The organism is Belliella baltica DSM 15883, from assembly GCF_000265405.1.
In the GTDB taxonomy this organism is placed as follows: Bacteria; Bacteroidota; Bacteroidia; order Cytophagales; family Cyclobacteriaceae; genus Belliella; species Belliella baltica.
In genome coordinates this window covers 3,797,482-3,855,152 of the sequence record NC_018010.1, presented here as the reverse complement: position 1 = coordinate 3,855,152, position 57,671 = coordinate 3,797,482, and the positions used below count along the sequence as shown (strand labels likewise).

Sequence of the window (57,671 nt, the reverse complement as noted above, 5' to 3'; positions counted from 1 at the left end):
CCATATTTTTTTGGTCAGAAAAGCCACATGATTCCGAATGGATTTTATCGGTTTTTTGAATAGGTAAAGATTCACCCGTAAGTGAAGCTTCGGCTGTTCGAGCGTTTTTTTGATCTATTATTCTTGCATCTGCAGGAATGCTATCACCTTCCTCTAAAACAAGAATATCTCCTTGAACTAAGTCTGTAGAATTTATCTTTACAAGTTGGTTATTTCTTATCACCTTACATTGTGGTATGAGTAGAGCTTTTAGTGCAGCAAGAGCCCCTTCAGCTTTATATTCTTGAACAAAACCAATTAATGCATTGATAAGAATGATCCCCAAAATCACATATACATCAACATAGTGCTTCGTGAAAAATGATATTCCTGCCGCAAAGAACAGAATATATACCATCAAGTTATTGAACTGCTTGATAATCAGTTTTAAAATTGACTTTCTATCTGGATCTGGGAGGCTGTTTTTTCCAAAATGGGATAGCCTTCTCTTGACCTCGTCTTCATTTAGACCATTTTTACTTGAGTTCAATTGCCTTAGCAGAACGTCAGATTCAATCAAATATGGATCTTTGATAGGTGTGATCATTTCGATAAAGCTGACTTTACTAAAATAAATTCTGTAATATTATCTTGGTCTAAGATTCCTAAGAAATGTCCATTTTCGATTACAAAAGCCACTTTTCTTGGATCTTCTGGTAGTTTTTCAAGTCTAGCGACACCTCCGATGGGGAATAAAGTGATGTCTTGGGTATTTATTCCATATTTTTGAGCAGCTAAGGCATGACCAAATTCATGCAAAATCACACAAAAGAATAGCCCAATCACAAAGATTAGTGTCCAAAGAATCTCCTCAACAGGTGCATTAGCTCTAAGATTTGAAATCACAATCCAGAGTAACAATAATGAAAAGGTCCAATGAATAAAAACTTTTACATGCTTGTAAGTACCGAGATACAGTGAGAGTTTCATAAGCCAATTATCAAGATCCTAATGTCTATTTAAGGTAATAATTTGGGATTTCATGATGCAAAGAACGGGTAATCTTATTCCAAATTTCATGATGAAAATCAGTTAATAATATGATTTCATTTATAGATAAAATATTATATTTTATTTTGAATCATAGGGCTATTTTTATTCTGTTTGTAGAAATATCAGATTATGAATGATTTATTCAGAATATTATTTCGAAAAGCTTATGAATTTGTACTGTTCAAATCTTCTAATTTTCTTATATTCGCAGACTTATAATTAAGTATTTAGAGAACTTTATTACTTTGACTTTAGTCATAATCACGAGAAATTATATAAACCCAATTCATACATGTCAGTTGTAACAGAAATTTATAAACCTAAAAATCACATCCGACTCGTAACAGCAGCGTCACTTTTTGATGGACATGATGCGGCGATCAATATCATGAGAAGGATTATTCAATCCACTGGTTGTGAGGTTATTCATTTAGGGCATAATAGATCAGTTTTAGAAATTGTAGACTGTGCGATTCAAGAAGATGTACAAGCCATAGCAATCACATCTTATCAAGGTGGTCATGTGGAGTTTTTCAAATACATGTATGATTTGCTAAAAGAAAAAGGAGCTGGTCATATCAAGATTTTTGGAGGCGGTGGAGGAACGATTCTGCCAAAAGAGATCAAAGAACTTCACGAATACGGAATCACTAGGATCTATGCACCTGACGATGGAAGATCGATGGGTTTACAAGGAATGATCAATGACCTTGTGCAAAAGGCAGATTTTCCAGTTGGTAAAGATCATCAAGGATCCGACGCTCTGGATAAACATAACAAGCAGGAGCTTGCCAAGTTAATTTCCGCTGCTGAAAATTTCCCAGAAGAAAGTAAAGCTATTTTGGAAAAAGTAAGAAAGCTCTCTTCGCAAAGCAAAACACCCGTTTTAGGTATTACAGGGACTGGTGGAGCAGGAAAATCTTCTCTTGTTGATGAGTTAGTGAGGAGATTTTTGATTGATTTTAAAGATAAAAATATCGCAATTATCTCTGTGGATCCCTCCAAGAGAAAAACAGGAGGAGCATTACTTGGAGATAGAATTAGGATGAATGCGATTCATCATCCAAATGTATATATGCGGTCTTTGGCAACAAGACAATCTAATCTTGCGCTTTCAAAGTATGTTCAAGACGCGGTAGATATCGTTAAAGCAGCAAATTTTGATTTGATTATTTTAGAAACCTCTGGAATTGGTCAATCAGATACAGAAATTATTGAGCATTCTGATATGTCGCTTTATGTGATGACTCCTGAGTATGGTGCTGCCACACAATTGGAGAAGATAGATATGTTGGATTTCGCAGATGTTATTGCATTAAATAAGTTTGATAAAAGAGGAGCGCAAGACGCACTTCGAGATGTCAAGAAGCAATATAAGCGCAATCACAATTTATGGGATATTGCGGATGAAGATATTCCAGTGTTTGGTACAATCGCTTCGCAATTCAATGATCCGGGAATGAACTCTCTATACAAAGGTATTATTCAGAAATTGGTAGAGAAAACTGGTGTAGATTTGCAAACCTCCTTTGAAGTGACAGGTGAAATGTCTGAAAAGATATACATCATTCCTCCAGCTAGAACCCGATATCTATCTGAAATTTCGGAAAATAATAGAAACTACAGCAAATGGGCTGAAGAGCAAAAAGAAGTTGCTCAGAAACTTTTTAGCATAACAAAATCTATTGAAGCAATCACAGCAACAAGCATCGAAGACAAAGATCGTTTGGTGAAAGAGCTTCAGGAAGTATATGCCCAAGTCGAGTTGGAATTGGATCCAAAAAATAAAAAATGGCTGGAAGAATGGCCTGAAAAAGCCCAAAAATATAGGGACGATTTCTATATCTTCAAGGTGAGAGACAAAGAAATTAAAGTTAAAACCCATACCATTTCACTTTCAGGAAGTAGTATTCCTAAGGTTTCTTTGCCTAGGTATGAAGCTTGGGGGGATTTGTTAAAATGGGGATTGACTGAAAATGTACCAGGGGAATTTCCTTATACCTCAGGAGTTTTTCCATTTAAAAGAGAAGGGGAAGACCCTACAAGGATGTTTGCTGGAGAAGGCGGCCCAGAGAGGACAAACAAACGATTCCACTATGTATCCAAAGGTTTGCCAGCTAAAAGACTTTCAACAGCTTTTGATTCTGTGACACTTTATGGAGAAGACCCTGATTACAGACCTGATATTTATGGAAAAATTGGTAATTCTGGAGTGAATATCTGTTGTCTAGATGATGCAAAGAAGCTTTATTCTGGATTCAATTTAGCAGATCCGCTGACTTCTGTATCAATGACAATCAATGGCCCTGCGGCCACTATGACTGCATTTTTTATGAATGCAGCGATCGATCAGCAGTGCGAAATCTATATCAAAGCGAATGGCTTAGAAGAAGAAGTTAACCGAAAAATAAATTCCATATACAAAGATAAAGGGGTTCAAAGACCCCAATATCATGGGCAAATTCCTGAAGGAAACGATGGGCTTGGTTTGATGCTATTAGGTGTGACTGGTGACGAAGTCTTGCCAGCTGATGTTTATGCCAAAATCAAAACTGAAACCGTAGCAAAAGTCAGGGGAACTGTTCAGGCAGATATTCTTAAAGAAGATCAAGCTCAAAATACTTGTATTTTCTCAACGGAATTTTCCTTGAGGTTGATGGGAGATGTGCAACAGTATTTCATAGATCAGAATATTAGAAATTTTTATTCGGTTTCTATTTCAGGCTATCACATTGCCGAGGCAGGTGCCAATCCGATTACACAATTGGCATTGACACTTTCCAATGGATTTACTTATGTGGAATATTACGTGTCGAGAGGTATGGATATCAATAAGTTTGCACCGAATCTCTCTTTCTTCTTTTCGAATGGCATTGATCCAGAATATTCTGTAATCGGAAGAGTAGCGCGAAGAATTTGGGCAAAAGCCATGAAATTGAAGTATGCAGCGAATGAGCGTTCGCAAATGTTGAAATATCATATCCAAACATCTGGGCGATCACTTCATGCTCAGGAAATTGACTTCAATGATATCAGAACAACCTTGCAGGCACTATATGCTATTTATGACAACTGTAATTCATTACATACCAACGCTTATGATGAAGCTATTACTACGCCAACAGAAGCATCAGTAAGAAGAGCTATGGCAATTCAGTTGATCATAAATAAGGAATTGGGACTAGCGAAAAATGAAAATCCACTTCAAGGTTCTTTTATTATTGAAGAGCTTACAGATTTGGTTGAGGAAGCTGTTTATGTAGAGTTTGATAGAATTACAGAACGTGGAGGGGTCTTGGGTGCTATGGAAACAATGTATCAAAGAGGAAAAATCCAAGAAGAAAGTTTACACTATGAAATGCTCAAGCATACGGGAGAATACCCTATCATTGGTGTAAATACATTTTTGTCTTCTGAGGGATCTCCAACAGTGACTCCAGGAGAAGTAATCCGAGCAAACGTTGAGGAAAAAGAAGCGCAAATTTCAACACTTCAAAATCTTCATAAGAAAAATGAAAATAAATCAGAAGCTTGGTTGAGTGCACTTCAGGAAGCTGCAATTAGAAATGAAAATATTTTCGAAAAACTAATGGATGCTGCCAAATATTGTTCTTTAGGTCAAATTACGCACGCACTTTATGAAGTTGGAGGACAATATCGAAGAAATATGTAAGAAGAGGAGAGGCTAGATTTAAGATATAAGAAGTAAGATTCAAGATATAAGATTTCCATTTGCAGAGAGTATTCTATTTATAATACTGAGTTCTTCATTTTAAATTTAAAAAATGGCGAATGCAAAACTCAGAATTATTGATAAGGGGATAATCTATTTACAGGCCAAACCTTCCAACTAATTTAAAAATTTCAATTCAAAAACCATGAGCAAAAGAAACGTAACTGTCCGAATGAAAGCGGACTATGAGTATGAAGCAGTAAATCAGCAGGGTAATGTGGTACAAATAGACATGTATGATGCTCCAAATAAAAAGGCTCAATCGCCTATGGACCTTTTGCTTTCTGCCTTGGCGGGTTGTGGATCAGTGGATGCAGTAGGCATGATGAAAAAAAAGAGGAAGACAATCGTTGATTTTTATGTAGAAGCCGAAGGTGATAGATATGATGGTATTCCAGCATACTACAAATCTATTCATTTGAAATTTGTCCTTGTTTCTCCTGATGCAACAGAGGAAGAATTCAAAAAAGTAGTTGCTTTGTCAGTGGAAAAATACTGTTCTGTAGCATCTTCTTTAAAATCAGAAATAACTTTTAGCGCTGAAGTTTTAAGACCATAATGAGAGTTGTCAAAGAGTTTGTCAAAGAAGATATAAGAATTTCAATCTTTTCCTGGAATAATAAATATCTGATTAAGTTTGAACTTGGTCCGATGGAGCAGACATTTAAAGTCCCTGAAATGGATATTTTAGAAGAATCCGATTTGGCGGGGTTTTACGAGGGTGAATTTTGGGCAGCTGTTCAGAATAGATTCAAAGAAATGGGACAAACTCTTCAAAAACAACTTGAAAATCTTTAGCTTTAGGGAAACTACTAAAGATATATGAAGCGTTTTTGTTTTCTGCCTTTTTTTATTTTGATTTTCACATTTTCATGTACTTCAAAAGTTGATAAGTTTTCCGAAGGAATTACAATGGAAATTGAGACTTTTATTTCATTGATAGAGTACGACTTTGAAATATTAGAAAATGAAATCGAGAAAATTGAAGTAAATATCATTGAACTTTTTGAGAATAAAGAGGAGATTTTAGCAAAAGCTGACAAGTCAAAGTATAAAATTGAAGGAGCTTTTGCGAATACTGCACCAAATGCAGACCCTAAGTTGAGTACATTATATTTTCCGACTACAGGAAAGGATAAAAAAGCAGTAGAGGAGCTGATTTTTTTAACCAATCCTTTAGATGATATTTTTAGAGAGGTGATCAAAGACAACGAGGTTATTACTCAAGTTTATTTCAATAGTGCAGTACAGCTGAATAGATTATATCCTCCTTACGATGCAAGGACGATGCTGAGTTCGGATCTTGATGTGACCTCTTATAATTTTTATTATAAGGCAGACGAGAAAAATAATCCAAAAAAAGAACTTGTCTGGATAGAGGAAATTTATATTGATCCTGTTGGCAAAGGATGGGTGCTTTCATTACTTAATCCGATTTACTTTGAAGATCAATTAAAAATGGTTTTGGCTTTTGATATCTCAATCAATTCCATTCTAGAAAATTATCTTTCAAAAACTAGTAGGCAATTGGTGATTATTGACCAAACAGGAACCGTTGTAGCTGGTCATCCAAGGGCTATTGAAGCACTATCATTGCCTCCACTTAAAAATCACACCTACTTACAAACCATCACGCTCGATAGCTTTAGACCAGAAGAGTATAATCTTTTCAAAAGCAAAAGTAAAGAAGTCAGAAAAATGATTTCTAATCTACTTCTTGCTGGAGCTGATACTTATTTGTTGAAAGAAGGTTTAGATAATTTTGAAGTAAATGCATATCCAATGAAAAGGTTGAATTGGTTGGTATTAGACGTAGCTATCAAATGATTGAATTTGATTCAAAATTTTCGAAAAGTTACTCCACAGCCTATCGATGGTTTGTCGTAACTGGTGTTGTCGTAGTAATGTTAATTTTCTTTTTAGCATTTAATTTTTTTAATGCTTTGACAGATAATCAACTAGACGCGAGGCAACAATTTTTAAATAAGCAAGTAGAACTCGTCGCAAAAGAAATTCAAAATAGGTTCGAGACGACCTATGAGGATTTGATATTTTTTGTCAATAACCTCGAACCTTGGACTTACGAAAGAGGAAATAATGAAGAGATAGCTTTTGAAATGAGGGCAAGGAGGATTTTTAATAATCATAGAAATATCTTAGATACATTAATAGTAGCTTTCCCAAATAAGACTGTATCCTTTCATTTTGATGAAAGGAACAATTTTATCAAATCGATTTTGAATCCAAATGAATCTATAGCTACGGAAAGTCAAAACAAAATAAAATTCGAAAATCCTTCGAAGGCCGTTGAGATTCATGGGATTTTTAATTTAGACAGATTTTTGGGAGATGAATTAGGGAATTATTATTTAGGACTTTCCAGTGAAAAACTCTTGTATAAAAATGGGGAGATTTTTGGTCTTTATGAATACCTTCCTAGAAGTGGATATAGGATTTTGTCCACCACAATGGAGGAACTCGATAAAGATATAAAAAATGGTCTTAGAGGAGGTTATCAGGGTTTTTTAGTCAATGAAATTGAGAGCAAACAATTCGAGGCTATTATTTTCCAATATCCTTTTAATTTATATCCTCTTGAGGATACTTTATCGGTAGTTTTTATTCAGGACAAACGCATTGCAACAGCGGGAATATATAGCACATACTTTTACCTTTTGATTGGTTTGATGTTTTTGTTGCTTGTTGTGATTTTGATTTTGTACCGGTTTATAAAAAATGCTAGAATTTCAAATGAGATTTTAAAAGAAAATTCAGAGAAGATTGAAGGCTTATTTAGACAGCAGAGTTTATTGCTTCAAGAATCCAAAGGATTTATATATTTTCAGGATGCTGATAGAAAGATGATTAGTGTCAGCGATGAAGTCAAAGATGTTTTAGGTTATGAATCAGAAGATTTTAAGGCTAATTTTCATAAGTTTATTTCTAAGGAAGATTTAAAAAAGCTCAATAATGTCATCACTGAATCCATAGATAATAAGAATGACAACTTTTCATTGGAGTTTGATTTCTTGCATAAAAATGGAGAATGGTTGAGGGTTAGAGTGTTTGAAAAATTGTTTTTTGATGATTTAGGCCAATTTACAGGAAACGTCGGGATATGTACGGATAGTAATGAGCGATATTTATCAGAGCAAGAACTGCTAAGGAGTAACAATAGACTTATTTCAGTTTTGAAAAGTTTGCCTGATATCATTTTTATTTATAGCAATGAAGGTGTCTTTTTGGATTATTTCGTACAGGATGATTCGATGTTGATTAGTCCTGCAAAAGAGTCTATGGGGAAATCAATAAATGAAGTTTTACCAGAGCCATTGAGTGAGGAAATCATGAATGGTTTTGAAAAGGCACGCACTTCGGGCAAGCTTGTGACTATTGAATTTGAAGCTTTGTCCAAATCGGGTAAAAAATTCTTTGAGACAAGACTTTTTAAGTTAGACGAAGAGCGAATGATATCAATCGCACGAGATATTACTGGCCAAAAACTTTGGGAAAAAGGACTTCAAGAAGCAATGGAGTCTGCTGAACTTTCCAATAAAGCTAAATCAGAATTTTTGGCAAATATGAGTCACGAAATAAGAACACCCATGAATGGTCTATTGGGGATTATTGGTTTGATGGAAAAGACTCAGTTAAGTAAAGATCAGAAAGAATTTTTGCAAGTCATTAAAGATTCCGGGCAATCCTTATCTGTAATAATAAACGACATTTTAGATTATTCTAAGATTGAAGCTGGGATGATGAAGCTTGAAGGATCAGTGTTTCATTTTAAGAATGAAATTGAAAAAATTCTCAAGATTTTTTCCGCACTGATTCAGGAAAAAAACATCAAACTGAAATATCAATTTGGACCTTTGATCCCAGAATATCTTGAGCTAGACAAAGAAAAACTAGGCCAAATCCTGTTTAATTTAATAGGCAACGCAATCAAGTTCACTCCAAATGATGGAGAAATCTCTCTACAAATGAGTGGAGAGTTGTTCTTAGAAAGTAATATAATCTTAAATTTCTCAATTTCAGATTCTGGCATTGGGATTCCTGAAGATAAAATCAGTTCATTGATTGAGCCATTTGTACAAGTTGATGGAAGTGCGACACGAGAGTATAGAGGTACTGGATTGGGTTTGGCAATTTCTAACAAGCTCATAGAGTTAATGGGAGGGGAGTTGCGAATTGAAAGTAAAGAAAATAAAGGCTCAACTTTTTCTTTTAATGTTTTTGGGAAAATCTGGAAAGAGGAAGAGCAGATATTAGATGTGACAAGTTCAAAAGAGGAGGAGGATTTTAACTGGGAGCAGATGGCCGATTCTTTTCCTATGGAAATTTTATTAGTTGAGGATAACGAGACTAATCTGAAATTTATGAAAATGCTGATGAAAGAGTTAGGCTATGAGGTTGTAATTGCATTTAATGGTTTAGAAGCTGTGAATTTTGTAAAAGAGAGAGATTTTGATTTGATATTTATGGATATTCAAATGCCAAAAATGAATGGTCTTGAAGCAACTAAAATCATCAAGGATTTGGAAAGGAAAAAGAATATTCCTATAGTAGGATTGTCTGCTAACGCATTTCAGGGAGATATCAATGAAGCACTTGCGGTTGGTATGGATGCATATCTTGCCAAACCTGTTCAGGTTAAAGATATTGCATTGATTATAAAAAAACATTTTGATATAAAAGTTAAAAAGGAGATCAATTGACCTCCTTTTTAACTTTTATAATTCTGTATCTAAATTAAACTCTTCGAGATAATCAGCTACTCTTTTGACAAACATTCCTCCAAGTGAGCCATCCACGACACGATGGTCATAAGAATGAGAAAGGAACATTTTGTGCCTAATTGCAATTACGTCTCCCGTTGGTGTTTCTACGACAGCGGGTTTTTTCGTAATTGCCCCAACTGCAAGTATTGCAACTTGTGGTTGCATGATAATTGGTGTTCCCATCACATTTCCAAAAGAACCTACATTCGAAATTGTATAAGTTCCACCACCAAGTTCATCAGGTGAAAGCTTGTTATTTCTTGCTCTCAAAGCCAAATCATTAACTTTTTTGGAAAGTCCAGTTAAGTTAAATTGATCAGCATTTTTAATATTTGGGACAATCAAATTGCCACTTGGTAAGGCTACAGCAATGCCAATATTGATGTCTTTTTTCTTGATAATTTTGTCTCCGTCCACAGAAATATTAATCATTGGAAAATCTCTGATCGCTCTTGCAACAGCTTGAACAAAAAACGGAGTAAATGTTAATGCTTCACCTTCCTTTTTCTTATAGGCATCTTTTACCTTATTTCTCCAAAGCACAATATTAGTCACATCTGCTTCAACAAATGAAGTCACATGAGGTGAAATTCTTTTAGAATCTAACATTCTTTGCGCAATCATCTTACGCATTCTGTCCATTTCTATGATTTCATCACTTGCAGAGATACTCACCTCTGCTTTCGGCATTGGTGCGCTTGCAGAAGGTTTTGCGTTGGAAATGGAATCCGTTGGTTTAGGCTGATTTCTATTTTTAATATATCCTAGAATATCATTTTTAGTAACTCTCCCATCCTTACCTGTTCCTGATATAGAAGAAAGCTCTGATTTTGAAATATTCTCTTCTTTGGCAATACTCTGAACCAGAGGCGAGTAGAATCTATCATCACCTGACACAGGTTCATTTTTTGAATTTTCTGATACAAGAGTGGCAGTTTGAGCTGGAGCGGCAGCAATCAATGCTTCTTTTGGAGAAGATTCTTCTTTTGCTGGACTTTTACTTTGTTCGTTGGAGACCTCACCTTCAGTTTCGATGATTGCAATTGGTGCGCCTACAGCCACTACATCTCCTTCTTTTACCAAAATTTGTTTTAAAATCCCACCTTGGGTAGCAGGAACTTCCGTGTCAACTTTATCTGTAGCAACTTCTAGAACAGATTCATCTTGCTCTATTGTATCACCTTCTTTTTTAAGCCAAGTTAGGATGGTTCCCTCTATAATGCTTTCACCCATTTTGGGCATTATCATTTCTACAGTTGCCATGTTTTATTATTTAATTGGGTTTATTTCTGACTTTTAAAATTAAATTTTATTTTATGTATTACAAAATCATTTATTAAAATTTTTATTCTGTTTTTCCAATAATGCATAATCTGAGCATATTGAGTGCTGCTACTGCTGTCAGTTGAATATTTAGAAGACGGTCTTGAGTTAGCTGGAGTTTTTTTGTAATTGTTTTTCCCTCCATGGCACAGGCTATCCAAACTGTTCCTACTGGTTTTTCTGCCCAACCTCCATCAGGACCTGCTATTCCACTACTTGCTATCCCAAAATCAGCATCAAATTTCTTTCTGATTTGCTCAGACATTTGAATGACTGTTTGTTCACTTACAGCTCCAAAGATTTTTAAAGTTTCTAGATCCACATGCAAAATCTTATTTTTGAATTCATTATGATAAGGTATTAATGCCCCTTGGAAATATTTGCTACTTCCTGGTATGCTCGTAATTAGATGGGATATAAATCCTCCAGAACAACTTTCCGCTAAAGCTACTTTTTTGTCAGCTTGCTTAAGGAGCCTACCTATCGCTTCCTCAAGTGTTTCTTTATTGTAACCAAAGATGTATTTATCAATCTTAGGTTTTACCTTATCAATTTGAGTCTCAACAGCTGCTTGGAGTTCATCATAATCATCTCCAAAGGCAGTAAGCCTCAGCTTTACTTGTCCCAAAGATGGTAAATAAGCCAATTTGATGTTTTCTGGTAAGTTATTTTCCCAATCACTGATCAAATCTGCTAGCCAACTTTCGCCAATTCCTACCGTTTTGATTACCTTATGATAGATGATGGGGAGTGGAAATGTCTCTTTGATTTTGGGAATGACAAAGTCTGTCATCAGCTTCTTCATTTCATGTGGTACGCCTGGCATTGACATCCATACAGTGTCATTTTCTTCAAACCACATTCCAGGAGCGGTGCCTACTTCATTAGGGACGTAGGTGCATTTTGTTGGAAGATGTGCTTGAAGTCTATTCAAATCCGTCAATTCTCTGCCTCTTTTTTCGAAAAAAGTCCGCACAGCTTCTAAAGCTTCTGGTACGAGTTGAATGTCACAATTAAAATATTCGGCTAAAAGCGGTTTGGTCAAATCGTCATTTGTAGGGCCAAGTCCACCTGTCATCAATACGATATCTGCGCGCTTTTCTGCATCCGCAAAAGCAGCCATCATAGACGTTTTATTATCCCCAATTGTTGTTCTTCTTATTACTCTTACTCCTATTTTATCTAACTCTTGGCTAATCCAATGACTATTTGTATCGGCTATTTGTCCATAAAGCAATTCATCTCCGATAGCCAAAATCTCTGCTTTTATTTCTTTATACTTGGTCATTTATTTAGATCATTTTTTAAAGTAAATGCTTACTTGAAATCTCTTATTTATGAATTGCTATTTATCTTACTTTCGCTTTTCGGATCAATTTCGAGAAAAGGCTAGGGAAGAACCGTTTTAAATAGACAGCATAGGTCTCTTTACCCCCAACTAGGATTTCTTCTTTATGTTTCTCAATTCCCTTTCTGATTGCTTTTGCGCAGGATTCGGGTGACATTCCCTTGTTTTGGGCATCATCCATTTCATTCAATGGAGTGCCATCCCCCGTCAAAGCATTGATAGAGACATTTGTTTTGATGAACCCTGGACAAATCATTGTAACTCTAATGTTTTTTTTGAAATTCTCGGCTCGGAGGGAATCAAAAAAACCGTGAAGGGCATGTTTTGCGCCAGCGTAAGAGGATCTATATGGAGAACCAAATTTCCCAACTAAACTGCTGATTACAGCAAATTGCCCTTTTTGTCGAGAAATAAAATGGGGCAGCAAGGTTTTACTCAAAGCAATAGTACCAAAGTAATTGATTTCCATGATTTTACGATCAACCTCTAAACTCGTATCTGCTGCTAGGGATCTTTGGCTGATTCCGCCATTGTTAATTAACAAATCAATATGACCAAATGCTGAGATGGCTTGCTCAACTAGAACATTGAAATTTTCATTTTGCTCCAGATCTAAAGGCAAAACAAAAATATCATTCGGGTTTTTAGCTCTTCCTTTTACACTTTCTAAGGCCTCTTTTTTTCTAGAAGAGATGATCACTTTATAATCTTTATTTGCGTATTCATAAACCAAAGCCTCTCCGATTCCAGAGGATGCGCCTGTAATCCATACTACTTGATTCTTCATGATTTAACTCTTTTATAAGTTACAAATTCAAAGTTAAATTCATTTTTATCATCTTTGGAAAATTGCTCACTTTGTTCTTTTCTCCACTCCAAAAGACTGAATTCAGGAAAAAAAGCATCTCCTTCTGGATTTGCATCTACTTCTGTGATCAACATTTCATCACACAAGGGAATGGATTCACTGTAAATTTGTGCACCACCTATGATATAAATCTGATCTAGGTTTTTGCTTATGCAAAGTCTTATTGCTTCATCTAAAGAGTGAACGACATGATGACCTTCGGGTACCTCAAAATTTTTGTTTCTTGTGATGACTATTGAAGTTCTGTTAGGTAAAGGTTTCCCCATAGATTCATAGGTTTTTCTACCCATAATGATGTGATGACCTGTTGTTATTTTTTTGAAAAGTTTCAAGTCAGAATGAAGTCTCCATATCAACTGATTGTCTTTCCCGATAACATTATTATGTGCCTTGGCAACTATTAATGATATTTTCAATGCTTTCTTTGTAAGTTTAGCATACAAGATACCAAGGATTTTCAAGCCAAAAAATCAATTTCGACAAACTCTAAAAAGAAATTAATTTTGAATATTTTCAAGAAGATATAAGGAATGAGAAAATTTTGCGAAGAGGAGTCTTATTGCTTTGATTTTAAGATGTTTGGATATTCCTGAATGTCAAATGTGATTTTGGAAGTATCGTTGATTTCAGTGATTGTGATTTCTGATTTTGATTGATCTAATTTGCTCTCAAAATACATTTCCATCATGTGACCATTAGGAATATTTTCCATCGATTTTGATTGATAGTTTGAGAAGTTGATTAGTGGATTACTCTGACCCCAAAAAGCTGCACTTCCTTCGATTGGTTTGTCTGTAATCCAATATGTAGCAATCCCATCCTCAGAATCAGCGACATATTCCTCACACCCGTAACCATGAATGATTTTTTTATTTCCTGTTTTTTTAAGTTCAAAATTTTCATTTTCTAAGTCTTTTTCCCAATCTTCAAAATCCCCATTTTCAGTCATTTTTGTGAAATCGTATGCATATGCCATGCTGCTTTTTTCACCATTAGCATCCAAAAGAAAAATTGAAGCATTTCTTTCCAAATCATAAATTAGGATTGTTTTGCCTGAACTGTTTTTATCACGGTTCTCAAATTCCATAGCTACAGTTTTTCCGTCCTGATCAAAAAAAGTTTTCATTTGAAATGGATCTTGAGTTTTGCCATTTTCATCGGTACTCTTGATAAGCATATTGGAATATCCCTGAAATCTATATTCTGATGCAGTCTCTACATCCATAGAAATGCCTTCAAGGATTTTATTCATATCAAAGCCCCCTCCCGATGGCATTTCAGGACCGTATATGTCTTGAAAAGCTTTCTCTAGTTGCCTTTGAGCGATTTTCTCTGCTTCTTTTTCTACTCTTTTTTCTAGTGCGTTTCCAAGCCCTTTGGAGGCTGCTTGCTTAAGCCTATTTCCAAGTTGTGCCTTTGATTCAAACGATAAAGCAATGATAAAAATAAAGAGCAAAAGTCTTATTAAATTCTTCATAATAAATAGGTTTTTATTTATAAAAATAAAGGTAAGATTTAGCTTGTGTAAAGTCAAAAAAAATGATGTGATATTCTACTATTTTATTTGCGGAAATCATTGTAGGATAATCCCTTACGAATGGTTTTACTCTTTGAAAAGGGCAACCAATCTCCTCAAAACCCATAATTCACACCTCAATTATTGAGCATTCCAATGCAATTTAAAATTTACAAGAATTCTTGTCATATTTAAAATCTTTCTTGTTTTTCAATAACATTTGTTTGTCCGCAATTATACAGCTATGTGCTTCTATTACCTATAATATTGCGGATAATAATTGTCTGCGGTTCACTATACAGATTTGCGCTGCGGCGCAGCTTTCCAAATATAAGATTTCGATTATTTTTAAATGGTATCTGGAGAGAGTTGGCTTTTTTTATCTTATTTTTAGTCAAACTTATTGCCTCTTAGGAAGTCATCTATCGCCATTCTTTTTTTGCCTTCAATTTGCAGTTCTAAAATGTCTATTGCATCCTCCCCGCATTTGAATGTTAGTTGTGACTTTCCGTCTGTTTTGAATGCTCCAGGATTGAGATTAGGGAGGCTTTCTTTGTTTATTTTAGTTTTGAAAATTTTACAATTTTTTTCATTTAAAATAGTCCAAGCAGCTGGATAGGGAGATAAACCTCTTACCAAATTGTGAATATCAAATGCGGATTTTTCCCAGTCTATTTGACAGGTCTCTTTATAAATTTTGGGAGCGTGATGTTTGGCTAGGCTTTCATCTTGAGGAAGCGGTGTGATGTCTCCTTCTGCTACTGCTTCGATGGTTTTGAGAACCAATAAGGATCCTTTTTTCATTAATTTTTCGTACAAAGTTCCAATATTATCATCCTCAAGAATAGCTTCCTTTTCTTGAAAAATAATGCTTCCAGTATCAATTTCATGTTTTAGAAAAAATGTCGTCACACCAGTTTCTTTTTCACCGTTGATAATTGCCCAATTGATAGGGGCGGCTCCTCGGTAATTGGGTAGAAGAGATGCATGAAGATTAAAAGTCCCTCGTGGCGGCATATTCCAAACAGCTTCAGGTAACATCCTAAATGCAACCACAACCTGAATATCTGCTTTAAAACCTGCTAGTTCTTTTAAAAATTCAGGAGATTTGAGATTAGTAGGTTGTAAAACCGGGATATTGAGTTTCACAGCGGATTCTTTGACAGGAGAAGGGATCATTTTTTGACCTCTTCCTTTGGGTTTGTCTGGTGCAGTTATCACTGCTACAACATTCCAACCATTTTTATTTAATAACTCCAAAGAGGGGACTGCAAACTCAGGAGTTCCCATATATATGATTCTTAGGTCTTTTTTCATGTTCATATTTTAATTGTTTCAAAGTTCTAAAGTATTAGCTTATCTAAAAATCCAAACTGCGTTTATCTTGAAAGTTAATTTTATTGGGCCTTTTATTTAAAATTTCATACAAATGATTTTTTAAAATTTTATTTTTATTGTGAAATAAAAACATGTGTTTTCTTGCTTTTAATCCTTTAAAGTCAAAATATATATTTCTTATTTTATTTCTTTTTTCAACATCATTTTTCAAAAAAAATCAAAAATAAATTCCACTAATATAAATTTTAAGCTGAATTTTTAAAATTTGATTAATTTTGTTTCATGTTTCAAAAATTGAGAATAAGCTTTGCCCGACAAATACAGTTTTTAACTGTGTTCATGGCTTTATTTTTCTCAAGCTTAGCAGTCATAGATAGCTTTGATAAAGTTGATAAGTCAGTTTTTCAAGGTGAGTTTATAGAAGCTTTAGACTTTGATTATTTTGATTTTCCTGAGACATTTTTAAGAAATCAATCTTTAACCAAAGTAATTAAAATTAAACGAATCGAGATCACAAAAGTATTTGATTACTTAGTTCCTTTCGTTGAACCAAAGGCGGAGTTTATCCTTATAACTTTTCTAAATTTTACAGGTGATTTACCATATTTTCAATTGGTTTTGGAGAAAATAATATCCTCCAATGCTCCCTGAAGTCACTTTGTTTTTAAATTTTATTTGCTCTTAAGTTCTTCATCGTAAGAAGTTTAATTATTCATTTATCTCTCAATCTTATGAATTCCAAAGGTTTGTTTAAATCTAATGGGAAGATCATGCATTTGAACTTCTCAAAAAGTATTTTCAGTTTCTCTTTCTTAGCTGCTGTCATTTTAACTTCTTGTCAGTCAGGAAATGGAAAGAATCAATCTAATGTGATCCTAGCAGATATTCCTGTGCTAGATCTTCAACCAAAATCTATCGAAGTCCCAAAGACCTATGTTGCAGATCTTCAAGCTGTTCAATTTGTAGAAGTAAGGGCTAAAGTAGAGGGTTTTGTAGATAAAATTTACGTGGACGAAGGTCAAACTGTCAAAAAAGGGCAGCCACTTTTTCAATTGACCTCGAATGAATTCAATGAGATGGTTAATTCTGCAAATGCTAAATTGATGCAAGCTAGAGCAGAGGCTAAATCTACTGCACTTGAAGTTGAAAGACTCAAAATTTTGGTAGATAAAAAGATCATTTCTCCATCTGAGTTAGAATTGGCAAGAGCAAAAAACTCTGTGTCTCAATCTGCAATTCTTGAAACAGAGGCATTGCTAAAAAATGCTCAAACCGGATTGTCTTACACTACGATCAGAGCACCTTTTGATGGGATAGTTGATCGAATCCCTTATAAAACAGGAAGTTTAGTCACAGCAGGTGACCTTTTAACTAATATCACAGATATTTCTGAGGTATTTGCTTACTACAAAGTCACAGAAAACGAATATCTCAAATATATGCGAGATAGACTGGAGTCAAAAAAAATGTCAGCTTTAGAAGAAGATGAAGTCGTTTCTTTAATCCTTTCTGATGGACAGACCTATCAATATTCAGGTAAATTAGAAACTATGGAGGCAGATTTTGAAAAAGGTACGGGATCGATTGCCTTTAGAGTAAGATTTCCTAATCCAGATAAGCTGATTAAACATGGCGCTAGTGGTAAAATCCAAATGGATAATACTTTGGAGAATATATTTCTTATCCCCCAAAAATCAACTTTTGAGATTCAAGATTATAGCTATGTCTATATTTTGGATAAAGACAATAAAGTAAGAGTAAGAAGTTTTGTTCCACTTCAAAGATATGGTGTGTATTATATTTCAGATAGTTTTGAACCTGGAGATAAGATAATTTTTGAAGGTATTCAGCAGTTGAAAGATGGCATGGAAATCATTCCTATGCGTGTTTCTGAAAAGGAAGCTTATGATACTTTGGTAAATGCTTTTTAATAGGTTAATAAAAAGACAAAATCATGTTTGAATTATTCATTAGAAGGCCAATACTTTCTACAGTAATATCTGTATTTATTACCCTTTTAGGACTATTGGCATTGACATCTTTACCGATAACACAGTTCCCTGAAATCGTACCACCCTCAGTGACTGTCACTGCTAAATACACAGGTGCAAATGCAGAGGTGTTGTCCAAAGCTGTAGCTACTCCTTTAGAGCGTGCCATCAACGGTGTACCCGGGATGAGTTATATGACTTCTGTCAATACAAATGATGGCATAACCTTGATCAATATTGTATTTGAAGTAGGAACTGATCCAGATCAAGCAGCGGTCAATGTACAGAATAGGGTTGCCACGGTATTGGATGAGCTCCCTGAAGAGGTGATTAGAGCTGGAGTACAGACAGAAAAGGAAGTAAATAGTATGTTGCTTTACCTTAATTTGATGACTTCAGATACGACGCAGGATGAGAAGTTTGTTTATAATTTTGCTGATATTAATATACTTCCTGAACTAAAAAGAATTGATGGGGTTGGTTTTGCTCAAATAATGGGCTCAAGAGATTATGCCATGCGAGTTTGGCTTAATCCTGATCGTCTTGTTGCATATAATTTGACTCCTCAAGATGTAACAGAAGCTATCCGAAATCAAAATGTGGAAGCAGCTCCAGGAAAGTCAGGTATATCTTCGGATAGAGATCCTCAAGCCCTTCAATATGTCTTGAGATATACCGGGAAATTTAATCAAGAAATTGATTTTGAGAATATTACTTTGAAAGCATTGCCAGATGGTTCTTTGCTTAAGTTAAGAGATGTGGCCGAGGTGCAGTTTGATTCTCAAGATTATAATATGGTTTCGATGACTGATGGAAGACCTTCGGCATCTATTATGATCAAACAGCGTCCTGGGTCTAATGCTAGAGAAGTGATAGACAATATCAAAGCTAAGATGGAAGAGCTTCAGGTTTCTTCATTCCCACCAGGAATGGAGTTTAACTATTCCTATGATGTTTCAAGGTTTTTAGATGCTTCAATTTTTGAAGTGATTAAGACTTTGGTAGAAGCTTTTATTTTAGTTTCGATCGTGGTTTTTATATTCCTTCAAGATTTTAGATCAACTTTGATTCCGGCCATAGCTGTACCAGTATCTTTGATTGGTACGTTTGCATTTATGCAATTATTTGGGTTTTCAATTAATTTATTAACTCTTTTTGCTTTGGTTCTAGCAATTGGAATTGTCGTGGACAATGCCATCGTTGTAGTTGAAGCTGTTCATGTAAAGATGCATGAGTTAAAGTTAAATGCGCTGGAAGCTACATTAGAAGCAATGAAAGAAATTGGCGGAGCTATTGTTGCGATTACTTTAGTGATGTCAGCAGTATTTATTCCAGTGAGTTTTCTGTCAGGTCCTGTTGGGATATTTTACAGACAGTTTTCTCTAACTTTAGCCATTGCTATAGTTATTTCAGGGATCAATGCTTTGACACTTTCTCCTGCCTTATGTGCTTTGTTGTTAAGGCCTTCAGATGTAGAGCATGATCCAAAAAGTGGAATTTTGCAAAGGTTCTTTTTTAATTTTAATAAAAGGTACGATCAGCTTGCTGGTAAGTATGCAAGTGTAATCAAAAATATTGCGGGAAGAAGAACCATCACTTTTGGTGGATTAGTTCTGTTTTTTGGCCTTACCTATGGCGGATTATCAATAGTTCCTGGCGGATTTATTCCCAATGAAGATCAAGGGATGATTTATGTAAATGTGACAACTCCACCTGGTGCGACAGTTGAAAGAACTAGTGTAATTATGGATCAAGTGCAGGCCAGTCTCTTACCAATGGAAGAAGTTGAGACAATTTCTACACTGGCAGGATATTCGTTATTGACGGAGACTGCAGGAGCTTCTTATGGAATGGGAATGATCAACTTGGTCGATTGGAGTGACAGAGATAAAAATGTCAATCAGTTGATAGAGGATTATCAGGATAGAGTTTCTCATATCAAAGGAGCGGATGTTCAATTTTTCTCCCCACCACCTGTTCCCGGCTTTGGTAATGCTTCAGGATTTGAATTGAGACTTCAAGATAAGACAGGAGGGAATCTTGAAGTTATGGCACAAGTTAGCCAAGAGTTTGTAGAGACTTTGAATAAGCGACCAGAACTTAAGGAGGTTTTCACCAATTTTGAGCCGAATTTCCCTCAATATATCATTAATGTAGATCATGATAAGGCTGCAAAGCTTGGTATTTCTGTCAATGATGCAATGGAAACACTTCAGAGTTATGTGGGGAGTTTTTATTCTTCCAATTTCATTAGGTTTGGACAGATGTACAAAGTGATGATACAAGCTGCACCTGAATACAGGACATCTCCTGAGTCAATTCTGAGTATGTACACAAAGAATGATCGTGGGCAGATGGTTCCCTATTCCAACTTTATTACACTTGAAAGAGTCTATGGTCCAGAGCAATTGTCTAGATACAATATGTTTACATCAGCTTTGATTAGTGGTGATGCAGCTGATGGTTTTTCTTCAGGGGATGCAATCAAAGCTGTAGAAGAGGTTGCTATGCAAACTCTGCCAAGAGGTTTTGATACAGACTGGTCAGGAATTACAAGAGAGCAAATTGCTTCGGGTAATCAAGCTATTTATATCTTTTTGATTTGTCTGCTATTCGTATATCTGCTGCTTTCAGCTCAATATGAAAGTTATTTCCTTCCACTTCCTGTGATTTTATCTCTTCCGGCAGGGATTTTTGGATCCTTTTTATTCCTCAAAATGACTGGTTTAGAAAATGATATTTATGCACAAGTATCTTTGGTGATGTTAATTGGACTTTTGGGTAAAAACGCCATCTTAATTATAGAGATAGCTATTCAAAACAGAGCTAAAGGACTTTCAATACTACAAAGTGCAATCAATGGAGGAGTAGAAAGACTTAGACCAATTCTGATGACTTCTTTTGCATTTATCTGTGGTCTCATTCCACTGACCCTTGCATCAGGCGCTGGAGCAATAGGAAATAGAACGATCGGTACTGCAGCCGCAGGAGGGATGTTGATAGGGACATTGATTGGGGTATTTCTGATCCCAGGACTTTATGTAGTTTTTGAAACATTAAATTCAAAATTCAAGAAAAATGAAGTGCAAGTCGAAACTCAAAAACAAGTACAATGAAAAATAATTATAAAAATATAATCATTGCTTTAAGTACTGGGATTCTTCTGTTTTCATGTAAGGCACTCAAAAAAACTGAACAGGATCAGAACATAGCTTTACCGAGTACATTTGATCAATTGGAAGCTCTCGAATCAGATACTTTATTCAACATAAGCTTATTGAATTGGGAGAATTTTTTTGAAGATGAAAACCTGATTTCGCTTATCAATATTGCTTTGGATAACAATCAGGATAATTTAAAAACTTTGGAGCGAATCAAAATTGCGAGAGCAAATTATCGAATAGCTAAGGTTGGTTTTCTTCCAGAGGTAAATGGAATAGCAGGTGCTTCATCCAGAAAGTTTGGTGAATATACCATGGACGGAGTAGGGAATGCAGACTCCAACCTTTCGCCTACAGTGCCTGAGGATAAATTGATTCCAGACCCATATCGAGATTTTGTAATTGGTGCTCAATTCAATTGGGAATTGGATGTATGGGGAAAATTTAAGAATAAGAAAAAAGCTGCTGTGGCGAGGTTGATGGCTTCTCAGGACATGGCAAATCATGTTAAAACTTGGTTGATCACTGAGGTGGCCTCTGCATATTTTACATTACTTGGGCTTGATGAAGAGCTTAAAATCTTAGAAGAATATATCAGATTGCAGGAATTAGCTTTTAACTTAACTAAGGAATTGAAAGAAGCAGGAAAGGAAAATCAACTTGCATTAGATCAGTTTGAAGCGTTGATGCTTTATTCCAAAGGTCAATTGATAGAAAGACAAAGAGAGCTCCGTTCAGCAGAGTTATATTTATCAAGCTTGTTGGGAGTATATGATTTTGACCACCTTAGAGATGGTTTAGCTGATATAGATATGGGGTCAAAATTGATTCAGATTGGAATGCCTTCGCAGCTATTGGTGAATAGACCTGATATCAGAAGTTCGGAATTGGAATTAATAGCTGCAAAAGCTGACCTAAATGCAGCTAGAGCAGCATTTTTCCCCTCATTTAACTTATTTGGTATGGCTGGATTTAATGCTTTTGACTTTGGGAAATTATTTTTTAATCCTGCTTCGACAGCTTATCAGTTGGGGTCTGGATTGATGGCACCAATTTTCAACAGAAATGCAATTCGGATGTCATTTGAAGCAGCAAATTCTGAGCAAAAGATTGCTCTTTTAGCTTATGAGCAAACAGTATTCAAAAGTTATCTAGAGATCTTAGATTTAGTCAACTCAATAGATCAATATGCTAAGCAAACAGAATTGAAGGTTGAAGAAGTAACTGCTCAAAAAAGATCAGTTGATAATTCAAACGTGATGTTTTCTGTAGGATATGCTAATTATTTGGAAGTTACCAATGCCCAAAGAAGAGCTTTAGAGGCGGAAATTGAATTAGTAGAATTAAAAGTGAAACAATTGCAAACCAAAGCGAAGCTTTATAGAGCTCTTGGTGGAGGGTGGAACCAATGAAAATGAATCTAAAAAAAAGTCCCTATCAATAATAAAGACTTTTTTATTTGTTGGATAAGATCCCACATAAAACTTAAACACCTAATAGATTTACTCTAAAAAGCACCTCAAATATGGAGAAAAAAAATTCACCAAAAAATACCTATATGTAGGTATTTTTTGGTGAATTTAATTAAAATATTTATATAAATAATTTATTTTTTTTATATAAATACTCTCAATTATTTAGTTGTTTATAAACACTCGAGTCTCTAAATGCTCTTCTAATTTAAGTTTGTCAACACCAGAAGCAATCCAATCTGGTGCCTCTGTTCCTTTGAGATGATGGTCAAAGAATTCCATCATTCTCACACTATAATCTTTTCTATTTTCAAGTTTGGAAAGTCCATGATTCTCTCCTTTGTATTGAACCATTATGACAGGTTTTTTCAATCTTCTTAAGGCATTATAATATTCAATACCTTGAGTAAAATCTACTGCGCCATCTTTATCATTGTGCAACATCAGTAATGGAGTTTTTACATTTTTCACATGGTAAACTGGGGAGTTTCTTTGATATGATTCCCAATTTTCCCAAGGAGCTCCTTTGAATCGACCCTGAGAAGCTTCGAAAATAGACATATTTCCACCACCCGAATTCCAATAAATCAAATCATACATCGAGATCATATTGGTAAGCGGAGCACCTGCAGCAGCTGCCTTGAACATGTCGGTTTGAGTGATTAAGAAAGAAGTTTGATAACCACCCCAAGAGTGACCATGAAGTCCCATTCTGGATTCATCAATTACACCCGATTTAATCGCTTCTTTCACTCCCGGAAGCACGCACCATACCGCTGACATTCCCGGATCGTCCATTGTGTAAACAATATCTGGAATAAAGACTGCATAGCCATTACTTGTATAAATATTAGGATTCCATCCAGTTCCGCTAAATCCTGGTGCATTATAATTATGCAATGTCTGTGAAAGTTTCTCGTAGTAGTAAATGATCGTTGGATATTTTTTACCTTCTTGATAAGTAGCAGGTAAGAATAAGGCCCCCTGTAAAGAATCACCTTTATCTGATATGTAATCAATCAATTTTGCCCCAGAGGACCAAAGGTAATTCTCAGCATCAGGGGTGTTTTCTGATATTTGGGTCTGTTTGCTGATCTGAGAATCTGTCAAGAAAAATTCTGTAGGCTTATTGAATTTTTCTCTTGTGAAGTAAAAGACATCGGCAGACTTAGCTTTTGAAAACCTATTGATATTTGCATCTTCCCAAATTAAAGTTTTAACTCCCGCTTGTAGTCCTGATTTGCTTGGATCAATTTTTACAATGCCGCTTTTCTTTGATTTTTCTCCATAGGTTCTGAAATATTGTGCTTTTCTCCAGTCATAACCTTTCTCTTCGTCATCTAAGACAAATCGTGTTTGGTAGCGAATTTTTTCAGCTTTTCCATTTTTAGTTAAATTGATCGCTTTTTCTTTAGGATTGAGAGGAACTTGCCAAATATCCCAACCATCTCGAAGTAAAACATAATTGCTATCATGACTCCATCCAAGGCTTCCATGAAGTGGCTTGGTTACATTATGATCATCTTCAATGTCTACAAAAGTCGTTGGAAGAGATTCAGTTATATTGGTTTTGGTACCTTTTACTAAATCAAAAATGTAATAATGCCCATCTAGACCATACATCATTTTAGTTCCATCAGGAGAAGACCTAGGAAATGATGAATAAGAGGGAAGGTAGAATTTTTCGAAGAGCATTTTTTTCTCTCCAGTCGATAGGTCGACAATATAAATATCTCTATAATTCTGCCCATCTAAATTTATGTCTAATTCATAAGCAGACAAATCGGCCCCTAAAGCGTATTTTTCCTTAGGCATCAAAGATAATTCTTTCATACTGCTATCTTGCAAAGCAGTGTGTTTTGAAGATTTGAGATCAAACATTGCCCAAAAACTATAGTTCTTATCCTGATTCTCCAACACTTGCTGCCTAGATTGTAGCCTTGCGTCTTGCCAATGCCAGATAGTCATGTCAGGTTTTGTTAAGTCATCAGAAGAAGATGTGGGTTTCGTTTTAGAACTATCCGCTTTTGCGATTGCCTTTTGAAGATCTGAAATAGATTTGATTGAAGAATCTGCCATTATTTTAGCAAGCTTTTCTGCTTCTGCTTTTTTTACAGAATCTTCATTTACTTTTTTATTACTTTTTTCATCTTCTTTTTTTGCAAGTATCAGAGGATGAATTCCATAGAATAATTTACTCAAATCTTCAGACCACTGAGGCCTTCTGTTAGGGCTGATTGTATAGTCTTTTGAGAAATTGATGGAGTCTTTCAAAGGATCATATAAGGTAACCTGAGGGTTTGTTAGGCTTTTCACACCGATTATTTTTCCTTGATCTTGTTTAAATTTCTTGTCTTTAACCAATTTTAAAAGAGCAAATGCATCACCTTTTTCAGTCCAATTGATAGACTTATATGAAGCTGCATCGCTATCTAAAACTTGAGTAGTTCCATTGCTGACATTCATGAGATAGATCCCGTTTCCAGATTGATTGGCTGCGTCTACTGTGTAGGCAAGGTGAGTTCCTGTCTTGTTGAATGAAAATTCAAGTACATTACCCATGTTTTGTTTCACGCCTGTGGCAAGTTTTACTAAGAGTAGATCTGAGCCTTTTGCATCTCCGTTTGTCCCTTCTTTGGTTAGGTTCAAAGCGAGATGACTTGATGTTTCTCCATTGAATGAAAAGTTTGATACTTTGTCAAACTCTGTTTTCTTTTCATCAGTGAGGTTCAATAAAATAACTTTTTCAGAAAGTGGCTTTTTAGCTTTTTCATTCGCTTTTTTCTCTTTTTCTGTAGGGTATTCTTTGAAAGCAATCCATTTGCTATCATCTGAAAATGCCATATTTACAAAACTTGAAGAGCCTACTTTGTAAGTTTTTTTATACTCAGGATCATCTGTTTTCTTTATGATCAACTCTCCATCACCTTCCACTTGAAGCATGGCATAAGCCATCCACTTGCCATCGGGTGAGATTTTCACACTATTAGTAGAAATTGACTTCCATGAAGGAATGTCTTTCCAATCCATAGGTTTTGGAGCCTTCTCCTCTTGAGCATAGCTGTTGAATATCAACAGGAATGCTGCAAAGACATAAATCATTCTTTTTTTCATCATTTTTTGTTTTTGGTTTTAAGGATGAGTGACGTATCGTTCGAAAAATTCAATAATTCTCCCAATTCTGTCTATTCTTCTATGCACTGCTCCTGATCGTGACATTTCGTGTCCTTCCTCAGGATATCGTACATATTCTACTGGTCTTCCTAAGATTTTTAAGCTTTTGTAAAGAAGTTCGGACTGCCTAACTCCAGTTCGTAAATCAACATCTCCATGTTTGATTAGTAATGGAGTTTTGATATTCTGAACATAAGTTTGAGGACTGTTATAGTCCATGATTTCTTTCACTCCATCTTCCCATGGATAGCCAAAATGATTGGGAACTAATCTCCAAGCATTTCCTTCTCCCATGAAAAAGGTCAATTCGTAAACGCCTCTTTGAGAAAAAGCAGCTTTGAATCTATGATCATGACTTACTATCCAAGCTGTCAAATATCCAGCATAGGATCCTCCTGTTAGAAAATATTGATCTTTATTTATCCAATTATATTTTGAAGAAGCATCATCTAGCGAACCAAGTACATCTGCCGAAGGGCCATCTCCCCAATCTCTATAATTTCCTTTTTGAAAGGCTTTTCCATATCCACCGCTTCCTCTTGGGTTAGCATACACCACGCCATATCCCATGGCTGTCATCACTTGAAATTCATGCCACATTGATCCTTCTCCTGGTCCCCACATGGCAGAAGGGCCACCATGCATTTGCAAGACAGTTGGGTATTTCACTCCTTCTTTTTTATTCACTGGCTCCATTACCCAATAATCTACTTCAAATCCATCAGAGGTTTGGATTTGATGGGCGATAGGTTTAGAGATTTGTTTTCCTACTAACCAACTTTCATTGAATTTACTGACTTGCTGTGGGTTTTTATTTGCTAGATCCGAAACATAAAACTCTGAGGGGTTTTCGATTTTGATCAAGCTATATACCATCTTCTGACCCAAAATGTGAAGATTGCCAACTCCAACTGGACCTGTTATGATTGGGTCAATTTTTCCGTTATTAATATTTACTTTCCAAAGTGAGGTTCCTCCTTGATTACCTCCTGTAAAGTAGATAAACTGGCTATCTGCTGTCCACTGACCACTTGAAATACTTCTATCAAGAGATTCTGTCAACCATTTGAAGCCTGTTCCGTCTGCTTTCATCAAGCCAATCATGCTTTGATTGTAACTTGGTTCTTCTACATTTTGACCATTAACGAGAATCCATTTTCTATCAGGAGAAAAACTCGGATTTCCTATTCTATGATTGTCTAACCCAAAAAATTTACCTGATGCTTTAGTCTTTAAATCAATCTTCCATATTTCTGTATGTGAAGTTAGATCTGGGTGTTCATCATTTTTCAATGATGAAGCTAAAATATAGCTGGCATCAGGAGCCCATGTAGCTCCAAAATAACTTTGAAAACCTTGTGTCAACATCTCTGATTGTTGACTTTCAAAATCATAAACACCTAAATGTGAAAAGTATAAATCAGGGCTGAGATCTCTTTCTCCCAGAAAATTCAATCTGTCAATTACTCTTGGATCATTTTTAGCGGCATTTTTTGCTAACCAAGCACGAAGCTCCTCTAGGTTTCCATCAGGGTTTGGCTTTGTTTCTTCCATGCCAATTCCAGCATTTATAGCTTTATAGTTTGGTTCGTCGCCATATTCGCGACCGGGTCTTTGGTGCTCCCATTCTGGTCTTCCATCTATAGCCCAGATGGGTAAAGTCGAGGTAAATAGAATTTTCTTTCCATCAGGTGACCATTGAGGATTACTTGCACCATTCTTTTCATTGGTAAGCACCTGACTCTCGCCTCCATTGAGCGGAAGAATCCAAATTTGCGCTTTGCCATCTTTTGGTCTGACGTAGGCTATTTTAGAACCGTCTGGAGACACTGCAAATGATGATACATTATATTCACTTGAAGTGAGCATCCTGCTTTCAAATGGGCTAGAAAGTTCACTGATCCATATTTGGCTTTTGTAAGCATATTGCTCTTTCTCCGTATTTTCTATGTAGTTTTTGACAAAGACAACTTGCTTTCCATCAGGAAGGATTTGGTGGGAAGAAGTAGTGACTATTTGCGTCAAATCCGTGAGTTGGATCAACTCTTTGTTCTGTCCTACAGATACGTTCCAAATAAGGAAGAATAATAGGAAAAGGGTTTTTGTTTTTGAGTGCATTATATTAATATTAGTTGCAAATATGATTTAAAAGAATTTGTTGTAGTTTTAGACGCGAGAGCTAATGTAATCCCCTGTCTAAGATAAGAATCTATAATCGGAAATGAGTATATTCACTAAATTTGATATTTCTAATTTTTTTGATGAAATCTTCGATCCTCTTTTTGTTTTCAATAAAGAAGAGATCATCTATTTTAATAAATATTACAGAGAGCACTTCATTGATCAACCCGATGATTGGAGGTTCATTTTTGATGATTCTAAAATTCAGAAAGTAATTAACGATTTTTTTGATAAAGGAGAATTACCGAAAATGGAATATATTCAATCTCTTCAAAATTTTGAGGGGGAAATGAAGCGTTTTCAGTGGAAGTTTATCAACCTCCCATCCAGTTATCAAGAAAGAATTTTAGTGGTGCAAGGAAGATTAGTTTTCAATGAGAAAGAGTTCAAGCAATCTGCAAATTTACTTCTGGATAATACAGATAGGGATTTAAACTTAATTAAAAGTATTTTAAGGTATAGTCACGATATGGTTGCCATTCTAGATAAGCATGGTGTCTATAAATTTTTAAGTTCTTCAATCATTGATAAACTTGGGATTGATCCGGAAAAAATAATTGGAAAATCATATCTAGAATTTGTAAAGCAAGGCATAATTGAAATTCAGGAAGGTAGTTTCAATGAGATTTTGAAGACCAAAGAAGAAGTTAATTTAGATTTTATTGTTAGACTTCCCGGTAAGAAAAATATATACATTGAAAGTTTTGCAAGAAACTTAATTGATGACCCACAGATAGGAGGGGTTTTGTTTTCTGCAAGAGATATTACTACCTACAAAAAGGCTGAAAAATCACTTCAAAAGCGATACGAGCTAGAGAAATTGATAAATAGAATTTCAAAGAAATTTGTCAATGCCTCAATAGACCAAGTTGATCAAGTGTTCAATCAATCTTTGAAAATGCTAGGTGAATTTGAAAAAGCTGATCGAGCCTATATTTCTCTTTTGCATGAATTCAAAAGAGAAATAGAATATGCCTATGAATGGACGGCAGAGGGGATAGAGCCACAGATCGAGTTTTTAAAAAATATTCCATTTAGTGATGATTTATTGACAATCTCCTATCTCAAAAAGGGAAAGATTTTTATAATTCCAGATGTATCAAAAATGGATCCTGAATATGCTTATGAAAGAGATATTTATCTACAGCAGGGGATAGTTTCTGTTATTTTGATTCCAATTTTTTCCGAAAATAGACTGATTGGATTTTTTGGTTTGGATGCTGTAGGTGAAAAACGAGCATGGCATGAAAAAGATGAATATGTACTTGGCCAATTAGGAGATGTTTATGCAGGCACATTTATCAATAGATCTATCAAAAAAAGACTTGAAAGAAATGAAAACCTATTAGCTTCTACGGAGATTTTAGCTAAATCTGGATCATGGAGATTTAGCAATTCTAAAAAATTACTGTTTTTCTCTAAAGGGCTGAATAAAATTTTTGGTCTTGATGAATTGGTGTCTTCTGCAACGATTTCAGAATTGCTAAAGAAAATAGCCAAAGAAGATAGGTATGAATTGCTTTATAATGTCAATAAGGCCATCAATTCAAGAAGTCCGATTTCTGGAGAATTCAGCCTCAATGAAGACAACAGAAATAAATTTATAAGTTATAGTGTCGAAGTTAGACCTATTCATGGGACTTCAAATTTTGAGATTTATGGTTATTGTACTGATATCACTGATAAAAAAGATGCAGAGAAGTATCTAAAACTTCAGTCGCAAATTTTGGCTCAGGTCAATGACCCTGTATTCGTGACAGATAATCATCTAAAGGTTATTTACATGAATAAGGCGGCATCTAATGAAGTTCAATTGTCATTGAATGAAAAGTATGAGGGTAAAATTTCTGATTTGTTTGAATTTCAATTTTCAGAAAATACTGATCTAGATCAAATTATAGAAAGTTTACGAGAAGGGGATGAGTATAGAGAAGATATTTATATCAAGACATCTAGGGGTAAGCTTGAGCCTTTTGAGCTTTCAGTACAAGTATTTTCAAACGATCTTAAAGAGAAGTTAGGCTATTCATTTTTGATAAGAAATCTTTCGCAGCAGCTCAAACAGGAGGCTTTGGCTAAAAAAGCGCGAATGATTGTAGAAAATAGTTCAGCTGTATTGTTCACTGTAGATCCGAATGATCATTTTAGGATTATCTATATCACTGATAATATCAAGCAATTTGGGTACAATGCTCAAGAATTGATTAATTCAAACAGAAGTATATTGGATCTTTTACATCCTGATGATGCTTCTAGCCTTTTGAAATATCATAATGATAAGAAAAACGACCTTGGGGTTCCAGCATTCTCAGGAGAATACCGATTGAGAAAATCGGATGGAACCTATCGTTGGGTTGAAGATAAGACCCAAGAAGTATATGGTATTGATGGAGAAATCACCCTTCACGAAGGAATATTACAGGATATTACAGAAAGAAAGTTAAATAGAGAGGAAATGATTCGCTCCCAACAACGGTATCGTGTTTTGGCTGCAAACATTCCTCTGACCAATGTATTTCTAATTGATAAAAATCTTAGATACATCGTCGCAGAAGGTACAAATTTCGCTAATTGGGGAATGACCTCATCTGATTTTGAAGGTAAGACTCTTGAAGAAATTCATAGGTATAATTTACACGAAATCAAGCCTGCAGTGATGAGGTCATTTCAGAATAAGGAATTTGCTCAAAAAATCCTGATTTACAGGAAAAGAGTGTATGAAATGACTGTAAGACCTATTCTGCATGAAGGTGAGGTAGAATATGCTTTAGGAATAGTAAGAGATATAAATGAAGAGTTTGAAGCCAAGGAAAATTTAAGAGCAAACGAAGAAAAATACAGGACTTTGGTAGAAGAATCCACTGAAATTATCTTCTCTATATCATTGGATCTTCATCTTACCTATGTGTCCCCTAATGTAAAACAGTTTTTAGGCTACGAGCACCAGGAAGTTACATCAAGAAAACTAACAGAATTTCTACATCCAGATGATATGTTAGTTTTTGCTGAAATGCTCAATCAATCTGTTTCCGAAATTTTTGAAAACCACCAATATTTAGAATATCGACTAAGACATAAAAATGGAGATTATAAAGTTTTTAGTTCAAATGGTAGGTTAATAAAAGACGAGTTAGGCAATGTTCGACATTACACTGGGATAGCAAGAGATATTACGAAGCTTAAAGAAGCTCAAAGGGAGCTTTTTTATGCTAAAGAAAAAGCTGAACAAGCATCTACTATTAAATCTCAGTTTTTGTCCATCATGAGTCATGAGATCAGGACACCTATGAATGCAGTGATTGGTATGGCTCATTTATTAATAGAGGATGATCCTAGGCCTGACCAATTAGAGAACCTTAAGACTTTACAATTTTCCGCAGAAAACCTCCTTGGATTAATCAATGATATCTTAGATTATAATAAAATTGACTCTGGAAAGATAGAGCTTGAAAAAGTAGCTTTTGACATTGATATGGTATTCAATAGGATCATTCATTCTTACACCTATCAGGCGAGAGAAAAAAAATTGGATGTAAGCTTTGAACTAGATGCCGATCTCCCCAAAATAATGACAGGAGATCCAGTTAGATTGGCACAAGTTGCTAATAATTTGATTTCTAATGCTATAAAATTCACTGAGCGAGGCTTTGTAAAAATTTATTTAAAGAAAGTTTTTGAAAAGAAGGATTCTGTAAAAATACGTTTTGAGTTTGAAGACAGTGGTATTGGGATACCTGACGATAAGATTGCGACGATTTTTGAGGCATTTACTCAAGCTAGTACAGATACGACTAGAAAATATGGGGGCACAGGCCTAGGACTTGCAATTGTAAAAAGACTAGTCGAGTTGTTTGGTGGAACGATTTCAGTGAATAGAACATCTATTGGCGGTACCATTTTCAGTTTTGAAATCGAGTTTGATAAGCCGGAAACCCATTTGCTTGATAGAAAAGAAGATTATGTCAATACTCAGAAAAATTTATCTCATGCATCCATATTAGTCGCTGAAGACAATTTGGTAAATCAGATTATGATCAAGAAGTTTTTGAATAAATGGGGAGTAAAAGAAGTGGTCATGGCAAATGATGGAAATGAAGCAATAGAAGCGCTTGAAGGCAAAGAGTTTAATTTGATTCTTCTCGATCTTCAAATGCCAGAAAAGGACGGGTACGAAGTTGGTAGATACATTCGAGCACATGATGATGAAAAAATCAGAACGCTTCCCATTATTGCATTGACGGCATCTTCCTTGCTAGAGGTCAAAGATCAAATTGATGCTGTTGGGATGAATGACTACATTCCAAAGCCATTCAATCCTGATAATCTTTATGCAAAAATTATAAAATATATTCAAGCCTAGACAGATTGTAATCGTTTTTACTTGGGTTATTTCAATTAATTTTACAGCTCAAAACTTATTTATGAGAATTTCCATTCTTCTATTTCTTGTTTTCTTTTGTACTTTATCTTTTGCTCAAAGTAATAAAGGAAATAGATCTACAATCTATGCTACTTACGGCAGAACAGGTGCCAATATGCGCTTATTCAACGAGATGTTAGCAAATAAAGGATTGACTCCCATGAGAAATGGATATTCAAATTTGGGTTTAGGGTACCAAACCAGATACAATGATTTTATTTTGGGTTTCGAATTGTATCAAAACGCAGGAATGAAGTCAACTTTTAATGGTTATGATTTGGACTACAGAACTACTCGGGCATTGTTAAATGTAGGCTATTCTTTGACAGAGGAAGGTAGTTTTCAATTCATTCATTATATGTCTGTAGGATCAGGATTTTTAAATTTTCAAATGCTAAAAGAAAATCCTGCTGAAACTGTCAATCAATTTTTGCAAAACCCTGCTCATGGTTTTGTCTTAAGAGACGGGAATATTCATAAGGGCAGTCGATATTTTACAGGTTTATTAACTGAAATTGGATTTCAGGCGTCATTAGACGTAGAGATCCCAGGCCGCGAAGAGGTGCTTGAGATTATGACAAAATTCGGTTATGCTTTTAGCCCCTTTGAAAACTCATGGGAGCTGAATGGAATTCAATTTGATAATGCGCAAAGTGGTGCATTTATTAGAGCAGGTGTTGGGATTTCTCTACCTGATCATAATTTCTTTTATAAAGATGCCTCTTTAGGAATTCACTTGATCAGTGGCCTTCATTTTACAAGTCCAGATCAATTCAATACAATTCTTGAACAAAATGGACTTGAGCCTTTTGAAGAAAAGCCTAATAATTGGGGAGTTAAAATTTTGGGAGAAAGTAAAGGCATACTTTATGGAGCTGATATTTATAACGTTTCATTACAAGGTGGTGCAAATGGATTTTCATCACAGACTTTAAATAGTGTAAGACTTTACGGGAATTTTGGAAGAAAATTTTTCGAAAGAAAAAATCTTGAGTTGGGAGGTGTAGCGGGTATTGGGTATGCTAATTTGAGATATTCATTGATTAACAATTCCAAACCAGATTTTCCTTTGCTTTTTGAAGAGCCAGATTTTGATGGTTATTTAAGAAAATCTGGAATGATGGCCAAGCCTGAAATCTATATCATGTATGCTGTTCCTTTTAGTTCTGAAAGAGGAATTAATTTAGTCTTTGGTATTCAGGGAGGTTATGAAGCTCCTCTGAGCAGGTTTAGATTATTAGATACTCCCATGTATAAATACATGGCAAACCCATATTTACATTTTTCTGTTGGTATCAGACCTTAATTTATTAGAGATATTCTTCCAATTTTATTATTGATAGTACCGTTTTTTATTCAATTCATTATTGAATTATACTTTTTGACAAACAATTTTTGAAAATATGAATATAATTAAATTATAGAACTTACCTTTGAGATTGCTTATCGAGAAAGACCGAGGGAAGGGCCCTGCGACGTCTTAGCAACCTGAATCAACAAGGTGCTAACTCCCATTCTGAAGTAGAACAGAAATAGATGAGCGGTAGATTAGATTAACAGTCTTTTTTCTTCCGGTTCTTGCTCGAATAAGTTTTTTGAAAAGATATAGAGCAAAATGAATAGAACCAAGCTACTTCTCACCCAATCAAAGAAAAGGATCTTAATTCTGGATGGAGCCATGGGCACCATGATTCAGCGATATAAGCTGACAGAGGAAGATTTTAGAACTCCTGAGCTAAAAGATTACCCTAAGCCGCTCAAAGGAAATAATGACTTACTTTCACTTAGCAGACCTGATATAATCAAAGCTATTCATGCTGCATATTTGGAGGTTGGAGCTGATATTATTGAGACTAATACATTTAGCGGAACTACGATAGCGCAGGCAGATTATGGCTTAGAACGACTTGCTTATCAAATTAATTTCCAATCAGCAAAAATCGCAAAGGAAGTTGCTTTAGAATATTCTCAAAAAACACCAGATAAACCCAGATTCGTAGCTGGAGCAGTAGGCCCTACCAATAGAACAGCATCTATTTCGCCGGATGTTAATGATCCTGGTTACAGAGCTGTTTCTTTTGATGATCTAGCCTTAGCCTATAAGGAACAGGTAGAAGGCTTATTGGACGGAGGTTCAGACATCATCTTGGTCGAAACCATATTTGATACACTCAATGCCAAAGCAGCGATTTATGCCATTCAAGAAGTATTCGAAGAGAGAGGTTTACCAATAGATCCACTAGAAGGTGGTATTCCTGTGATGATTTCAGGAACCATTACAGATGCATCAGGGAGAACACTTTCAGGACAGACTACAGAAGCATTTTTGATTTCTGTTTCGCATATCCCACTTTTTAGTATAGGTCTTAATTGTGCTTTGGGGGCAAAAGAGCTCCGTCCATATTTAAAAGTACTCTCAGAAAACGCTCCTTTCAATATCAGTGCCTATCCAAATGCTGGTTTACCGAATGAGTTTGGTCAATATGATCAGGATTCAGAAGAAATGTCAATTCAAGTAGAGGAGTTTCTTAAGGATGGATTGATTAATATTTTGGGAGGCTGTTGTGGAACCACACCTGATCATATTGCAGCTTTAGCCAAAACAGCTGCCAAATACAGCCCAAGAAAATTAGAATTTGTAAACGAATCAGATGACTAAGATAAAAAATAAAGGTGTGATGAAGCTTTCGGGATTGGAGCCTTTGATTTTCACTCCCGAAATCAATTTCGTCAATATCGGTGAACGAACCAATGTAACTGGATCAAAGAAATTTGCTCGATTGATTTTAAATGGGCAATACGATGAAGCTTTGGAAGTAGCACTTGACCAGGTTCGAGGAGGAGCACAAATACTGGATGTGTGCATGGACGAAGGGATGCTTGACGGTGTAGCTGCGATGCAAAGATTTCTTAATTTGATAGCGTCAGAACCAGAAATCAGCCGTATTCCGATTATGATTGATAGTAGTCGGTGGGAGATTATATTGGCTGGACTGAAGTGTATTCAAGGCAAAGGAATTGTAAATTCGATCAGTCTAAAAAACGGTGAGCAAGAATTTATTCAGCAAGCCAAAACTATCAAAAAATTTGGTGCTGCTGTTGTCGTCATGGCCTTTGATGAAGATGGACAAGCGGATACTTATCAGCGAAGAATCGATATTTGTAAGCGCAGTTATGACATCCTAGTTGATGTAGTCAAATTCAACCCTGAGGATATTATTTTTGACCCGAATATTTTTCCTGTGGCTACAGGGATGGACGAACATAGAAAAAATGCTATCGACTTTTTTCATGCCACCCAATGGATCAAGCAAAATCTCCCAGGGGCTAAAGTCAGTGGAGGTGTGAGCAATGTGAGCTTTTCTTTCAGAGGGAATAATCCTGTGAGAGAAGCCATGCATGCTTCTTTTCTATATCACGCGATTCGTCATGGAATGGACATGGGCATTGTCAATCCTACAATGTTGGAGATTTATGATGATATACCAAAAGATCTATTGGAAAAGGTGGAGGATGTACTTTTTGATAGAAATGACGAGGCTACAGAAACATTATTGAATTTTGCCGAAACGGTAAAAGCTACTGACAAAAAGGAGGTGGCTACAGAAGCTTGGAGGGAAGAAGCTGTTGCCAAAAGGATAGAACATGCCTTGGTAAAAGGAATCATAGATCACATTATCGATGATACTGAAGCAGCTCGAATTGAGTTGAAAAATCCACTCAAGGTGATTGAAGGTCCTTTAATGGATGGGATGAATGTAGTAGGAGATCTTTTTGGTGAGGGGAAAATGTTCCTTCCTCAAGTAGTAAAGTCTGCCAGAGTGATGAAAAAAGCAGTGGCTTACTTGGAGCCCTTTATGCCTCAAATAGGTGATTCAGATTATAGCGAAGAGCAAAGCAGCATTAAGAAAATCCTTCTGGCAACCGTAAAAGGGGATGTTCATGATATCGGAAAAAATATTGTAGGAGTTGTGCTTGCCTGCAATAGTTATCAAATCATTGATTTGGGTGTGATGGTAGATGCACAAAAAATCATTGATGAAGCGAATCGAAATAAAGTTGACATTATTGGTCTGAGTGGTTTGATTACACCGTCTTTGGATGAAATGGTAAATGTAGCGTCTGAAATGGAAAAGCAAGGTTTGAAAATCCCTCTCCTCATTGGAGGCGCGACGACATCAAGAATACATACTGCTGTAAAAATAGATCCAGTTTACTCAGGAACGGTTATCCATGTGACAGATGCCTCAAAATCAGTTCCAATTGCAGGAGAATCTATTTCCGAAGAAACTAGAAAAGCTTATCACAAGCAAATTAAGGAAACTTACAGGCAACTTAGAGTTGAACATGAAGCAAAGCAGCAGGTCAAGCAAATGGCTACATACGAGGAAGCTAAATCAAATCCCGTTTTTATCGATTGGGATCATTATGAGCCTGTAGTACCAGCTAAACTTGGCACAACGATATTGGAGAGTTTAGATCTTAATATTTTGAGAAAATATATAGATTGGACCCCCTTTTTTAGTACTTGGATGCTATCTGGAAAATACCCGAAGATACTTCAAGATGAAGTGGTAGGGCAAGAAGCTCAACGTCTATTCAATGAAGCAAATGAAATGCTGGATAAGATTATTGAAGAAAAATGGCTGCAAGCAAAAGCTGTAGTGGGTTTATTTCCAGTGGAGCGATCTGAAGATGATTTGGTGTTGCCTCATCAAGGTTTTAGTTTCCACTTTTTGAGACAGCAAGGAAAGAAAGGTAAGGGTGTTCCAAATCGTTCTTTGGTAGACTATATCCATCCAGAAAAAACAGATTACCTTGGTGGCTTTGCTGTGACAGCGGGATGGGGGATAGAAGCAAAACTAAAAGAATTTCAAGCAACCGGAGACGACTACAATGATATTATGCTCAAAGCTTTGGCTGATAGATTAGCAGAGGCAGGGGCAGAGTACTTACATGAATTGGTGAGAAAGGATATTTGGGGATATGCAAAAGAAGAGAGGTTGGATAATGATGATTTGATCAAAGAATCTTATACAGGAATCCGTCCGGCTCCTGGCTATCCTGCATGTCCTGAACACTCTGAGAAAAGAACATTATTTGAATTGCTTGAGGTAGAGAAGAATATTGGAATTACACTTACAGACAGCTATGCCATGTATCCAACTTCATCAGTTAGTGGTTTTTATTTTGGTCATCCAGAGAGTAAATATTTTGGTCTTGGTAAAATCGCTGAGGATCAAGTCAAGGATTATGCAAGAAGAAAAGGCGTCAGTCTAGCGCAAGCAGAAAAATGGCTTTCACCTAATTTAGCTTACACTCCATCATTTAATATTCAAGAGTCATAAATATGAAAATTACAGATTATATAGCAGAAGCAGAGAAGACACTTTTTTCATTTGAAATTCTTCCTCCCTTGAAGGGGCAAAGTCTCAAAGACTTATGTGAGGGAATTGAGCCTTTGATGGAGTTCAATCCCCCTTTTGTAGATGTTACTTATCATAGAGAAGAGTTCATTTACAAAAAACATCCAAATGGCCTTCTCGAAAAAGTGAGTACCAAAAAGCGACCAGGAACTGTAGGGATTTGTGCTGCAATTATGAATAGATTCCAAGTGGCAGCTGTTCCTCATTTGCTTTGTGGGGGATTTACAAAAGAAGAAACAGAAAATGCGCTGATTGATTTGAATTTTATTGGTGTTCAAAATGTCTTGGCACTCAGAGGTGATGCGCCTAAAAGTGAGAATAAATTTGTTCCTGAGCCAGATGGACATACTTATACCAAAGATTTGGTGGCACAAATTGTAGGGATGAATCATGGAAGATATTTGCATGAAGAAACTGAGACAGGTTTTCAGACAGACTTTTGTGTGGGAGTTGCTGGTTATCCTGAAAAGCATTTTGAGGCTCCAAGTTTGAAATTTGATCTGAAGCATTTAAAAGAGAAAGTGGATGCTGGAGCTGAGTACATTGTTACACAAATGTTTTTTGATAACGAGAAATATTTTGATTTTGTTAAAAAAGTCAGAGACATTGGAATTACAGTTCCTATCATTCCAGGTTTGAAGCCGATCACCACTTTGGGTCAGATTTCAATGCTACCTAGAACCTTCTTCTTAGATCTTCCTGATGCCTTGATGGATGAATTAGAAAAGTGTAAATCTAATGCAGATGTAAAGCAAGTAGGGATAGAGTGGGCCATTCAGCAGAGTAAGGAACTGATTGCAGCTGGAACACCCTGTTTACATTATTATACCATGAGTAAAGCAGGCGCAACATATAAAATAGCTAAAGAAGTATTTTAGGAATCTTTGAGTAGTCTTATTCTTACTTAGATGATTTTTCATTTGCTTTTTACTTAAAAAACTTGTGTCTACAAGTCCGCAAGTCTATCTTCAAGGCATGATTAAACTGATAGAGTGTCCGCGGGACGCCATGCAAGGACTCCCGCAATTTATAGATACAGCCATAAAAGCCGCATATATCAATCAATTGCTTCAAGTTGGGTTCGATACCATAGATTTTGGGAGTTTTGTAAGCCCAAAGGCGATTCCACAGATGAGAGATACGGCAGAGTTGTTGGATCTTTTAGATCTTTTTGATAGTAAGTCAAAGTTACTTGCAATAGTGGCAAATAGCCGAGGTGCAGAAGACGCATTACAATTTCAAGAAATAGATTATCTTGGATTTCCACTGTCAGTTTCTGAAACTTTTCAGCAAAGAAATACCAATAAATCCATCAAAGAAGCTTTACATGCAGTAGAAGAAATTCAAAATCTTGCAGAAATAAAAGGCAAGACTTTGGTTACATATCTTAGCATGGGTTTTGGAAATCCTTATGGAGATCCATATTCACCAGAGATGATTGCTGATTTTGTGAGGCAGCTATATGAGCTGGGAATCAAGATTATTTCTTTTGCAGATACTGTGGGAACTGCCAATCCAGAATTGATTGAAAAGCTCTTTGAAATGAATATTCAGGCTTATCCAAGTATTGAATTTGGTGCTCATTTGCATTCAAGATCAGAAGACTTGGAACCCAAGGTCAAAGCTGCTATGAAAGCAGGTTGTAGAAGATTTGATGGCGCTTTGAAAGGGTATGGAGGTTGCCCAATGGCAAAGGATGATCTAGTGGGAAATGTGGCTACAGAATCCTTGATCAAAATTATGGAAAAATGTGGTCATGAAACTAAGCTTAATATGATGGAATTCAATGAAGCAATGAAAATGGCTAATGTGGTTTTCGCTTAATTAAGCCTAGCTTTTCACCGTTGATATGATTCTCTTTTGAAAAAGCACACTATTGCTTTATTTTTCGAGGATCTTTTAAGTCTATGTCAAAAATCAATAAATTAGTCAATCAAACAAGAATCTCGAGGAGACTCCACAAATGGTTTGGAGTTCCTATTGCTATTTTTTTGATTTTGGTTTCTGTGACAGCGATTATGTTGGCTTGGAAAAAAGAGATGCGCTTGATTCCCGAAACGCAAAAGATTAGGGTGGAGTCGGGTTCAAATTGGATTCCAATAGAGCAAATTATTGCCTCAGCTAGAATTCATATGGAAGATAGTGTCAGAAAAAGCAATGAAATCGACAGGGTAGATATTCGTCCAGAAAAAGGAATCGCCAAAGTAGTTTTCAAGAGACATTTTACAGAAATTCAAGTAGATGGTTATTCAGGAGCAATTCTCTCAGTAAGTCAGCGTAATTCCGACCTAATCGAAAAAATCCACGATGGAAGTATACTAGATTTTATTTTTGGAAGAGATGGAGGTGTAAAGCATATTTATACTACCCTCACATCTGTTCTTTTGATACTTTTAAGTATAACAGGTCTTATTCTTTGGTATAATCCTAAGGCTATCAAGAAAGAGAAAAGTAAAAAATAATTTTCTAGATATAATGTACCTTTTCTTTTTAAATGGAACCTTGATGACCTGAATGGGAGGATAGGTACGGATCTTTATAAAAATCATTCAACATTTGTTTAATTAGCTTTAACAGTCTTCTATTCAAGCTTACATTTTTAGAGATTCTCCTTATCTTAGTTTTGCGCATCATTGATCACTATGGAACAAGAGGTTTTCGACTTTTGGAAGTTTTTGGCTGGCATTGGACTTTTCCTTTGGGGGATGAATCAGTTGGAAGGGTCTATCAAAGAATTGGCAGGAAAACCTTTTCGGAACCTACTTCAAAAATCCACTAATACTGCATGGAAGGGCATTTTAATCGGTGCTTTAATTACAGCAGTTTTGCAGAGTAGTTCATTGGTGACTTTAATGGTCTTGGCATTTTTAGGAGCAGGAGTGATTAATCTTAAGAATGCAATTGGAGTAATTCTAGGCGCTAATCTTGGCACCACAATGACCGCTTGGATAGTGGCAACTTTAGGATTTAAATTTAGTGTAGCTTCTTTTGCAATGCCTTTTTTAGGGATTGGAAGTCTGATGTTTATCTTTTTTTCAAGTCGTCCAATGCTAAAAAATCTTGGAGCATTTACAGTAGGTTTCGGACTTTTATTTTTGGGTCTTGATTTTATGAAATTAGCTATTGAGGCTGTGGCTGACCAGATAGATTTGAGTCAATTTGATAAATATGGACTTTGGGTTTACCTTCTTATTGGACTAGTAGTGACAGCCTTGATTCAGTCAAGTTCTGCTATGGTAGTGATTATTCTCTCAGCGATGAGTGCAGGAGTGATTGGTTTGGAAGAAGGAGCAGTCTTGATTATTGGAGCAAATATTGGTACAACTGTGACAGTTGGGATTGGGGCTTTGAATGGTCCTGCGGACAAAAAGCGGCTTGCGCTCGCACATTTTTTATTTAATTTAATAACAGGATTTTTAGTGTTCTTTTTTATAAGAACATTGATTGATGTTACCATGTCCTTATTTGCAATAAAAGACCCTTTGATGGAATTGGTGTTACTCAATACAGCAATGAATTTGATTGGAATACTTATCTTTTTTCCCTTCATCAATCAACTCGAAAAGTGGCTTAAACATCAGTTTGGAGAAGAAAAACAGACTGGTGTAGCTATTTATATTGGCAAGGTAAATCCTAATATCCCTGAGGCTGCAGTGGCAGCCATGGAGAAAGATATTCACTTGGCATTTGACCTTACGGCTGATTTTATTTTCAAAATTTGGGAAGGAGATACTTTGAAAGACAATAATTTCACTATTTGGAGGAAGCTCATTCAGCAACCTTATGATTTGCTTTCTCAATATTTAAGAATCAAAGCTTTAGAAGATGAACTTACAGCATATCATATCAAACTTCAAGAGGTAAATTTAGATCATACTTCTGCTCAAAAGTCCACTTCTCTGATGCTTGCATTGCGTACTATGGTTTACGCTTCAAAGGATATCAAGGATGTAATGCATAATATCAAAGAAATGCAAGATACAGATGATGATCAAGTTAAAGAACTCTTGGATTTTCTAAAAACATTCACTTACGAGCAACTCAATAAAATGAAAACCTATATTGACGCTAATAATCAAGTAGATAGGTCTGATTGGGTCGGAATGCATGATGTAGTCTATCAAAATACGCTTAATGAACTTTACCAAAATGCGAGAAAACATCAGCCTGAAATCCCAATTTCTACTTTAACCAATGTTATTAAGCAGGTGATTTCTAGTTTAGATAATCTTGGTAATTCCATTATTCATTGGAAGGAGATGGAAAAAATGGTGATTGATACCATGAAAGAAGAGCATGTTTAAGCTGCTTACTTGCTTAAGTTCCATAGCTACTGATTGGGTTGATTTACACAAAAAATGACTAGTAAGATTTGCAATTTGAGTTCCGTAGATTTTGAGAAGAAATTTCTATTCAAAAAAAAGTAAAACCTTCATTCTTTTCGTTTCCATTTTTTTGTGCTTTTACATTTTGATCGATACTTCATTTAAATTTTTTTACATGACAGTTCTATTTAAAAAAGCAGTAGCCTTTCGACTACTGCTTGAGGTTACATTTGGGTGATTTGCAACTTTTCAATTTTCTATTCAAATTTTACGCTTAGAACAGGGATATCCGACTTGAATAAAACTGTTTCAGTAGCACCAATCATATATGTATTTGCTGATTTTCGTTTATTGGATGCCATTGCGATAAAGCCTATATTATTTCGTGTAGCAAATTCTACAATACCGTTTTCGGCCTCGTGATGATTATATATATGTTTATGAATGATTAACTCTTCTTGTCCAATGGCATACTTTTGCATTTTATGTTCAGATTCTTTTGATGTTACAAACTTTTCAGGTGTATTGACAAAAAGAAAATGGACAGCGCACCTCAGCTGCTTGATCAATGGCTTCATTCTCGTAAAAGCTGGCTTAGACTCTTCGTTGAAAAGTGATGCGAAAGCCATTTTTCGAAGATCGTTTCCATTGAGTAATTTTTTGACAGCCAAAACAGGGCAATTGGAATTTCTCATTACTTTTTGGAGAGTAGAGCCAATAAATTTCCCTTCAATATGCCCCTTTCCATAAGCTCCAATGACAATCAGGTTAGCGGCATGTTTTTCCGATAGGCTAATAATTTCTTCATTTGGAATTCCCACATTGACCACTCCCTCTATAGGGATGCCTGGAGATTTATGTTCCAGAATAAAAGCTTTTAATTTATCTTTACTTTCAGCTTCAAGGTCTAGAATATCCTGATGTTTTGACTTTTCCTTATCTGTAAGAATAGTCCAATTTAAAGTTGATGCAACTACATTGACACAAGTGATACTACTATTTCCTTTAGAGGCAATTTTCATAGCGCTGAGGAAAGCATTCTCCGAGTAACTCGAGAAGTCTATGGGAACGATGATTCTTTTCATGGCTAGGGTTATTTTGTTTCAACAGGTCAAAATTCGCTAATTACATTTGTTTAAATCATGACATAAGTCAGTTAAAGTGCTGATTATATTCTGTTTAATTGGGGCTTTGATTTCCTAATTTTGATCAACAACAAAACAATAATAAGATGACATTAAAAGGAAAAACTGCAATAATCACCGGTGGAAGCGGAGGTATTGGATTGGCTACAGCCAAGACATTTTTAGATTTGGGTGCTGCTGCTGTATTCTTGGTAGATCTTCGAAAAGAAGATTTGAAAGAAGCGCAAAAAACATTGAATTCTGAATTGGTATATACTTATGCAGCGGATGTAAGTAATTCGAAAGAGGTGGAAGCTTATACAAAAAAGGCAATTGAGGTGATGGGAAAAATCGATGTTCTTTTTCTTAATGCAGGCATAGAGGGTGCTGTTAAGCCATTAACCGAATATCCAGAAGAGATGTTTGACAAAGTATTAGCAGTGAATGTTAAAGGTGTATGGCTAGGAATGAAGTATGCCTTTCCTTTGATGAAAAATGGGGGCTCGGTGATTATCACATCTTCTGTAGCAGGACTAAGAGGGACAGCGCAGATGATGGCTTACACTACAAGTAAGCATGCGACTATAGGAGCAATGAAAGTGGCTGCGCTGGAAGGTGCGCCTTTGAAAATAAGAGTGAATACTGTTCATCCCTCACCTGTGGACAATAGAATGATGCGCTCACTCGAGGAAGGTTTTGCCCCTGGAGCAGGAGCGGAAGTTAAGAAGGGATTTGAGCAGATGATTCCACTTGGAAGATACGCAGTCAATCAAGATATAGCTGATTTGGTCGCATTTCTCGCCTCTGATCAAAGTAAATTTATCACAGGTGCTACATATGTAATCGATGGAGGCTTTACAACTTGAGTGTGTGGTTGGTTTACTATTTGAATAAAGGGTTGGGTATTTTATCCAACCCTTTTTCCTTTTGTGATATTTATCACTATTTTGGATTCTCATTCAGCCTTTCTTTATCAGATGGAATTAGATTATCTCAAACAAAAATTACCTACTATCACCGATCCTAATTTACTTTATGCTATGTTGGAGCAAGGGACGGTTCATAAATTTGATTATGGCAAAGTGATCACAGAGCCTGGTCAATTTGTCAAAATGGTTCCAATAGTGCTTGAAGGGGCAATTAAAATCATGCGAATGGACGAGGATGGTAGAGAGCTTTTTCTATATTATTTAGAACCAGGGGAGACTTGTGCACTTTCCCTAACCTGCTGTACTACCTCCAAGCCTTCAGAAATCAAGGCCGTAGCTGAGGAAAATACAGTGATATTGGGTATTCCTATTCAACTTCATGAACAGTGGTCTGATAGATACAAGCAGTGGAAAGATTTTGTGGCTAATACTTATCAAAATAGATTCCAAGAAATGTTGGTGGCCTTAGATGCAGTTGCATTCAAGCGAATGGATGAGCGATTGATGCGCTACATTGTGACCAAGATGAAGCAGTATAAGTCAAATGAGCTTCATACTACCCATCAAGAAATCGCCAATGAACTGGGAACTTCCCGAGAAGTAATCTCAAGATTACTCAAGCAATTGGAAAAGAAAAAATGGATCGAATTGGGCAGAAATGTTATCTATATCCGAGATGATTTTGAGGAGTTGGTTGGGTAATGGGGGTACTGGCTCGTATAGGATTCAAAAGGGGTGGAGAGAAGCAAAGAATAATTTCCATTCATGTTAGGGGTAGATGAAATATTTCTTAGTAAGTTATTAGTCTTGCAGAGGATATTTAAATTGAAATGAATTTTATAAATTTGAGAATACCATTTGAACAACTTATTATATGTCTATTATAACAATATATCCAAAAAACGATAAACAAAAATCTTATTAAAAATTGACAAACTTTTTGATGAATTGAGGAAGAATCCAAAAACTGGAACGGGAAAGCCCGAAAAACTTAAATACTATACAAAACCAACTTGGTCAAGAAGGATCAATTCCAAACACAGATTAATATACAGAATTGAGGAAGATAAAGTGATAATTCTGGTTCTTACTGCTTGGGGTCATTACGATGACCATTAAATCTTCGAACAGCCCAAAGGATTTTTTCTTAAACCACGACCTCTTCTTTCAAATTTCTTACCAAGCCAGTAGAGAAATCAAATACCCAAGCATGTAAATTAAGTTCAATGTTATTTGACATTGCTTTTTTGTAAACGGACGTTTGCTTGATATTTTCTATTTGTTCTAGAACATTTAATTCTACCAACCGATTGAGCCTTTCATTTTCATCTGTAATTGAATCTAGGTCTTTTTTATAATGTCTGATCACATCTTTGATATTAGCTAGCCAGTTATCAATCAGTCCATTGGCTTTGTTTTCATAAGCAGCTTTAATTCCTCCGCAGCCATAATGACCATACACGATGATGTCTCTCACTCCCAAAGCTTCGACAGCATATTGCATGACAGAAAGAAAATTCAAGTCTGTATGCGATACAACATTAGCGATGTTTCTATGAATAAAAAACTCCCCCAATTCTGTCCCAAATACTTGAGAAGGACTTACTCGACTGTCTGAACAGCCAAGCAATAATGCTTTTGGATGTTGTCCAACTTTTAATTCTTTGAAGTATTCAGGATTTTTGGATAATACTTCTTCTACCCAATTTTGATTTTTGGATAGATATTGATTGATATTAACCTGACACATTACTTTTTTAAATTAGATTGGATAGCATAAGGCGTATATTTTTCCAAAGTCTCTGAATCCATCTTATGGTCAAATGAAGAGACTGCTGAATTGTCATCAACAAATACATGGTCAGCACCGACAGACTCTAGGATTGCCCACCTATTGAGGACATCTCTAACAGGACCTTTGATACTAGTCATACAGATATCAGTGCCAGAATTTCTCCAAGTATTGATCCATTCATTGAGTTCGTGAGCACCTGTACTATCGATATTGGTGACAGATTCCATATTGAATACAATCATTTTCACCTGATCATTTCGCTCATGAATCCATTTGTCAAGTTTGTCTTTGATATATTCTACATTGGCAAAATAGATAGGCCCATCGATTCTTATCATCAAAAGATTTTCCTTTACATCCAAATCGGAGAATCTATCAATATTTCGATAAATATTGGATCCAGGAACTCTTCCTAATTGTGCCATATGTGGCCTTGAAGCTTTATAGATCACCACTAAAAGTGACAAGACCATCCCAGAAATAATTCCAGTCTCAATACCCAAGGTCAGAGTAATGATAAATGTCGCCACAAGCATGGTGAAGTCAAATTTATCTTTGTGCCACAAGTGAACTGGCTCTTTGAAATCTATCAATCCTGAGACAGCAACCAATACAACAGCAGCTAGAATTGCACTTGGTAAATTGTAGAATAAGCCTGTAAAAAATAAAAGTGTCAAGACGATCAAAACAGCACTGATAATTGATGCCATGGTTGTTTTTGCTCCTGCGTCGTTATTTACAGCCGTTCTAGAAAACCCACCAGTTACAGGGTAGCCTTTAAAGAATGCAGATCCAAAATTTGCTATACCCAAAGCGATCAATTCTTGATTGGCATTGAGTCGATAGTTTTTATGCTTTGCTTGGATAGTTTTAGCCACTGCAAAACTCTCAGCAAATCCTACTAGCGAAATAGTAAAAGCTATTGGTAGAAGTGTTTTCCAAGATTGCATGTCAAATGATGGAGAAGATAATGTTGGTAATCCACTTGGTACATCACCTACGATTTTGACGCCATATTGTGTTAGATCAAAACTTGCTACTAAACCAATCCCGACAACTACGGCAACCAAAGGTGCAGGAAAACTTTTATGGATTTTCTTACCGTACTTGATGATGATGATACCAATTAAGCCAATTGCAAAGGTGATCCAGTGGATATCTCCAATATTTTGAAAAATGGCTACAGCCATTTCTTGAATATGCTCAGAATTAGGTAAGTTGATTCGGAATAGATGCTTGATCTGACTCAGACCAATAATGATAGCAGCAGCGGAAGTAAAGCCACTGATTACGGGGTGGGAGAGGAAGTTGACTACAAAACCAAGTTTGAGTGCTCCCATTCCAAATTGAATCAAGCCAACCAAAAAGGCGAGTGTTAGTGCATAAATCAAATATTGTTCGGGAGATCCAGCATTCAAACTTGCTATACCCGATGCTGTCAAAAGTGATACCATCGCCACAGGACCAACTGCGAGCTGTCTAGAGGTACCAAAAATCGCATAAAGTAGAAGCGGAACAGTCACGGCATACAAACCATGAATAGGCTCCAATCCGGCGAGCATGGCGTAGGCCATTCCTTGAGGAATCAGCATAATCCCTACGGTTAACCCGGCTGAGAGGTCACCTTGCAGATCTGTTTTTTTATACTTGGGCAGCCATTCCAAAATAGGAAGGTAGCTTTTTAACTTTTTGGAAATTGTATTGCTCATAGTCTAATTGCTATTTGAAGTTAGTAAAAATCAGGATAGGTCACACCATTTTCTGTTTTCACTCCACAAAAGTCATAACTATTGAGATTAGCTTTGGTGATGTTTGTTACATCCAAGAGATGATAGTTTAAATTGAGATAAGTTTTCTCTCTTTGTAACAATTATCACTTCTTCGATTTTTAGATTTATACATATTTGCTTTGTGACTTATTGAATATTCAAACTACCTTACAACTAACGAGTAGCTTGAAATAACCGCTAATACCCAATTATGAAAAAATCTAGAAGAAGTTTTATTGCAAAGCTCGGCGCTTTGAGTGCTGGAACAGGTTTGATCTCTTTAGCTCCAGGTTGTGCCAATGAAACTCAAAAACAAGCCGCAGATTTAGACGATAACCCAAAAACAAACTTTAAAGTCAGTATTTTCCAGACCACAGATGTTCATTGTCAGATTCATCCGCATGATGAACTCTATTGGGAGAATGGCGAGTCTGTTTTCAAAAAAGCTGGGGGTATGCTAATTTACATACATTCATTCAACAAGAACGTGCCAAAGTTGAAAATTCATTTTTGATTGATACAGGCGATATGTTCCAAGGCTCTATGCTTTCTGTAAAAACTGAAGGTGAAGCCATGGTGCCCATACTCAACGCCATGAGTTATGATCTCTATCTACCAGGTAACTGGGAAGTGGTCTACTACAAGAAATCCATGCAAGACCTCTTAGGTTCACTCAATGCACCCAAGGTATGTGCCAATATGTACCACGATTTGGGAAATGGACAAAAAGGAGAGTTGATTTTTCCTCCATACTACATTTGGAGGGTCAATGGGGTGAAAATCGGATTTTTGGGATACAATGATCACCTAGTTCCAAATCGACAATCTCCAAATTATAGTGAGGGAATAATTTTCACTAAACCAGAAGAAAATGTTGCTCACTATGTAGATGTCTTGAAAAATCAGGAAAAATGTGCTTTTGTAGCCATCGTTTCACATATAGGACTTTCTCAAGAAATCGCTTTAGCTAACAATCCTGCAGCAGAAGGAGTGGATTATATTTTGGGAGCTGATACGCATGAAAGAGTAAGAAAACCTATCCAAGGTAAATTTGCAAAAGTGGTTCAGCCAGGAGCTTTTGGCTCTTTTTTAGGAAAGTTGGAATTGACTTTTGAAAAAGGGAAAGTTGTGAATGATTCCTATGAATTGATGGATGTGTTATCAGATGAAATTTAAGCTTCTGAGAAAATTGAGAAAATTATAGAAACCGTTGAAGCTCCTTTTAAGGCTGATATTGAGACTGTAATTGGGTATAGTACGATTCCACTTTACAGGTATTTTGTTATCGAAAATCCTATAGATCAGATGGTCTTAGATGCTATAGAATGGAATATGCCTGAAATAGATATTGTCTTATCGAATGGCTTTAGATTTTGCCCACCAAATGCCACACCTGACCAAACAGGAAATATCCCAATCACGAGAGGAAATGTCTATGATATGTTGCCGGTCGATAGTATAGTAAGAACAGGGAAGGTCACTGGACTTCAGCTGTTGAACTGGTTAGAGAAAGAGCTTAATAATGTATTTGCAGAAGATGCTTCCAAGCGTTTTGGTGGATGGGTAATCAAATTCAAAGGAATGGAAGTTGAATTCAATGCATTTGGAAATGAAGGAGAAAGAGTCAAATCTGTAAAAGTAGCAGGTCAGCCTCTTGATCTAGATAAACTCTATTCAATAAGTGCATGTGAAAGGGATGGCGATCCAGCTGATGTTGTTTGTCGAATGAATAATGTCAAAGATGTCGTAAACAAAGATTTGACTTTACATCAAGTGATGTTAAGTTATCTGGCAAAAAATTCACCTGTCACACCGACACCGAAGGGTGCAGCAAAAGCATTAGATGCTCCTGCAACCTTACTTACACAAATGTCTGGAGTGGACTATGATTTCAGATAAAAAACAAAAAAAAAATAGCCGTGAGACATATTTTCACGGCTATTTTTTTGTTTAGCTTCTTCCTTTATGGTGTGGCTTGCTATGTGGCTTTCGGCCTTGAGTTTTAGCCTTTACTTTTTGTAACAAACTTCCTCCTGCAGGCATTTTTGAAGGATAAGGTTGGTCAGTGATCACTGGAATATCTTTTCCAATCAACTTTTCAATATCTTTCAATTCTTTTCTTTGCTCTTCATCACAGATGGAGATGGCTATACCAGTGTTTCCTGCTCTACCAGTTCTACCTATTCTGTGTACATAAGTTTCAGAGACGTTTGGCAAATCATAATTGATTACGTGAGCCAATTCATCTATATCAATTCCTCTTGCTGCAATGTCAGTAGCTACCAAAACTTGTAATTTCCCGGCTTTGAAGTCTTTCAATGCATTTTGACGTGCATTTTGACTTTTGTTTCCATGAATTGCTGCTGCTCTTACTCCATCGCGAGCGAGGAATTTCACTACTTTATCAGCACCATGTTTTGTTCTGGTGAAAACCAAAGCTGTTCTAATTCTATATGCATCAAGTAAGTGCTGAAGCAATTTTGGCTTGTCGTTTTTATTAGTATAGTAGAGTCTTTGATCGATTTTGTCAACCGTAGAAGAAGGTGGTGTCACCTCCACTTTCGATGGATTTCTCAAAAGAACATCTGCCAGTTTCTGGATTTCAGGTGGCATAGTAGCAGAGAAAAATAAAGTCTGTCTTTTTGCGGGAAGTAAGGCAATGATCTTTTTAACATCATGGATAAAACCCATGTCCAACATTCTATCAGCTTCATCTAGGACAAAAAACTGAAGTTGTCTTAAGTCAATAAATTTCTGATTGATCAAATCCAAGAGCCTTCCAGGCGTGGCAACAAGAATATCAACCCCTCTTTTTAAAGCGTTGGTTTGATGAAGTTGAGAAACTCCCCCAAATATCACGGTATGCTTGATGTCTGTGAATTTTCCATATGCAGCAATACTTTCATCTATTTGTATAGCAAGCTCTCTGGTAGGGGTAAGTATTAGCGCCTTTATTCCTGGTCTTCTTTGTTTTTGTAAAGCAAGAAGCTGGATAATCGGAATAGAAAATGCGGCTGTTTTCCCTGTGCCCGTTTGGGCACAGCCTAAGAGGTCTCTTTGTTCCAAAACCAATGGAATGGCTTTTTGCTGAATAGGCGTAGGTGTAGTATATCCTTCATTGACTAATGCTTTAAGGATAGGTTCTATTAAATTTAAATTTTTGAATGCCATAAGGCTGTGTAAAATTGTGGCTGTAGGAGATGTTGTATGATCTGCGTCAGCGGAAATATTTTTTAAAAACGGCTTACAACTTGCCGATCTTTTTACAAAGTGTCACAAAGATAAGATAAATAAATTTAGAACGCTCTTGAATAGATTTTTCCATAATTTCATTAACTTGAAAATCTGTTTTTAAGATTTTTGGTATGTATGTAAAAAGATATTACAGTCTTTAGATGACTGTTAGGTGGTCTAGAAAGCCTCTTTTCTATGGATTATTTTACTCAGCAATAATTATCGCTATTTATGAAATCACGGCGATTCCGTTTACGCTGCCTTGGGAACCGATTAGCGTCATAGGTATAGCGGTAGCTTTTTATCTTGGATTCAAAAACAACAGTTCCTATGACCGAACTTGGGAAGCTCGCAAAATATGGGGCGCAATCGTCAATGACAGTAGAAAATTTGCGATAGCTGTTCTGACTATGATTGACTCGAAAGATGGACAAAAACATCAAGATTTAAAAAAGGAAATGGTTTATAGGCACATTGCTTGGATGCTCTCTTTAAAGCATGTGTTACGAAACAAAAAATCTTGGGAACACAATGAAGATCCTGAGAAGTTAATTTTTGCCCCTTCATTTTGTAGTGAATATGTCGGAGGCTTGACAGCTGAAGTTGAAAAGTACCTCAATAAAGAAGAATTTGTCTTCCTTCAAACTAAAGGCAATATCCCATCTCAGATTCTCAAAAAACAAAGTGAAGAAATAGAAAAGTTGAAAAATGAAGGTCTTATTTCTGACTATAAGCAGGTTTGGTTTCATCAGATCATCAGTAAGCTTTATGATAATCAGGGGATGTGTGAGCGTATCAAAAACTTCCCGCTTCCCCGACAATACGCATCTACTGCACTCTGGATGAATTATGTATTTTGTGCGCTTATTCCTTTTGGTTTACTGAATATATTTGATCAATCGACAGCCTTACATGTTTGGTTGACGATTCCTTTTTCAGGGTTGATTATTTGGATTTTCTTTTTAATGGACAAAATCGGTGATTATTCAGAGAATCCTTTCGAAGCTGCTTATAATGATGTACCAATATCTTCTATAGCACGAGCAGTAGAAATCGATCTTCGAGAAATGCTTGATGATACTGATATTCCGGGTTCTTACCCTGTGGAAAATGGATTCTTGATGTAAGTTATTCTTGAAGCAAGTTTAACCCCAAAATAGGCTCTACGAGCTGACCCTTAATTTTATTTTGGTTAGCACTCAACACATCCCAAGGCTCCAAAATCGGCTCATCAGATAGGTCAAATGTCCCATAATGCATGGGAATAAAATATTTTCCTCCCATAGAATTGAAAGCGTCGATTGCATTGAGTGGACTGATGTGAGACTGGTACATAAACCATTCGGGTTTGTAGGCACCTATTCCCATGATACTATATTCAGGGGACCCGAGTGTGTTTTTGATATCTTCAAAATGCTGTCCCTGACCGCTATCACTCATGAAATAAATTGATTTTTCATTCGATTTCAAATAAAAACCACCCCAAAGACTTTTGTTGTCATCGTTCAACCATCTTTTTGACCAATGTCGGCTAGGGACAAAATGAATTTCTAAGGATTCAATAGGAAGATTGTAGGATTGATACCAGCCGGCTTCTTGTACTTCCTGATCATCGATCCATGAGGATATTACAGATTTCATTCCCAATCCTGTTAAAATTTCTATCTGAGGATTTTGTTCGATCAACCATTCAATAGTTGATTCATCACAATGATCTCTATGATTATGTGACAAGAGGAGATAATCAATTTTTGGGAAGTTCTCTAATAGAAAAGGTAATTTACTTTTTCTTTTCAAGAAAAAATTATCCATCAATATTGGATCTGTGACAAATGTGATCCCATTTAGTTGCATCAAATAACTTGCATGTCCAAGCCAAATAATGTAATCTTCTTTTGTTTGGAAGTCAAAAGTTTGTGAAGAGATGGGTAAACTGCGAGTGTCATTTTTCTTTTCTTCGTTCTGTGGGTTTGTACTCAATTTCCATTTCAGTACGTCTTTTAATGAAGCTTCGAATGGATGATATAAATTCGAAAATCTACCTTTGGAATCTATTGGAGTTCCTTTCCAGTTTGGACTAGGGGCCGTGGTTTTCAAAGAGGAATTGGAAGTGAAGTTCATTTCAATTTGTTCTACTGGTTTTACTATCATGTAAATCATAATAGCAGGCACTAAAAGTGCAAAAAGGTATTTAGGTTTCATGAAATGCTTAACAAGTGAGTATGTTTAATAGTTTTTTTCTTTAAATCTCTTTCCTTTCCAGTAGACACTTAAAATAGTATATTCATTTAAATTCCTTCAGCAGTTGATCATTGATAATTCTCCGTATAATTTCGAGTGTTTTCTTTACCTACTGAAACAATAAAGGAAAAGCATGCTACTTTTTATATTGATCATTCAGTCCTTTTCCTGCAATGATGAGAGGTTTTATTTTTTCAAGTCTTGAGATTTGAGTTGCCTCTCTTTTGGCTTCGATGATGTAGTCAGCATACTCTTTTTGTTTGGAGAGACTTAGTTTTTCAAATGCTGCTTCGAGTTCATCATTTCCTGATAAGGCATCAGCTAAAACCCCAGTTATTTCTATATTGTCGATTTTTTCTGCTACCCACCTTTTTCCTTGCTTTTCATTATCAATTGCCTCTTCTATATAAGAAATTAATGTCTTTTCATCGATTTCTTCCATCGAATTGAGTCGCCATTGCCGCAGTGCTTTTGTTTTTCCTTCTTGTGCATTGATGAATACATTTTTTGGGTCTTTGAGAAAAACTCCATTGTAAAACCATATTCCAAAATAGTTTTTGAATCCACAGATTCCTATAATATTATGTCCTTTAAAAGTATAGACATCAATTCCCCATTTGATTGTATGCTGCAGGGTGGTTTTTTGTTCTACGATAGATTTGAGTAAGTCAAGCTCTTCTTTCCATTTATTGTCTTTTGACATACTTTACTGGGTTTGTTTTGAATGTTGAAATTAGTCCGAATAGGGGGCCAATAGCTAAAATAAGAAATAGATATTGGGTTGGGATCTCAATCATCAAAAAATTGAGTAACTGAATGCTAAGGATCGTAATCGCAAATCCTATGCTATTTACGATAGTTAGTGAAGTCCCTCTTGAATCTGAAGGGGCATTTTGGGCTACAAGTGTAGAAAACATAGGTGAATCAGCAGTTACAGCGAGTCCCCAGATAAGGAGGATAGTGATTAAAAGGATGAACGAAGATTGGTTGATCAAAAATGGGGAAAGTAAACAACAAACCCCTGAGATAGTCAAAGCAACTTTCGCGATTGTTGTTGGGTGAATTTTTTGAGAAATTAATCCCCCTAAAGCACATGAAATTCCTCCTATTGCTATAATCAAAAAGGACCAAAATGAGTTGTTGATTTCTTGGTTATTTAGTGTTTGAAAGTGGATCAAAATAATAGGGATAAATGCCCAAAAAGCATATAATTCCCACATATGGCCAAAATATCCAAATGCCGCTGAGCGGAATTTTTTAATTTGAAAGACTTTAAAAAATGCAGATGGATTGAAGGCCTTACTAGCCTTTCTGTAAGGTCCATCGGGAACAAAAGTAAGAATCAGAAATCCTCCAAAAACTGCCAAAGCACTGGTAGAATATATTGCAAACTCCCAAGGGAGTTGATCTGTTAAGCTTCTAACCAAATGTGGGAAAGCTGTTCCCAAGACTAATGCACCTACCAAAAATCCCAAAGACTTACCAAGTCCTTTTACACATGCTCCTGAATGGATGCATTTTTCGGGCTTCCAAGTGATAGTTACGTCGCCATTTGAATATTCTTTCATATTTCTGATTTTTGATTATACAGTATAAGAAATTTTAAATAGAAATTAGATTTCGATATCTTGGATGCTTTCATTTTTATCAAATATTGATTTTGCAAATGGACATTGAGGATGAATTTTTAAATTTTCAGACCGGGCGAATTGAACTCCTTCTAAGACTAGTTTTTCACCTAATCCCCCTCCCTGATCTTTTGCATTTACTTCTGTATGATTAATTGTCATTTTCCCTTTTCCATCCAATTGATAAGTCATTAGCCCTATTTTTTTAGAACTGTCATAAAGATCGAATTGACCTTTATTTTTTAGTTTTTGATGTTTGATTTCCATGATTTAACGGTTAGAGCATTTTACTTTTGATTACCATTAACTTCTCTCTTGTCATTTCGTGCATAGAGTAGGGGATTCCTCCTAGACCTTCACCTGATGCATCTCTTCCTCCAAACGGCATCCAATCTACTCTAAAAGCGGTGTGGTCATTAACCATTACTGCTGTTGCATTGAGTTTTTGAACGGTATCTAAGGCAACTTCTAATTCTTTTGTGAATACTGCTGCTTGGAAATGATAAGGGAGAGCATTAGCAAGATCAATTGCTTTTTCTCTTTCCTTGTATGGATAAATACAAACTACTGGACCGAAAATTTCTTCTTTGGAAACTGAGATATCTTGTGAAGGATTCCATAAAACTGTCGGCTCAAAACAGGTGTTAGATATTCTTTTTCCACCACATAGAACTTCTGCCCCACTTTCTTGGGCTTCATTCACCCATTCTTCAATTCGATCAACTTCTTTGGGTAAAATCAGTGGGCCAACCTCCGTCTTTTTGTCTAAAGGATCACCAACTATGAGGTTTTTGGCTTCTTTTGCTATTTTCTCAGCGACATTTCTTGCAATGTCTTCATGAACAAACACCTTTTGAACTGAAACACAAACTTGTCCAGCATGATAGAATCCACCTTTAGTAAGTGCAGGGATCATTTCTTCCAAATCCGCATCTTTTTCCACAATCACTGGTGCAGCTCCACCATGCTCCATTGCTACACGAGTACCCTCGGCAACTTTAGATTTCAAATACCAACCTACTTTGGCAGAACCGATAAAAGATAAGAAATTGACTCGGTGATCTGTGACTAACGCTTCAGCAGACTCGTTATCTGTTATGATTGACTGAACCCATCCATCAGGAACACCTGCTTTTTTCAGAATTTTAAGAAATGCCAAACAAGACAATGGCGTAGTTGATGCTGGCTTGATGATGACAGGACAGCCTGCGGCAAATGCAGTTACTGTTTGATGAATAATCAAGTTTAGAGGGTGATTGAAAGCAGAAATCGATGCTACTACGCCGATAGGTTCTCGAGTTGTGAATGCGATTCTATTGATGGAAGCTTGAGTAAGTCCCATCGGAATTTGCTTTCCTGCAAGTTGACCAATTTCTTGGGCGGCGATTTTTACTCCATTGATTGCGCGAAGAACTTCCACTTTTGAATCCTGATAGGGTTTACCACCTTCTTCAGCCGCGGTTTTGGTCAGCTCTTCAATTTTGCTTTTCATGATTTCTTGGACGCTTTCCAAGATTTCTATTTTTTTGAAGGAAGGAATCCATTTTTTTCTATCCTGAAAAAGTTTGAAGGCTATCTCAAGTGCTTTTTCCACTTCAGTTTTGCCTACCATCGGGATTTCTTTAATTAGTTGTTGATTATATGGATTATGTACTTTTAAAGTTTTCGAATTGCTCATAGTTTGTTTACTTTTTCTTTTAACATTACATTGAGTATAGGATGATTCAGTGAGTAATCTACTGGAAGATCTATCAAGTGAACGCCATCCGAATTGAGACAATGAGCTAAGATCTTTTGAAAATCCTGATCACTTTCAGGTCTGTAGCCATTAGCTCCATAGCTTTCTGCATATTTAACAAAATCTGGGTTTTTATAATCCAAACCGAAATCATCAAACCCCATATCTTCCTGCTTCCACTTGATCATTCCATATGCCGAATCATTCAAAATGATTACAGTAAGGTTGAGATTCAACCTAACAGCTGTTTCCATTTCTTGCGAATTCATCATAAATCCACCATCGCCACAAACAGAAACTACTCGTTTGTTTGGATTTAACAATTTGACCATCAAAGCTGAAGGTAATCCTGCACCCATCGAAGCAAGCGCGTTGTCTAGGAGTAGGGTGTTAGGTTGGTGGCAAATGTAATTTCTCGCAAACCAAAGCTTATATACCCCATTATCTAAGGTAATGATATCCTCTGATGCTAGATGGGTTCTCAATAGATTGACCAATCTTTGTGGAAGCATAGGGAATCTTTCATCTTCAAAATATTTGCCAAGATGCGAAGAAACCTCCTCCTTAACTTTTTTGAAGAAATTGAAATCCCAATGATCCTGTGGCTCAATCTGAGTCGAAATGGCATTTACTGCGCTGGTAATATCCCCCACTACATTGAGTTGTGGGAAATAAACAGGATCAACCTCTGCTGGAGAAAAGTTTACATGAATTACTTTTTTACCTCCTTGCTTCATGAAGAAGGGAGGTTTCTCAATTACATCATGTCCTACATTGATGATCAAATCAGCTGCTTCAATGGCTGCATGGAGAAAATCATTACTTGATAAAGCTGCTGTTCCAAGGTATTTAGGGTGTCTTTCGTCTATGACCCCTTTTCCCATTTGAGTATTGAAGAAGTATATGCCAGAATGATCTACAAATCCTTTCAATGCATCACAGGTGACTTTTCTATTTGCTCCTGCACCAATCAATAGTAATGGCATTTTTGATTTTTCGATCATTTTAACAGCTTGATCTATAGCTAATTCGTCAGGGTTTGGGATGATGTGGCCAGTGACTTCAAATACCGTCTCTTCACATTCTTCTTGAGCAATATCCTCAGGGAATTCTAAATGTACCGT

The 57,671-nt window shown here is 36.1% G+C and carries 44 protein-coding genes and 1 riboswitch (2 of these 45 only partly in view); of the genes, 24 read left to right on the top strand and 20 right to left on the bottom strand.

The features are described from left to right. Both BELBA_RS17425 and BELBA_RS17420 read right to left on the bottom strand, forming a co-directional pair. A protein-coding gene (locus BELBA_RS17425) for a cation-translocating P-type ATPase (RefSeq protein WP_014773994.1) crosses the window boundary here: on the bottom strand, positions 1 to 586 show its 5' portion. It extends 2,063 nt beyond the left edge of the window; 586 of the gene's 2,649 nt are visible here — the first part of the coding sequence; its start codon is at positions 584 to 586; the stop codon falls past the left edge of the window. Further along, positions 583 to 969, bottom strand: a complete 387-nt coding sequence (locus BELBA_RS17420; RefSeq protein WP_014773993.1) for a site-2 protease family protein — start codon at positions 967 to 969, stop codon at positions 583 to 585. Before BELBA_RS17420 ends, BELBA_RS17425 begins: the two co-directional genes overlap by 4 nt. Positions 970 to 1,324: 355 nt before the next feature. On the opposite strand from BELBA_RS17420, the gene BELBA_RS17415 reads away from it, so the two are divergent. From BELBA_RS17415 to BELBA_RS17395, 5 genes are all read left to right on the top strand, one after another. Continuing rightward, positions 1,325 to 4,705: a methylmalonyl-CoA mutase family protein gene (locus BELBA_RS17415; RefSeq protein WP_014773992.1), complete on the top strand. Its 3,381-nt coding sequence runs from the start codon at positions 1,325 to 1,327 to the stop codon at positions 4,703 to 4,705. A gap of 205 nt (positions 4,706 to 4,910) precedes the next feature. Then, positions 4,911 to 5,324 carry an OsmC family protein gene (locus tag BELBA_RS17410; protein ID WP_014773991.1) on the top strand — a complete coding sequence of 138 codons (414 nt, stop codon included), beginning with the start codon at positions 4,911 to 4,913 and terminating at the stop codon, positions 5,322 to 5,324. After that, positions 5,324 to 5,563: a hypothetical protein gene (locus BELBA_RS17405; protein WP_014773990.1), complete on the top strand. Its 240-nt coding sequence runs from the start codon at positions 5,324 to 5,326 to the stop codon at positions 5,561 to 5,563. Before BELBA_RS17410 ends, BELBA_RS17405 begins: the two co-directional genes overlap by 1 nt. Positions 5,564 to 5,587: 24 nt before the next feature. Further along, the gene (locus tag BELBA_RS17400) at positions 5,588 to 6,592 is read left to right on the top strand and encodes a PDC sensor domain-containing protein (protein ID WP_014773989.1); all 1,005 of its coding nucleotides are present in this window, start codon (positions 5,588 to 5,590) and stop codon (positions 6,590 to 6,592) included. Then, complete coding sequence (locus BELBA_RS17395; protein ID WP_014773988.1) at positions 6,589 to 9,483, top strand: hybrid sensor histidine kinase/response regulator; 2,895 nt, start codon at positions 6,589 to 6,591, stop codon at positions 9,481 to 9,483. The genes BELBA_RS17400 and BELBA_RS17395 overlap by 4 nt, the downstream gene beginning before the upstream one ends. A gap of 15 nt (positions 9,484 to 9,498) precedes the next feature. On the opposite strand, the gene BELBA_RS17390 is transcribed toward BELBA_RS17395, so the two are convergent. The 6 genes from BELBA_RS17390 to fmt form a co-directional block, all read right to left on the bottom strand. After that, positions 9,499 to 10,809, bottom strand: coding sequence for a dihydrolipoamide acetyltransferase family protein (locus tag BELBA_RS17390; protein WP_014773987.1), 1,311 nt, complete (start codon positions 10,807 to 10,809; stop codon positions 9,499 to 9,501). An 82-nt stretch (positions 10,810 to 10,891) separates the two neighbouring features. Next, positions 10,892 to 12,157, bottom strand: coding sequence for a competence/damage-inducible protein A (locus BELBA_RS17385; protein WP_014773986.1), 1,266 nt, complete (start codon positions 12,155 to 12,157; stop codon positions 10,892 to 10,894). Positions 12,158 to 12,218: 61 nt separating this feature from the next. Beyond that, positions 12,219 to 13,004 (bottom strand): SDR family oxidoreductase, encoded by a 786-nt coding sequence (locus BELBA_RS17380; protein WP_014773985.1) that lies wholly within the window; start codon positions 13,002 to 13,004, stop codon positions 12,219 to 12,221. Then, positions 13,001 to 13,501, bottom strand: coding sequence for a dihydrofolate reductase (locus tag BELBA_RS17375; protein WP_041779750.1), 501 nt, complete (start codon positions 13,499 to 13,501; stop codon positions 13,001 to 13,003). The genes BELBA_RS17380 and BELBA_RS17375 overlap by 4 nt, the downstream gene beginning before the upstream one ends. Positions 13,502 to 13,641: 140 nt before the next feature. Beyond that, positions 13,642 to 14,562, bottom strand: coding sequence for a DUF4412 domain-containing protein (locus tag BELBA_RS17370; protein WP_014773983.1), 921 nt, complete (start codon positions 14,560 to 14,562; stop codon positions 13,642 to 13,644). 429 nt (positions 14,563 to 14,991) lie between these two features. Further along, positions 14,992 to 15,918 carry a methionyl-tRNA formyltransferase gene (fmt, locus tag BELBA_RS17365; protein ID WP_014773981.1) on the bottom strand — a complete coding sequence of 309 codons (927 nt, stop codon included), beginning with the start codon at positions 15,916 to 15,918 and terminating at the stop codon, positions 14,992 to 14,994. A 360-nt stretch (positions 15,919 to 16,278) separates the two neighbouring features. Between fmt and BELBA_RS19175 the strand changes: the two genes are divergently transcribed. The 4 genes from BELBA_RS19175 to BELBA_RS17340 all read left to right on the top strand — a co-directional run bounded on the left by BELBA_RS19175 (position 16,279) and on the right by BELBA_RS17340 (position 22,503). Then, positions 16,279 to 16,590, top strand: coding sequence for a hypothetical protein (locus tag BELBA_RS19175; RefSeq protein ID WP_157466119.1), 312 nt, complete (start codon positions 16,279 to 16,281; stop codon positions 16,588 to 16,590). A 119-nt stretch (positions 16,591 to 16,709) separates the two neighbouring features. Further along, positions 16,710 to 17,870, top strand: coding sequence for an efflux RND transporter periplasmic adaptor subunit (locus tag BELBA_RS17350; RefSeq protein WP_014773979.1), 1,161 nt, complete (start codon positions 16,710 to 16,712; stop codon positions 17,868 to 17,870). Between the two features lie 23 nt (positions 17,871 to 17,893). Further along, positions 17,894 to 21,046 carry an efflux RND transporter permease subunit gene (locus BELBA_RS17345; RefSeq protein WP_014773978.1) on the top strand — a complete coding sequence of 1,051 codons (3,153 nt, stop codon included), beginning with the start codon at positions 17,894 to 17,896 and terminating at the stop codon, positions 21,044 to 21,046. Next, the gene (locus BELBA_RS17340; RefSeq protein ID WP_014773977.1) at positions 21,043 to 22,503 is read left to right on the top strand and encodes a TolC family protein; all 1,461 of its coding nucleotides are present in this window, start codon (positions 21,043 to 21,045) and stop codon (positions 22,501 to 22,503) included. Before BELBA_RS17345 ends, BELBA_RS17340 begins: the two co-directional genes overlap by 4 nt. Before the next feature lie 225 nt (positions 22,504 to 22,728). Here BELBA_RS17340 and BELBA_RS17335 read toward each other — a convergent pair whose 3' ends face one another. After that, positions 22,729 to 25,680 (bottom strand): S9 family peptidase, encoded by a 2,952-nt coding sequence (locus BELBA_RS17335; RefSeq protein ID WP_014773976.1) that lies wholly within the window; start codon positions 25,678 to 25,680, stop codon positions 22,729 to 22,731. 15 nt (positions 25,681 to 25,695) lie between these two features. After that, positions 25,696 to 27,855, bottom strand: coding sequence for a S9 family peptidase (locus BELBA_RS17330; protein ID WP_014773975.1), 2,160 nt, complete (start codon positions 27,853 to 27,855; stop codon positions 25,696 to 25,698). 103 nt (positions 27,856 to 27,958) lie between these two features. Here BELBA_RS17330 and BELBA_RS17325 point away from each other — a divergent pair, with 103 nt between their 5' ends. The 8 genes from BELBA_RS17325 (at position 27,959) to BELBA_RS17290 (ending at position 42,068) form a co-directional block, all read left to right on the top strand. After that, positions 27,959 to 32,278, top strand: a complete 4,320-nt coding sequence (locus tag BELBA_RS17325) for a PAS domain S-box protein (RefSeq protein ID WP_014773974.1) — start codon at positions 27,959 to 27,961, stop codon at positions 32,276 to 32,278. 61 nt (positions 32,279 to 32,339) lie between these two features. Continuing rightward, positions 32,340 to 33,644 (top strand): hypothetical protein, encoded by a 1,305-nt coding sequence (locus BELBA_RS17320; RefSeq protein ID WP_014773973.1) that lies wholly within the window; start codon positions 32,340 to 32,342, stop codon positions 33,642 to 33,644. Positions 33,645 to 33,778: 134 nt separating this feature from the next. After that, positions 33,779 to 33,881, top strand: a riboswitch (SAM riboswitch). 72 nt (positions 33,882 to 33,953) lie between these two features. Next, positions 33,954 to 34,997, top strand: a complete 1,044-nt coding sequence (locus tag BELBA_RS17315; protein WP_014773972.1) for a homocysteine S-methyltransferase family protein — start codon at positions 33,954 to 33,956, stop codon at positions 34,995 to 34,997. Then, positions 34,990 to 37,686 carry a methionine synthase gene (gene metH, locus BELBA_RS17310; protein WP_014773971.1) on the top strand — a complete coding sequence of 899 codons (2,697 nt, stop codon included), beginning with the start codon at positions 34,990 to 34,992 and terminating at the stop codon, positions 37,684 to 37,686. The genes BELBA_RS17315 and metH overlap by 8 nt, the downstream gene beginning before the upstream one ends. 2 nt (positions 37,687 to 37,688) lie before the next feature. Next, positions 37,689 to 38,642 carry a methylenetetrahydrofolate reductase [NAD(P)H] gene (gene metF, locus BELBA_RS17305; RefSeq protein WP_014773970.1) on the top strand — a complete coding sequence of 318 codons (954 nt, stop codon included), beginning with the start codon at positions 37,689 to 37,691 and terminating at the stop codon, positions 38,640 to 38,642. Positions 38,643 to 38,739: 97 nt separating this feature from the next. Beyond that, the gene (locus tag BELBA_RS17300; RefSeq protein WP_041779430.1) at positions 38,740 to 39,588 is read left to right on the top strand and encodes a hydroxymethylglutaryl-CoA lyase; all 849 of its coding nucleotides are present in this window, start codon (positions 38,740 to 38,742) and stop codon (positions 39,586 to 39,588) included. 83 nt (positions 39,589 to 39,671) lie between these two features. Continuing rightward, positions 39,672 to 40,226, top strand: coding sequence for a PepSY-associated TM helix domain-containing protein (locus BELBA_RS17295; RefSeq protein WP_014773968.1), 555 nt, complete (start codon positions 39,672 to 39,674; stop codon positions 40,224 to 40,226). A gap of 180 nt (positions 40,227 to 40,406) precedes the next feature. Then, the gene (locus tag BELBA_RS17290) at positions 40,407 to 42,068 is read left to right on the top strand and encodes a Na/Pi cotransporter family protein (RefSeq protein WP_014773967.1); all 1,662 of its coding nucleotides are present in this window, start codon (positions 40,407 to 40,409) and stop codon (positions 42,066 to 42,068) included. A gap of 278 nt (positions 42,069 to 42,346) precedes the next feature. On the opposite strand, the gene BELBA_RS17285 is transcribed toward BELBA_RS17290, so the two are convergent. Beyond that, complete coding sequence (locus BELBA_RS17285; RefSeq protein WP_014773966.1) at positions 42,347 to 43,174, bottom strand: universal stress protein; 828 nt, start codon at positions 43,172 to 43,174, stop codon at positions 42,347 to 42,349. Between the two features lie 146 nt (positions 43,175 to 43,320). Here BELBA_RS17285 and BELBA_RS17280 point away from each other — a divergent pair, with 146 nt between their 5' ends. The 3 genes from BELBA_RS17280 to BELBA_RS20530 all read left to right on the top strand — a co-directional run bounded on the left by BELBA_RS17280 (position 43,321) and on the right by BELBA_RS20530 (position 45,261). Next, positions 43,321 to 44,079 (top strand): SDR family NAD(P)-dependent oxidoreductase, encoded by a 759-nt coding sequence (locus BELBA_RS17280; protein ID WP_014773965.1) that lies wholly within the window; start codon positions 43,321 to 43,323, stop codon positions 44,077 to 44,079. A 111-nt stretch (positions 44,080 to 44,190) separates the two neighbouring features. Then, a complete protein-coding gene (locus BELBA_RS17275) occupies positions 44,191 to 44,844 on the top strand; it encodes a Crp/Fnr family transcriptional regulator (protein WP_014773964.1) in 654 nt (217 codons plus the stop codon). 213 nt (positions 44,845 to 45,057) lie between these two features. After that, on the top strand, positions 45,058 to 45,261 hold the full coding sequence (locus BELBA_RS20530; protein WP_085931046.1) for a Txe/YoeB family addiction module toxin: 204 nt from the start codon (positions 45,058 to 45,060) through the stop codon (positions 45,259 to 45,261). A gap of 28 nt (positions 45,262 to 45,289) precedes the next feature. On the opposite strand, the gene BELBA_RS17270 is transcribed toward BELBA_RS20530, so the two are convergent. Together BELBA_RS17270 and BELBA_RS17265 are read right to left on the bottom strand one after the other, a co-directional pair. Next, entirely contained in the window at positions 45,290 to 45,892 is a 603-nt protein-coding gene (locus tag BELBA_RS17270) for a carbonic anhydrase (protein WP_014773963.1), read from the bottom strand. After that, positions 45,892 to 47,646, bottom strand: a complete 1,755-nt coding sequence (locus BELBA_RS17265) for a SulP family inorganic anion transporter (protein WP_014773962.1) — start codon at positions 47,644 to 47,646, stop codon at positions 45,892 to 45,894. Before BELBA_RS17265 ends, BELBA_RS17270 begins: the two co-directional genes overlap by 1 nt. 271 nt (positions 47,647 to 47,917) lie before the next feature. Here BELBA_RS17265 and BELBA_RS20265 point away from each other — a divergent pair, with 271 nt between their 5' ends. The 3 genes from BELBA_RS20265 to BELBA_RS20255 all read left to right on the top strand — a co-directional run bounded on the left by BELBA_RS20265 (position 47,918) and on the right by BELBA_RS20255 (position 49,605). Beyond that, positions 47,918 to 48,220: a hypothetical protein gene (locus tag BELBA_RS20265; protein ID WP_245531095.1), complete on the top strand. Its 303-nt coding sequence runs from the start codon at positions 47,918 to 47,920 to the stop codon at positions 48,218 to 48,220. Further along, on the top strand, positions 48,121 to 48,882 hold the full coding sequence (locus BELBA_RS20260; protein ID WP_342626380.1) for a metallophosphoesterase: 762 nt from the start codon (positions 48,121 to 48,123) through the stop codon (positions 48,880 to 48,882). The genes BELBA_RS20265 and BELBA_RS20260 overlap by 100 nt, the downstream gene beginning before the upstream one ends. 129 nt (positions 48,883 to 49,011) lie before the next feature. After that, the gene (locus BELBA_RS20255; RefSeq protein ID WP_245531093.1) at positions 49,012 to 49,605 is read left to right on the top strand and encodes a 5'-nucleotidase C-terminal domain-containing protein; all 594 of its coding nucleotides are present in this window, start codon (positions 49,012 to 49,014) and stop codon (positions 49,603 to 49,605) included. Between the two features lie 51 nt (positions 49,606 to 49,656). On the opposite strand, the gene BELBA_RS17255 is transcribed toward BELBA_RS20255, so the two are convergent. After that, positions 49,657 to 50,877: a DEAD/DEAH box helicase gene (locus BELBA_RS17255; protein WP_014773961.1), complete on the bottom strand. Its 1,221-nt coding sequence runs from the start codon at positions 50,875 to 50,877 to the stop codon at positions 49,657 to 49,659. Between the two features lie 224 nt (positions 50,878 to 51,101). Here BELBA_RS17255 and BELBA_RS17250 point away from each other — a divergent pair, with 224 nt between their 5' ends. Next, positions 51,102 to 52,067: a bestrophin family protein gene (locus BELBA_RS17250; protein WP_014773960.1), complete on the top strand. Its 966-nt coding sequence runs from the start codon at positions 51,102 to 51,104 to the stop codon at positions 52,065 to 52,067. 1 nt (position 52,068) lies between these two features. Here BELBA_RS17250 and BELBA_RS17245 read toward each other — a convergent pair whose 3' ends face one another. From BELBA_RS17245 to BELBA_RS17220, 6 genes are all read right to left on the bottom strand, one after another. Further along, complete coding sequence (locus BELBA_RS17245) at positions 52,069 to 53,142, bottom strand: MBL fold metallo-hydrolase (protein ID WP_014773959.1); 1,074 nt, start codon at positions 53,140 to 53,142, stop codon at positions 52,069 to 52,071. Between the two features lie 175 nt (positions 53,143 to 53,317). Next, positions 53,318 to 53,884 carry a YdeI/OmpD-associated family protein gene (locus BELBA_RS17240; protein ID WP_014773958.1) on the bottom strand — a complete coding sequence of 189 codons (567 nt, stop codon included), beginning with the start codon at positions 53,882 to 53,884 and terminating at the stop codon, positions 53,318 to 53,320. Continuing rightward, the gene (locus BELBA_RS17235) at positions 53,868 to 54,749 is read right to left on the bottom strand and encodes an MFS transporter (protein WP_014773957.1); all 882 of its coding nucleotides are present in this window, start codon (positions 54,747 to 54,749) and stop codon (positions 53,868 to 53,870) included. Before BELBA_RS17235 ends, BELBA_RS17240 begins: the two co-directional genes overlap by 17 nt. Before the next feature lie 45 nt (positions 54,750 to 54,794). Further along, positions 54,795 to 55,076 carry a GNAT family N-acetyltransferase gene (locus BELBA_RS17230; protein WP_014773956.1) on the bottom strand — a complete coding sequence of 94 codons (282 nt, stop codon included), beginning with the start codon at positions 55,074 to 55,076 and terminating at the stop codon, positions 54,795 to 54,797. Positions 55,077 to 55,086: 10 nt separating this feature from the next. Further along, on the bottom strand, positions 55,087 to 56,487 hold the full coding sequence (locus BELBA_RS17225; protein ID WP_014773955.1) for an aldehyde dehydrogenase family protein: 1,401 nt from the start codon (positions 56,485 to 56,487) through the stop codon (positions 55,087 to 55,089). Then, positions 56,484 to 57,671 carry the 3' portion of an acetolactate synthase large subunit gene (locus BELBA_RS17220; protein WP_014773954.1) on the bottom strand. Its footprint extends 453 nt past the window's final position, so 1,188 of the gene's 1,641 nt are visible here — the last part of the coding sequence; its start codon lies beyond the right edge, outside the window; the stop codon is at positions 56,484 to 56,486. Before BELBA_RS17220 ends, BELBA_RS17225 begins: the two co-directional genes overlap by 4 nt.

Coding starts and splice junctions, on each gene's coding strand:
- BELBA_RS17420 (WP_014773993.1), bottom strand. CDS start 969: ATGAAACTCTCACTGTATCTCGGTACTTACAAGCATGTAAAAGTTTTT.
- BELBA_RS17415 (WP_014773992.1), top strand. CDS start 1,325: ATGTCAGTTGTAACAGAAATTTATAAACCTAAAAATCACATCCGACTC.
- BELBA_RS17410 (WP_014773991.1), top strand. CDS start 4,911: ATGAGCAAAAGAAACGTAACTGTCCGAATGAAAGCGGACTATGAGTAT.
- BELBA_RS17405 (WP_014773990.1), top strand. CDS start 5,324: ATGAGAGTTGTCAAAGAGTTTGTCAAAGAAGATATAAGAATTTCAATC.
- BELBA_RS17400 (WP_014773989.1), top strand. CDS start 5,588: ATGAAGCGTTTTTGTTTTCTGCCTTTTTTTATTTTGATTTTCACATTT.
- BELBA_RS17395 (WP_014773988.1), top strand. CDS start 6,589: ATGATTGAATTTGATTCAAAATTTTCGAAAAGTTACTCCACAGCCTAT.
- BELBA_RS17390 (WP_014773987.1), bottom strand. CDS start 10,809: ATGGCAACTGTAGAAATGATAATGCCCAAAATGGGTGAAAGCATTATA.
- BELBA_RS17385 (WP_014773986.1), bottom strand. CDS start 12,157: ATGACCAAGTATAAAGAAATAAAAGCAGAGATTTTGGCTATCGGAGAT.
- BELBA_RS17380 (WP_014773985.1), bottom strand. CDS start 13,004: ATGAAGAATCAAGTAGTATGGATTACAGGCGCATCCTCTGGAATCGGA.
- BELBA_RS17370 (WP_014773983.1), bottom strand. CDS start 14,562: ATGAAGAATTTAATAAGACTTTTGCTCTTTATTTTTATCATTGCTTTA.
- fmt (WP_014773981.1), bottom strand. CDS start 15,918: ATGAAAAAAGACCTAAGAATCATATATATGGGAACTCCTGAGTTTGCA.
- BELBA_RS19175 (WP_157466119.1), top strand. CDS start 16,279: ATGGCTTTATTTTTCTCAAGCTTAGCAGTCATAGATAGCTTTGATAAA.
- BELBA_RS17350 (WP_014773979.1), top strand. CDS start 16,710: ATGCATTTGAACTTCTCAAAAAGTATTTTCAGTTTCTCTTTCTTAGCT.
- BELBA_RS17345 (WP_014773978.1), top strand. CDS start 17,894: ATGTTTGAATTATTCATTAGAAGGCCAATACTTTCTACAGTAATATCT.
- BELBA_RS17340 (WP_014773977.1), top strand. CDS start 21,043: ATGAAAAATAATTATAAAAATATAATCATTGCTTTAAGTACTGGGATT.
- BELBA_RS17335 (WP_014773976.1), bottom strand. CDS start 25,680: ATGATGAAAAAAAGAATGATTTATGTCTTTGCAGCATTCCTGTTGATA.
- BELBA_RS17330 (WP_014773975.1), bottom strand. CDS start 27,855: ATGCACTCAAAAACAAAAACCCTTTTCCTATTATTCTTCCTTATTTGG.
- BELBA_RS17325 (WP_014773974.1), top strand. CDS start 27,959: ATGAGTATATTCACTAAATTTGATATTTCTAATTTTTTTGATGAAATC.
- BELBA_RS17320 (WP_014773973.1), top strand. CDS start 32,340: ATGAGAATTTCCATTCTTCTATTTCTTGTTTTCTTTTGTACTTTATCT.
- BELBA_RS17315 (WP_014773972.1), top strand. CDS start 33,954: ATGAATAGAACCAAGCTACTTCTCACCCAATCAAAGAAAAGGATCTTA.
- metH (WP_014773971.1), top strand. CDS start 34,990: ATGACTAAGATAAAAAATAAAGGTGTGATGAAGCTTTCGGGATTGGAG.
- metF (WP_014773970.1), top strand. CDS start 37,689: ATGAAAATTACAGATTATATAGCAGAAGCAGAGAAGACACTTTTTTCA.
- BELBA_RS17300 (WP_041779430.1), top strand. CDS start 38,740: ATGATTAAACTGATAGAGTGTCCGCGGGACGCCATGCAAGGACTCCCG.
- BELBA_RS17295 (WP_014773968.1), top strand. CDS start 39,672: ATGTCAAAAATCAATAAATTAGTCAATCAAACAAGAATCTCGAGGAGA.
- BELBA_RS17290 (WP_014773967.1), top strand. CDS start 40,407: ATGGAACAAGAGGTTTTCGACTTTTGGAAGTTTTTGGCTGGCATTGGA.
- BELBA_RS17285 (WP_014773966.1), bottom strand. CDS start 43,174: ATGAAAAGAATCATCGTTCCCATAGACTTCTCGAGTTACTCGGAGAAT.
- BELBA_RS17280 (WP_014773965.1), top strand. CDS start 43,321: ATGACATTAAAAGGAAAAACTGCAATAATCACCGGTGGAAGCGGAGGT.
- BELBA_RS17275 (WP_014773964.1), top strand. CDS start 44,191: ATGGAATTAGATTATCTCAAACAAAAATTACCTACTATCACCGATCCT.
- BELBA_RS17270 (WP_014773963.1), bottom strand. CDS start 45,892: ATGTGTCAGGTTAATATCAATCAATATCTATCCAAAAATCAAAATTGG.
- BELBA_RS17265 (WP_014773962.1), bottom strand. CDS start 47,646: ATGAGCAATACAATTTCCAAAAAGTTAAAAAGCTACCTTCCTATTTTG.
- BELBA_RS20265 (WP_245531095.1), top strand. CDS start 47,918: ATGAAAAAATCTAGAAGAAGTTTTATTGCAAAGCTCGGCGCTTTGAGT.
- BELBA_RS20255 (WP_245531093.1), top strand. CDS start 49,012: ATGGTCTTAGATGCTATAGAATGGAATATGCCTGAAATAGATATTGTC.
- BELBA_RS17255 (WP_014773961.1), bottom strand. CDS start 50,877: ATGGCATTCAAAAATTTAAATTTAATAGAACCTATCCTTAAAGCATTA.
- BELBA_RS17250 (WP_014773960.1), top strand. CDS start 51,102: ATGACTGTTAGGTGGTCTAGAAAGCCTCTTTTCTATGGATTATTTTAC.
- BELBA_RS17245 (WP_014773959.1), bottom strand. CDS start 53,142: ATGAAACCTAAATACCTTTTTGCACTTTTAGTGCCTGCTATTATGATT.
- BELBA_RS17240 (WP_014773958.1), bottom strand. CDS start 53,884: ATGTCAAAAGACAATAAATGGAAAGAAGAGCTTGACTTACTCAAATCT.
- BELBA_RS17235 (WP_014773957.1), bottom strand. CDS start 54,749: ATGAAAGAATATTCAAATGGCGACGTAACTATCACTTGGAAGCCCGAA.
- BELBA_RS17230 (WP_014773956.1), bottom strand. CDS start 55,076: ATGGAAATCAAACATCAAAAACTAAAAAATAAAGGTCAATTCGATCTT.
- BELBA_RS17225 (WP_014773955.1), bottom strand. CDS start 56,487: ATGAGCAATTCGAAAACTTTAAAAGTACATAATCCATATAATCAACAA.